The following is a 56,516-nucleotide window of genomic DNA, read 5'->3' as shown; positions in this document are numbered from 1 at the left end:
CTGATCATCGTCACCGTCGTCATCGTCGCCGCCCTCATCGCCGCACTCATCATCTGGGGTCGCCCCCGCGATGCGAGAGCCGTGCGGCGTGCTCGCGGCGACCTGCTCGGTGAGCGCGATGACCGCAGCGCCGCCCAGTTGCGGGCAGAGACCGAGCGCAGCGCCCGCGCCGGCGACTGGGATACGGCGACCATCCTCCGCTTCCGCGCCCTCGCCAGAGGGCTGCTCGAACGAGACCTCATCGATCCGGCGCCTGGCGCCACCGCTCAGGCGATCGCACGGGAGGCAGCGGCCGTGTTCCCTGCCGAGGACGGTCCGGTGCGGAGCGCCGCAACCGCCTTCGACGATGTCCGCTATCTGCAGCATCCGTCCGATGCCGAGCGCTACCGCGAGCTTGCGGCCACCGATGACCGGCTGAGCGCGCTGCGGCCGGAAGCGGTGCCCGCGTGAGTCTCGTCGATGACACCGCGGTCGCGCCGTCCACCGCGGTGCGCACCCGCGGGCGGCTGCGCCGGTTCGCGGGATGGGCGCTCATCGCCGTGCTCGTGCTGATCGTCGCTCTGGTCGGGCTGCGGGTCGCGGCGACCGCGCCGAACGCCCACGGCGGACTCGACCCCGAAGGACGCAACGACAGCGGCACTCTCGCGCTTGCCGAGATCCTGCGGGATCAGGGGGTCGAGGTATCGGTGTTCCGCTCTCGAGCCGAGGCGCGAGCAGCCATCGACGACGACACCACCCTCGTGATGTCCAACCCGTACACCCTCTCCGATGAGGCGACCCTCGACCTCATCGAGCCGGCCGATCGCGTCGTCTTCCTCTCGACGGGCACTCACCTGCTCCGATTGCTCGAGATCGGCGAGACGGCATCGGGAAGCAGCGGACCCGTCGAAGCCGGGTGCTCCGAGGCGGAGTTCGCCGATGTCGGGACCATCCGCCCCGACCGGCTGTTCCAGCCCGCCGACGGCGTGCAGGGCTGCTTCGGCGACGACGAGGGTGCCGCCGTCCTCGTCGACGACGGCGCTGACGGATGGCGCGCCGTGGTGGAGGGGACGAAGCTGTTCAGCAACGCCTACCTCGCCGAAGACGGCAACGCCGCCCTCGCCCTCGCCCTGCTCGGACAGACCGAACGAGTGGTCTGGTACGTCCCGACCTTCGAGGACTCCGATCTGGAGGGCGATGAGCCCGAGACGCTGGGCTCGCTCACTCCCGGTTGGGTGACGCCGGCGATCCTGCTGTTGATGATCGCCGGAGTCGCCGCGGCGATCTGGCGCGGTCAGCGCTTCGGGCCGCTGGTCGCGGAGACCCTCCCGGTGACCGTGCGCGCCTCGGAGACCATGCACGGCAGGGCGCGGCTCACCGCCAAGGCCGCGGATGCGACGCACGCCGCTGAAGCGCTGCGTGAGGGGTCGCTGCGTCGCCTCGCTCGTCGCCTGGGACTCGCCGCGCACGCCGGTGTCGATGAGGTCGCCGACGCCGCAGCCGATCGGCTTCGCATTCCACGTGGATCCCTGCAGGAACTGCTGGGCGGCCCACTGCCCACCGACGACCACGGCCTGATCGACCTCGCCCGCCGGCTCAGCGAGCTCGAGGCATCCGTCGAGCAGAGCGCCCACTCGGCGAGGAGACCCGAATGACCGCAACAGATCCGACGTCCACCCATCCCGACGGAAGCCGAGGACACCTCGTGACCCCTGAGAACTTCACCGCCGACGACGCCGCGCTGCGTCAGGCCATGCACCGCGTGCGCACCGAGGTCGACAAAGCCGTCGTCGGACAGGCCGGCACCGTCACCGGACTGCTCGTCTCGCTGCTGGCCAGGGGGCATGTGCTCCTCGAGGGCGTGCCGGGGGTCGCGAAGACCCTCGTCGTGAGGTCGTTCGCCCGGGCTCTGGGGCTGGACACCAAACGCGTCCAGTTCACCCCCGACCTGATGCCGGGCGACGTCACCGGATCGCTCGTGTACGACGCGCGCACCGGTGAGTTCGACTTCCGGGCGGGACCGGTGTTCACGCACATCATGCTCGCCGACGAGATCAACCGCACTCCGCCGAAAACGCAGGCCGCGCTGCTGGAGGCGATGGAGGAGCGCCAGGTGTCGGCTGACGGCGTCAGCCGCCCCCTGCCGGACCCGTTCCTGGTCGCAGCGACACAGAACCCCATCGAGCACGAGGGCACGTACACGCTCCCCGAGGCCCAGCTGGACCGCTTCCTGATGAAGCTCGTCGTCGGCATGCCAGAGCGTGATGCCGAGGTGATGGTGCTCCGCCGCCACGCCGAGGGCTTCTCGCCGCGAGAGCTCACCGGCGTCGAGGCGGTCGTGAGCGCTGACGAGATCCGAGCGGCGCAGGAGGCCGCCGGTCGCGTCGAGGTCACCGATGACGTGCTCGGGTACGTCGTCGACCTCGCCCGCGCGACCCGCCAGTCCCCTTCCGTCGAACTCGGCGCCAGCCCTCGCGCCTCGACGGGGCTGCTCGCCGCGGCGAAGGCATGGGCGTGGCTGAACGCCTCGTCCGCTGTCACCCCCGACCACGTGCAGACCATGCTGGTGCCCGTCTGGCGGCACCGTCTCTCGCTCCGCCCCGACGCGCAGATGGAAGGCGTGTCGGCGGATGCCGTGCTCACCTCGGTCGTGCAGCAGACCAGGGTGCCGATCTAGGTGTTCGTCACCGGCCGCCTCGCCGTCGCCCTCGCCATCGGCGTGGTTCCGCTCGTCGCCTTCGGGATGGCGGGCTATCCGCCGTACGCGCTGCTGGGCGCGTGGGTCGGGCTGTGCGCGCTGCTGGTCGTCCTCGACGTCGCCCTGGCAGCCAGCCCGCACGCCGTCGCAGTGAGCCGACGGGTGCCTGCGCGTTCGCGTCTCGGCGAGCAGGTGCCGGTGAGCATCGCTGTGCACAATCAGGGCAGCCGCACCCTGCACGCACTGATCCGGGATGCCTGGCAGCCCACGGCGGGTGCAGGGTCGGAGCGTTCGCGCATGGTCGTCCCCCCTGGCGAACGGCGGCGTGTCGCGATCCCGCTGCTCCCTCGGCGTCGTGGCGAGCTGGTCAGCGAGTTCGTGATGATCCGCTCTCGCGGGCCGCTCGGACTGGCAGGACGTCAGGCGCGCCACCGAGTGCGCGGTGCGATCCGCGTGCTCCCCGCCTTCTCCTCCCGCAAGCACCTGCCGTCGCGCCTCGCTCGGCTGCGCGAACTCGACGGCAACACCAGCATCCAGGTACGCGGTCAGGGCACCGAGTTCGATTCGTTGCGCGAGTACGTGCGCGGCGACGACGTGCGCTCGATCGACTGGCGGGCGACGGCGCGCGCCGGCACCACGATGTTGCGGACCTGGCGCCCGGAGCGCGATCGGCACGTCGTGATCATCATCGACACCGGTCGTACGGCAGCAGCGCGCGTCGGCGACGGGACCAGGGTCGACGCCTCGCTCGAGGCGGCGCTCCTCCTCGCCGCGCTCGCCTCGCGTGCCGGTGATCATGTGCATCTCCTCCTGTACGACCGCGTCGTGCGCGGCCGAGTGACCGGCGTCGACGGCGCAGGGCTCCTACCCGCGATGACGGATGCGATGGCCCCCGTGCACGCTCGACTGGTCGACACCGACTGGCATGGCGCCTTCGCCGCCGTGCGCACTCTCACGACCCGCCCCTCGCTGATCGTCGTCCTGACCGCCCAGGACGCAGCGGAGTCGGCGCGCGGGTTCCTCGGCGCGTTCCCCGACGCGTCGCGGGCGACGACCGTGCTGGTCGGGTCGGTCACAGACGACGATGTCGCATCCCTTGCCCAGCAGCGTGGCTCCCGCGAGGAGATCTACCTCGCGGCGGCCGCCGAACGCACGCTCCGAGACGCGGAGAACGTCGCGGATGCCATCCGGCGCGCAGGCGGCGAAGCGATCGCCGCCGACCCCGAAGATCTTCCGCCCCGGATCGCGGACCGCTACCTCGAACTGAAGGCCGCAGGCCGGTTGTGAATCCCAAGGAGAGAACGAATATGAGCGACATCAGCACGGATACGCCTTCCAGAACGGCCAAACTCACCGCTGAGGCCTTCGGCACCTTCCTCCTCGTCCTCGGTGTGATCAGCACGGCACTTTTCGCAGCCGGTTTCGGAGAGGGCACGGATGCGCACAACAAAGGCGTCGGGTTCCTCGGCGTCGCCCTCGCTGTGGGCCTCACCGTCATCGCGGGCGCGTACGCCTTCGGCCCGATCTCGGGTGGGCATTTCAATCCGGCTGTCACGGTCGGCGTCGCCGCAGCCGGCCGGATGCCGTGGCGCGATGTTCCCGGCTACGTGATCGCTCAGGTGATCGGCGGTCTCGTCGCGACGACGCTCATCTTCCTGGTCGGGCTGTTCGGACCGGAGGGCTGGCTGGAAGCACAGCGCAACGCCGGATTCGCGAGCAACGGATTCGATGCGGCCTCCCCCGGCGGTTTCGGCATCGGGGCCGCCATCGTCGTCGAGGTGCTGTTCACTGCCGTGTTCCTCATCGTGATCCTCGGCGTGACGCATCCGACGCGCGGCACCGCCTTCGGCGGCCTCGTCATCGGTCTCACGCTGACACTGATCCATCTGGCGATCATCCCGATCGACAACGCCTCGGTGAACCCCGCGCGCTCGATCGCGACGGCGGTCTACGGGAACACAGACGCTCTCGCCCAGCTGTGGGTGTTCCTGGTGTTCCCCGTGATCGGCGCGCTCATCGCGGGCTTCGCATACAAGGCTCTGTTCGACTCCGAAGAGGAGTCGGAGGCCGCCTGAGCGAGCAGTCAGCCGGCGACGAGGCGCGGCGTTCCGGCCTCGTATTCGACGAGATCGCCGGTCTCGCCCCGGCGGTGCGCCCGGCCGCCGACGACGAGCATGTAGATGAGGAACACGGCGAGCGCGGCCGCGCCGATCCCGATCTTGACCGGCCAGGGCAACGCCCATCCGGTGACGAAGCCTTCGACGAGACCGGCGAGGAACAGGGCGAAGATCAACCCGATCGCGACCGTCGCCAACGCGCGTCCCTGCTCGGCGAGCGCCTCACCGCGAGTACGGTGCCCCGGCGCGACCCAGGCCCAGAAGACGTGCAGTCCCGCGGCCGCCGCGACGAAGATGCAGGTCAGCTCCAGCATCCCGTGCGGCAGGATGTACAGCACCATCACGTCGACGCGATCATGCACAGCCATCACCGCACCGGCGACGCCCAGGCCCATCGCGTTCTGGACGATCATGTACACCGGCCAGAGACCGGTGACCCCGAACAGCACGCACTGCGCAGCGATCCACGCGTTGTTCGTCCACACCATGCCGGCGAAGACCGCCGCCGGATTCTCCGTGTAGTACCCGGTGAAGCTCTCGTCCGCGTACTGCTGGAGCAGATCAGGCGGGCCGAGCGTCGCGACGAGCTCGGGGTCGCTGGCGATCCAGGCCGCGGTTCCGACCGCGATCGCGATGAAGACGAGGGCTATCACGAGCGTCGTCCAACGCAGCCGATACAGCGCCGCGGGAAGCTGCTGGGTGAAGAACCGTGCGATCTGAGTGAGAACGTTGTCGGAGGCTCCGGTCAGCCGAAGCCGCGCACGGACCAGGATCGTGGAGAGGTAGGCGCCCTGTGGCGTTTCACCGACCGACGTCTTCAGTTCCGCGAGATCCGCGGAGGCCGCCCGATAGCGCACGATGAGCTCGTCGACGCCTGCGCCGTCGAGCCGGGCGTGACTGAGGTGCTCCAACCGCTCCCATTCGGGGCGGCGTGCATCACTGAGCGCATCGGCATCCACCTGATTTACTGTACTCATGTCTGCCTCGATCGACGCCTCCGACGAAGTCCTCTCCGGCGAGGCAGTCGCGATCGATGTGCAGCCGGTCGGCTTCCTGCTGCGCGCGCTCGGCGCGATCATCGACATGCTGCTCGGATTCGCGCTGTTCATCCTGTGGATCTTCCTGCGGATCTGGCTCCTCGACGTCGGCATTCTCGATGAGGCGACCGACCGGATCTCGATGGTCGTCGCGATCGTGGTCAGCTTCGTCGTCGTGCCGATCGCGATGGAGGTGGCGCTGAAAGGCCGCAGTCTCGGCAAGCTCGCCGTCGGCGGCCGGATCGTACGCGTCGACGGCGGCGCCGCCGGCTTCCGGCACGCGTTCATCCGTGCGCTGCTGGGAGTTCTCGAGATCTACATGACCCTCGGCGGCATCGCCGTGCTGGCCGGCGCGTTCAACGGGCGCTCGCAACGCCTCGGCGACATGGTCGCTGGAACATACAGCCAGCGCGTCAGGACACCGAAGCTCGTTCCGCATGCGCCGTTGCTTCCGCCTTCCCTCACCGGCTGGGCGCAGGTCGCCGACGTCGCGCGCCTCCCCGACCGGTTGGCCCGGCGCATCTCGCAGTTTCTGCAGACGGCGCCACGGATGGCACCCGGTGCAAGGGTCCGGGTGGCGCAGGAGTTGCTCGCCGAGGCCGCGCCCTTCGTCTCCCCCATGCCCCCTGTCTCGCCGGAAGAAGTACTCATGGGCATCACGGTGCTGCGTCGCGAGCGCGAACGCCGCGCACTGCAGAACGCCGATCGGCGCGCTGAGAAGCTCACCGGACGCCATATCGGCGTCTGACCGACCGCCGTGGTCGCGTCGCTCAGTACCGGTAGTGGTCGAGCTTGTAGGGACCGTCGACCGGCACACCGATGTAGGCCGCCTGCGCGTCGGTGAGTCGCGTCAGCCGCACGCCGAGCGCGTCGAGATGGAGGTGCGCGACTTTCTCATCGAGCGCCTTCGGCAGGGTGTAGACGCCCGTCGGGTACGCGTCGATGTTCGTGTAGAGCTCGAGCTGCGCGAGCACCTGGTTGGTGAACGACGCGCTCATGACGAACGACGGGTGCCCGGTGGCGTTGCCGAGGTTCATCAGGCGGCCCTCGCTGAGGACCAGGACGCTGCGTCCGTTCGGCAGCCGCCACTCGTGCACCTGCGGCTTGATCTCGACCTTCTCGGCGCCCTCGAGCGTCTCGAGGCCCGCCATGTCGATCTCGTTGTCGAAGTGGCCGACGTTCGCGACGATCGCGAGGTGCTTCAGCGCGAGCAGGTGCTCGGTGGTGACCACGTCGCGGTTACCGGTGCCGGTCACGACGATGTCGACGACGTCGGCGACATCGAGAAGCCGCGCCACCTGGAAGCCGTCCATGGCCGCCTGCAGCGCGCAGATCGGATCGACCTCGCTGACGATGACGCGCGCACCCTGCCCTCGTAGCGCCTCGGCCGCGCCTTTGCCGACATCTCCGTACCCGCAGACGAAGGCGACCTTGCCGCCGATCAGCACGTCGGTGGCGCGATTCAGGCCGTCCGGCAGGGAGTGCCTGATCCCGTACTTGTTGTCGAACTTGCTCTTGGTGACGGAGTCGTTGACGTTGATCGCGGGGAAGAGCAGGTCGCTCGACGCCGCGAGCTCGTAGAGCCGGTGCACCCCGGTCGTGGTCTCCTCGGTGACGCCGATGAGATCGGCCGCGATTCGTGTCCAGCGCGTCGGGTCGGCTGCAAGCGAGCGTCGGAGCAGGTCGAGGATGACCGTGTACTCGTGCGGATCGGATGCCGCGGCCTCCGGAACAGCGCCGGCCTTCTCGAAGGCGACGCCGCGGTGCACGAGCAGCGTCGCGTCTCCTCCGTCATCGAGGATGAGGTTCGGCCCCACCTGACCGGACGACGACCAGTCGAAGATGCGGTCGGTGCACTCCCAGTACTCCTCGAGCGACTCGCCCTTCCAGGCGAACACGGGGACGCCGGCGGGAGCATCCGCCGTGCCCGTCGGGCCGACGACGACCGCCGCGGCCGCCTCGTCCTGGGTCGAGAAGATGTTGCAGCTCGCCCAGCGCACCTCGGCGCCGAGCGCGGTGAGCGTCTCGATCAGGACTGCGGTCTGCACGGTCATGTGCAGGGACCCGGCGATCCGCGCGCCCTTCAGCGGCTGCGCGGCACCGAACTCCTCCCGCAGCGCCATGAGTCCAGGCATCTCGTTCTCTGCGAGACGGAGCTGGTGCCGCCCCGCTCCAGCGAGAGACAGGTCGGCCACACGATACTCGAGCTCTGACATGGCCCCATCTTCTCAGAAGCGGATCGCGTCGATCATCTTCCCGTGCAGGGCGACGGCTGCCGCGATGCGGCCGGCCGACGAAATGCGCTCAGGCGCGGAGCGCCTCGTGACGGACGATGAGCCAGCCCGCCGGCACGGAGACCCGATCGGCGTGCGGAGAGCACAGGTCGTGCGCATGAGGGTGATTGGCGGCGCCCAGCGGCCCGAGCGCGGCCATCTTGTCGCCGTATTCATACGTGATCGTCGCTACGGCCTCACGCGCGCAAGCGACCTTCGAGCAGAGTCGTCCGTCCATCTCTGCCAGAGTACGGGCGGCGGACGACGGCGAGCGGATGCCGCGCCGCGGCCCAGGCGGAACGCCTAGACTTTCGTCATGCAACGTCGACGCACAGCCCGCGCCTCCGCCGCTCCCCGGCGCGGTGCACGGCACGGTCGTCACGGGCGGCTCGGCCGCAGCGAGGTCGTCCGGCCGCCGCTCGCTCCCCTGGAAGGGCGGATCGACCGGTTCGATCTGACCGTCGGCACCGCCGTGGAGTTCCTCCGCGGCACCTGGCCCGAGTTGCAGGAAGTGCGCTTCGAGATCGGCGCGATGCCGACCCAGGAGGCGACCGACGAGGTGCCGCGCTGGCACCTCGATCGTGACGCGCGCCGGATCGTGCTGTTCCGCCTGCCGATCGAGCGCCTGCTCCCCCCGGGGCACGACGACTCCGCCCACCGTCGCATGGCCATCGAGAGTGCCGTGTTCCGAGCCGCCGCCGAGTATGTCGGGCGCGAACCCTGGGACCTCGGACACGATCACTGACGCGTCAGCGCTTCACGGGTCAGGGATAGACCGTGATGCTCTGCTCTGCTCCCGCGCCCGGCCACACCGGCCAGGCGGCGAGCGCACCGGTCGCTGTCATCGTCACCGCGAGATGCACCGGCCCTGACGGCCGTACCGTGTAGACGGAGCGTGCGTCGACCGGCACAGCGATCGAACCCCCGGCCGGCACGAGGATCGTCTGAGGATCCCCGCCCTCCGCTGTTTCGATGGCGACCGTCGACTCGGCATCCGCGTTGCCGGTGATCAGCAGCTGCGGGTTCGGCCCTGACGGCACGGCCACGAGCACCTCGGCGTCGATCTCCGGCGCCGGAGTCACCCACGCGAAGTCGGCACCGCGTCCCTGACCGTCCTGCTGCCGAACAGCGGCGAGGACGGGTGAGTCCGCATCGACCTCGACGGTGTACGAGCCCGCTCCGAGATCTCCGAGAGACACCTGCGCCGGCACATCGGCGGTGAGCGGGACGAGGAACTCCGTCGCGACCGCGGAGGACTCCCCCACCGGACGCACCGTGACCTGCGCCTGTGCATCGGCACCCGGCGCAAGTATCCGCATCACTGCCATCTCCGAGTCGTCGCCGTCGACCGGGAAGACCTGGACACCGGGAATCACGGGATGCTGCTGTGGGCCGGCGACGGCATCCTGCAGGTCGATGCCGGCCGGGTCCAGCGTGCGGGTGAGCGAGGACTGCATCATCGCGCGAACCGGGGAGCCGGTCGATGACATGTGGATCACCGGCGCCTGGTTCCCCGCCGCGATCGATGCGAGGGGCAGTGCGACCTGCGTCGCAGGCGGAACGATCACGTTCGACGAACTCCGCTTGTCGCCGAAGACCGTGAGCGTGACCGTCGCCGCCACGTCGCCGGGGTTGGTGAGGGTCACGATGTCCTCGGTGCCGGTGGCGACGCTGCCTCCGATCAGCCACGATTCGGTGAGGGCCTCGCGGCAGGGCGCCGCGGCCAGGCCGGAGAGGTCGGTCTCGGCGAGTGTCACGGACTCGGCGGCACCGATCAGTGGCGCGCTGCGCCCTTCGACGACGCCCGTGAGCTTGTGGAGCTCGCCCGCCTGATCGAGTTCCGGCATCGACAGAGGAGTGGATTCCGGCACGCCGGCCGAGCCGTCGACGGTGAGCCGCGGCGTTCCCGCCGAGTCCATCTTCAGCGGGTCGCTGGGAACACGGCCGATGGCGCGGAAGTCACCGCTGCACACCAGCACGGCATCGCCGGGAAGAGGCGTCACATCGGCCTGCGCCGGGGTGCTCTCAATGGTCGGCCAGGGAGCAGCGACGGCCACGACCACTCCGACGACGCATGCTGCGGCGACCAGCGTCCCGGTGAGCACGCGGGCGCTGGTCGTCACGACACGGAAAGCCCGGGTCCCGCTCATCGCTTCTCCTCGGTGGTGGTCGACTCCGGATCCGGCGACTCCGGACCCGACTCCGAGCCCGCGGCGGCGGAGTCCTCGGTCTCGGAGTCCTCGGTCTCGGAGTCCTCGGTCTCGGGGTTCGGCTCCTGCTCGAGTGTCTCCTCGCGCGTCGGCGGATCGGATACGTCGACAGGTGCAGCGACCGAAGGCGCGGACGCCGCATCCTCCGCGTACCTCGGCAGCACGAGCCGCTCGTCGGGCGCACGTCCGACGATGCGCGACTGGCCGCGCGCTGCCCGCCGTGACGCTCGCGTCGGAATCGAGAGCAGGAGTGCCGCGAACACGACGATCAGCTGCAGTGTGATGACGAGCCGAGCGGTGGCGGTCTGGGCACCGGTGAGTCCCTCGCGAGCAGTGGCGTCGGCTTCCAGCCGCCAGAGCACGCCGCGATCCGTCGACCCCGCCTGCACGAAGCCGGCACGCTGATCGAGCGACGTCACCGCCGTCGTACGGAATGCCCTCGCCTTGTCGTCTTCATCACCGGGTATCTGGGCCAGCAGCACGTAACTGATACCGAGCTCCGCGAGTTCTGCGGGGGCGTCGAAGTCACGGGCGGAAAGCAGATCGACCGACAGCGCGGTGATGTCGGCACCCTGGATCTCGGTCGCCGTGGAGAGCATCGTGGTCTGCGCACCGAGCGTCTCACTTCCACCCCAGGCGACTTCGACGGCGAGCCCTCCGTCGTTCTGCGGCGTGAGCACGAGCGTTCCGACCTCTCGATCGTCACCGGCCTGAGCGGCGACGTACGCCGGCAGAGTCGATGCAGGGCCGTTCGTGAGTTCGGAGCGGTCGGCGTGCACGGCCGTGAGCGCCGGCAGCGCACAGATCAGGAGCGCGAGACCGGTGACCGAGGTGGCCAGCAGACGCAGACGGGGCATCGTGATCGCGGTGTCGAGGGTGACCAGCGCCGCACCGACGAGACCGATCCAGCCGAGACTCAGCCCGGCCCCCGGCCAGATCGGCACCGGCGTCCCCTGCACGAAGCTCACCTGAATGCCGACAGCGAGGAAAGCTGTGGCGAGGCCGGTCAGGGTCACCACCAGAAGCGTGATGCCGGCGCGCCAGCGCGGTGAGATCGCCGAGACGAGTGCGAGCAGTGCCAGCGGCGCACACAGAAGTGGTGCCCACACGGCGATGGGTGCTGCGATCGGCACGTCGAAGACGACGAACTTCATCCAGCCCGCGAGATCGGTCGTCGGGAACCCCGTGGCGAGCGCCAGCCGACCAGCGGCATCCGCTGAGGCGTGCGGTCCGCCCCAGATCAGCCCAGGATCGCCGAGAAGCGCCCAGAGACTGCCGTGCTGCAGGTGCCAGATGACGAGCGGCACGAACAGCGCGGCTGCCGGAGCCGGCAGCCACAGCAGCCGCAGCGCTCCCCGGATGCGGGCCGTGCTGAGCACGAAGCCGAGTGCGATCATCCAGAGCAGCACCAGCGCCGGTGCCAGCGACGGCGCGCACGCGAGGACGGCGGCGAACAGGACGGATGCCGCACCGGCAGCACCCCACGAGCGATGCGCGACCACAGCGGCGTGGAACAGCCACGGCAGCAGGAGGTGCACGAGCACCGCCGCGGGGCGACCGTCGGAGAGGGCGGTGAGGAAGGTGGGCGCGAGCGCCCACGCGACGCCGGCGAAGATGCGGAGCCCGGCGCGGTCCGTGACGCGCGTCGCCGCGAACCAGCCACCGAGCACCGCAAGCGGCAGCGCGAGCACCCACAACAGCACGAGCGCGAATGAAGGCGCTCCCGGCCAGAGCGACCCGAGCACCGCGAGCACGGCGGCGAACGGGTCGGCGGGGCCGACGACGTCGATGCCGAGACCACGCAGACCCCACGATGCATCGCGCCAGAGCGCTCCGATCGTCTGACGCAGCGGAAGCAGAGCGCCGCCGCCGAGCACCGGCCACGCGAGCAACGGGGTGAAGACGCCGATGCTCACGGCGAGCGCGGCGAGCACCGACCATGCGCCGCCGCCGGAGAAGAAGTGCAGTTCACTGACGGCGCCGCTCTCGCTGCCGTTGCCGTCGTCCAATCGACGGCGCAACTGCGCTCCCGTGACCCGCAGCGGTGCGATGGTGGCCCAGGAGGACGTGCGGAACGAGCGGATGCGGCGCCGGGAACGCGCGACGGCGCCGAACCGGGCCATCGCGGTGAGGGCGGCGCCCCACTCCGGGAACACCGCCTCTGGGCGCTTTCCGATCAAGTGGGTGATCGAGCGCCAGAGCGCGAGGGGAAGCAGCGCGAGCCAGTGCAACGGCAGCGCCGGCACCGGCGCATAGGCGAGCCGGCGGTGCAGTTGCGCGAGCCTGGTGACGTATGCGCGACGGGAGCGGCTTCGCGGGAGCGCGGCGGGGCCGTCCGGTTGCACGGAGATGCGGGCGGTCGGCGCGAGGACGACACGTCCGCCGCCGAGGCGAGCACGCACACCGAGGTCGAGTCCCTCGTCAGCACCGGCCAGGGCGCGGTCGGGTCGGAGGGCGTCGCGCACCTCCGAGCGGATCAGGAGTCCGCGAATATCGGCGCCGAGGGCATCGTCCCCCCGGTCGTGCTGCCCCTGGTCGAGTTCGCCGGCGGCCAGCTCGACGGATCGTCCGAGCGCGGTCATGCTGACGCCGAGGGACACGATCTCGCGCTCGTTGTCGGTGTGCACCAGTTTGGGAGCGACGATCGCCGCGGACGGCGAGCGCTCCAGGGTTCCGGTCAGCCGCTCCAATGCGAGCGGGTGGGGCGCGGTGTCATGAGCGAGGAGCCAGACGGCGCTGCCCTCGGTGACACGCGGGCGGGCCAGCTCGACGGCCTCGGCGAACGAGGTGTGCCCTCGCGCCTCGATGATGCCCTCGACGGTGCTCGCGACCGTCTCGCTCTCACGGGCGGTGGCGGCATCGCCGCACACGACCAGTGTGATCGCGGCGGCCGGAGTGCTCTGCGAACGCAGCGCATCCAGCGTTCGGAGGAGTTGCGCACGGGCTGTGGGGCCGGGGCGCGCGACGATGATGGCATGAACTCGGGCTGGCATGGCGAGGTCAGCCTATGCGGCTGCTGCGGCTCTCAGGAGCAGTGGACGCGGCGCGCCCGCGAAGCCGGCACCCGAGGTCTCTCCGTCTGCGGCGAATTCGTCAGCTGGCGCGGCGCTTGAGCTTGCGGCGCTCGCGCTCGGACAGCCCGCCCCAGATTCCGAAGCGCTCGTCATTGTTCAGCGCGTATTCGAGGCATTCGCCGCGAACGTCGCAGGTGGTGCAGATGCGCTTCGCATCGCGCGTCGACCCGCCCTTCTCCGGGAAGAAGGCCTCCGGGTCGGTCTGCGAGCAGAGGGCGTCGGTCTGCCAGGCGAGAGCATTGTCGTCGTCGGCATCGGTTCGACGAACCCCAGGTACTCCGAGGTTGATCGGATCGACAAACCAGTTCTCCGGTACGTCGGAACGGTATCCCGTCATCTCGATCTCCAACCCTGTTTCCGCCCCCCGGCGGGCCGTGCAATACCTAATTACACCCGTGTCATTCGCATCGGTCAAGTCGCGGATCGTAAAGCCTCAAGCGACTCTTGAAGGTTCTTGAGCTCTCATCGGCGTGTCGCGGGCCCGGGGAAGGCCTCAGCGCCCCGGAGTCGCGATGAATGCCTCGCCGGTGCCGGTGAGCTGCAGCGAGCGTTCATCGGCCGAGGCGAACACAGCCGTACCGACCGCGACCCGATGCTCCACGGCATCCCCGCCCGTGACGACGACGTCGCCGGCGACGCTGAGGACCATGGCCGGGCCCGCCACGTCGATGGTGAGCGGTGCCCCGGTCAGCGTGACACGACGCAGGGCGAAGTCCGCGATCGGAACCGGATACGACGTGATGGCTCCCTCAGAATCGGGGCGGAGCACCGGGACCGCCTCGGTCGTGGTGTCCAGGATCGACAGGAGCTCGGGGACGTCGATGTGCTTGGGCGTGAGTCCGCCGCGCAGCACATTGTCGCTCGCCGCCATGATCTCCACGCCGAGGCCGCCGAGGTACGCGTGCAGGAGACCTGCACGCAGGAAGATCCCCTCTCCGCGGCGCAGGACCACGTGGTTCATCAGCAGCGCGACGACCACGCCTGGATCGCCCGGGAAGGCATCCGCGACACCGACCACGGCACTCAGCACCGGCTCCCACTCCCCCGCGCCCGCATGCGCTGCAGTGCGGGTCGCGGCGATGATCTCGGCGACCTCGCCCTGTGTCGCGTCCGCGAGGAGCCAACCGATGGCGCCTCGCAGGACATCGCCGGTTCCGTCGAGGCGAGCGCGCAGCGAAGCGACTCCCGGGACGTCACCCAGAGCATCCAGCATCCGCAAGGTTTCAGCGACCGGGCGCAACCCGCTGAGCGCTTCGAAGCGCTCGCTGAGTGCCACGATGAGCTCGGGCTTGTGGTTGTCGTCACGATAGTTGCGATGCAGGTCATCCGAAGCCAGCCCCGCTTCGCGCGCCCAGCCCGCCCGCGCCTGCTCGATCGTGGGGTGCACCTGGATCGACAGCGGCCCACCGGCCGCGAGGAGCTTGAGCAGGTAGGGCAGCGTGCCGCCAGTGACGGTGTCCAGAGTGCCGCCACCTGCCAGGTCGGCCGGGTCCCCGGGGTGATCACCGAACCAGACCTCCGCCTCCGGCGCACCGGACGCCTCTCGGCCCTCCAGTCCGGCCAGGAGCGTCGGCGATCCCCAGGAGTAGTCACGCGGAACGTTGGTGAGACTCAGCAGCATGGCACCCAGCGTAGAGCCACCGCCCGCACAGTCCGGCGCTGTAGCCTGAACGCGATGGCGCAGTACACGAAGCACCCGGTGGCGGCCCTGCCCGCCCCACCGGAACGCGAATCGACGGGGCACCTGATGCTGCGCGCGTACGCGGTCGCCGTGCTGTTCGTGACGTTCGCGCACTCCGCCGTATACAACCTCCTGGGCGAGGCCGGTGCAGCAATCGTCCTGATCGTCTTCACGCTCGCGACGCCGGCGATCGGCGTCCCGATGCTCGCCCGCAACCGTCCGCAGCCCTTCGCCTGGCGCCGGTTGCCCTGGGCCGCCCTCGGCTACACCGCGCTGGCGCTGATCTCCGTCGTCTGGTCGCAGTGGCGTGGGCCGACACTGCTCACCTGGATGCTGCTGGCGGCGGTCACCGTGAACGCCCTCTTCATCGCGCATGCGCTCACCTGGCACGAGATCGTGCGGGCGTTGTCCTCGGCCTTCAAGTGGATCCTCGGACTCTCGCTCCTGCTCGAGCTCTGGGTGTCCCTCGTCGTGCACGGACCGATCCTGCCGAACTTCTTCGAGCGTCCGGACGGCAAGATCAATGCGCACTGGTACTGGGTGCGCGGAAACCTCTTTGACGGCGATCGCGTTCAGGGCATCGTCGGCAACTCGAACCTGCTCGCGATCATCAGCCTGTTCGCGCTCCTCACCTTCGGCATCCTGTTCGCGGCCCGTGCGCGCCGGCGCACGATGCTCGCGCTGTGGACGCTCCTGGCCGCGTTCTTCCTGTTCCGCGCCGGCTCGGCGACGGCGTACGCCTGTGCAGCCGCGGCCGCCCTCGTGCTCGTCGTCGCTCTTCTCATGCGCCGTGCGAAGACGCCGGGAGCCCGCACCCGCCTCTACGTCGTGTTCATCGGCGGAGCCGTCGTGGCGGTCCTCGCGATCTGGCTGCTGCAGAAGCCGCTGCTCGCGCTCCTCGGCCGCAGCGCCGACCTCACGGGGCGCTCCGACAAGATCTGGGAGAAGGTCCTCGAGCGAGCTGCGGAGCATCCGATCTTCGGAAACGGATTCTCGAGCCCGTGGGTGCCCTTCGACCCCGCGTTCGCCGGATGGATCGAAGACCACGGGATCACGGTCTTCCACGCTCACAACATGTGGCTCGATGTCCTGATGCAGCTCGGCGTCGTCGGCGTCGTCCTCGTCGCCCTGGCCTATCTGAGCCTCTTGTGGCGATCGTGGTTCTTCGCGATCGACCGCCCCCGATGGGACTTGCAGGCCGACCGCTCGTACTCCGCGCTCACTCTCCTGCCGAGCCTGTTCACCGTGGTGCTGCTGGTCCAGGGGTACGCGGAGTCGACGCCGATCATGCTGTGGGGGTGGATGCTGCTCGTGCTGCTCTCCTTCAAGATCAAGTCCGTGCCGCTGGTCGGCGTCGGACTCAGTGAGCGCCAGCGCGTCACCGATCACGGCGAGCGCCGGCGGCGGGTTCCGTGACGACGCCGCGGCTGCGTCTCGGGCGTCTGCTCGGTTCGGCGGAGATGGCACGGGCGTTCACCCTCGCCGCCCTCACAGCGATCTTCGGCTCGTTCGCCATCCAGCGGATGTCGTCGTCGGTCACGCTCGCCGCGATCGTGACCGTCCTCTGCGTTGTGGGAGCGGGCATCCTCTTCGTACGCCGAGAAGAACTGTCGCTGCTGCGGATCGCGCCGTCCTCGCTGCTCGCGTTCATGGGCTGGGCGCTGGTCAGCATCTTCTGGACCACCGACCGGACCGACACGTTCTTCGCCTGGTTGTCGCTTCTCGGTTTCGCCTTCCTCGCGATCACGATCGGACACATCCGCGACACCCTGCAGACGGTGCGGGCGATCGGCGATGCGCTGCGCGTCCTGCTGGGCATCTCCCTGGGGCTGGAGATCCTCTCCGGAATCCTCCTCGACGTGCCGTTCACCTTCCTCGGCATCCAGGGGCAGCTCGCCGCGGGCGGGCCAGTGCAGGGCATCTTCGGAACCCGCAACATGCTGGGATTCGTGGCCGTGATCGCCCTGATCACGTTCGTCATCGAATGGCGCACCCGGTCGGTGACCGCAGCGACCTCGGTGGCGTCTGTCGGATCGGCCGGCTTCCTCGCACTCCTCTCGTCCTCCCCCACCGTGCTGGTCCTCGCCGTGGCCGTGGGCATCGCCTCGGTGGCCCTGATGATCGTCCGGCACGCTCCCGCCGAGCGGCGCAACCTCGTGCAGTGGGCGCTCGGCGCGGTGGTGGCGCTGGGACTGACCTTCGCGTTCGTGCTCCGTCACCAGATCATCGCGATGATGGACGCCGGATCCGACTTCTCCGTGCGCGCGACGCTGTGGAACACGATCCTCGACTTCACCGCTGTGAAGCCCCTGCAGGGCTGGGGGTGGTTCGGCCCCTGGCAGCGCGGCGAGTACCCGTTCACCTACATCAACTTCCAACTCGATGAGCGGCACGAGACGGCGCTGAACGCATACTTCGACGCCCTCCTGCAACTGGGCGCGGCAGGACTCGCGCTGTTCCTGCTCCTGGGTGGAGTCGCGCTCATCCGGTCCTGGCTGGTGGCCAGCGTCCGTCGTCCGGTCGTCTACGCCTGGACCCCCCTCGTGCTGGTCACGCTCGGGGTCGATTCGATGTTCGAGAGCTTCACACTCGCAGGGACCGGTTGGTTCATGCTGGTGCTGTGCGCGCTCCGAGCAGGGCAGTCCCGGTCCTGGCGCGAGCAGATCGACGCAGTGCACACCGGCGTCATTCCGATCCTGCGTCCGGAGCGGTAGACCGGTCAGCGCAAAGTGCGGAGCTTCTGCGCCCAGGTGAGGGCGTCGCGCACGCCGTCGTCGAGAGAGCGCTCTGTACGCCACTTGAGCAGGCCCTCCGCCCGATCTACGATCGCGAAGGCACCCGCCTGGTCACCGGCTCGACGCTCCGTCTCGACGACCGCCACAGGTTCGCCCTTGACCCTCTCGAATGCGCTGACGAGTTCGCGCACCGTCACACCGGCCCCGGTCCCCAGGTTGATCACCTGGTACGGTTCCGTGGCCGTCGCGACGTCGTCGAACGAGGTGACGGCGGCCACGTGGGCGAGTGCAAGGTCCCAGACATGGATGTAATCCCGGATGCCTGAACCATCGCGAGTAGGCCAGTCCGTTCCCGTGATCGTGAACGGCTCGCCGGCCGCGTGTGCTCGCATGATCCTGCCGAGGACGTGAGAAGGCAGCGGGTTCTGGAGCCCCGTGCGCATCTGCGGATCAGCACCGATCGGGTTGAAATAGCGCAGCACGATCGCGCGGAAGTTCGCCGCGGCGGCCGCATCGGCGAGGATTTGCTCGACCATAGCCTTGGTCGTGGCGTACGGGCTGGAGGGCGCAAGCTCTCCGGCCTCGTCAACGCCTTCGCCTGCCTCGCCCCGATACACCGCGGCCGAGGAGCTGAAGACCACACGCTTGATCCCGGCTTCGTGCACCCGGCGCAGGAAGACGATCGTCTTGCCTACATTCGTGTCGTAGTAGCCGAGGGGGTCCACGACCGACTCCGGTACGACGATGCGAGCGGCGCAGTGGATGACGGCATCGATATCCGGATGATCGGAGAAGATGCGATCGAGGATGTCGTGGTCGGCGATGTCACCGACGTAGAGCGAACGACCGTCGCCAAAGGTGCGCATGCCGGTAGACAGGTCATCGATCAGAATCGGTTCGATGCCGACGTCGGTGCATGCCGTCGCGATCGTAGACCCGATGTACCCGGCACCGCCCGTGATCAGAATCTTCATCGCGGTCATGTTACCGGTCAGCGCATGTGAATCCCTGAGCGCCGCGTGCTCCCCACAGATCCGAAGGAATCGCCGGGTAGGCTACTCTCTGCTCGTCGAGTCCATACCCTCCCCGCGACGGAGGTGTGCGGCGCAACAACATCGGAGATCTCCCCCGTGGCATATGTCCTGCAGAACGTCGTCTTTCCGCTCGATCGCGACCCCGATCTGCTGCCTCTGTACGCCGATCCTGAGACATGGTCGGTCATCGAGGAGGAACCGGTCCGAGTCTCGAGTCGGGCGCACCTCGGTAACATCCTCGGGCGGCACCGTGCTCGTGTCGTGGCTGGTCGACGCGTCTCGCTCGGCACCTACTTCAATGCGTTCCCGGCCTCCTACTGGCAGCACTGGACCAGCGTCCGTGAGGTGCGTCTCACAGTCCGCACCACCGGGCCCGCGACCATCCTCGTCTACCGCTCGAATGGCAGCGGCGTCCGCCAGCGTGTTGCGACACGCGAGGTCACCGGGGAATCGACGAGTTCGTTCGACGTGTCGCTCACGCAGTACAGCGACGGCGGCTGGATCTGGTTCGATGTGGTTGCCGACGAGAAACATGCAGTGCTCGAAGGCGGCGAGTGGACTACCGAGCAGGAACCTGCACGCCACGGCAAGGCGTCGCTCGGCATCACGACGTACAACAAACCCGACTACTGCGTGGAAACGCTGCGGGCTCTCGCCTCGTCTCCGGACGCCCTCGAGTTCATCGACCGCATCTTCCTCATCGACCAGGGCACGCAGACCGTCGCCGAACAGAGCGGGTATGCCGCGATCGCGAGCCAGCTCGGAGAAACGCTACAGGTCATCCAGCAGCCGAACCTTGGTGGCTCGGGAGGCTTCTCTCGGGCGATGCTCGAGACGCTGCAACGACCGGATAGCGACTTCGTGCAATTGCTCGATGACGACGTGCGCATCGAGCCAGAGTCCCTGCGTCGTTCCATCGTCTTCGGCAGGTACGCAACGACCCCCATACTCGTCGGCGGTCACATGTTCGATCTGCTCGACCGGCCCAAGCTGCACGGTTGGGCCGAGGTCGTGGACGAGAACCCGTTCATGTGGCGCAATCTGTATCAAGAGCGGATGCCGCACGATTTCGGCGTCGCCAACCTGCGTCAGTCCGCCCTTCTGCACAAGCGGATGGATGCGGACTACAACGGCTGGTGGATGTGCCTGATCCCAGTCGAGGCCATCGAGCGCGTCGGTTTGGCGCTCCCCGCCTTCATCAAGTGGGACGACGCGGAATTCTGCCTCCGCGCTGGCGAGGCGGGCTTTCCGACTGTGTCGATGCCGGGCGTCGCTCTCTGGCACGTCTCCTGGGTCAACAAAGACGACACGATCGATTGGCAGGCGTACTTCCACGCGCGGAACCGGATCGTCGCAGGACTTCTGCACTCGCAGGCACCTCGGGGCGGGACCCTCCTCAAGCACAGCCGACGGGTCGACCTCAAGCATCTGATGATGATGCAGTACTACCCCGTCGCGCTGCGTGCGCAGGCTCTGCACGACGTCCTCTCGGGCCCAGACCATATGCGCCGGACACTCGGCACAGCCATGCCCGCCTCACGTGCGTTGGCCGCCGACTTCCCAGAGACGGTGGTTCACCGGGACCCTTCAACCGTGCTGCATTCCCGAAAGGGACGGCAGGTGTTTAAGCAGCTGTCGAAGAATGATCTGGACAATCCCACCGGAATCCGCCTGCGCAGGTTCACCCTCTCCACCTTGGTGTCACACTGGCTGCACAGGCCAGATGACGCAAACGTGACGCAGCCCGAGGTCGAGTTCGGCAAAGATGACGCGCTTTGGTGGCGGCTCCCAGCGTTCGACAGTGCTCTGGTAAGTGCAGCAGACGGCTCCGGCAAGAACGTCTATACGCGGGATCGTGCGAAGTTCCGGCGCATGTTGCGCGAATCGATTCGCCTGCATGCCCAGTTGCGCCGCCGCTGGCCGGCGCTGCAACAGCAGTATCGCGAGGCTCTACCCGAGCTCGTCTCCCCCCAATCCTGGCAGCAGATATTCGAGGAAAAGGCATGACCCCGATACAAGCCCCCTTCGACCCGCTTTCCGCGACGATCGTCATCGTCACCTTCAACCGATCGCACCTGCTCACCGGCCTGCTCACGAGCATCACCGCGATGGAACCGAAGCCCGGCCACGTCGTGATCATCGACAACGCCTCGTCTGATGACACGACCGAGGTCGTCGAGTCCTTCCGCGACGGCATCGGCACCGAGATCGTCTACCGCAGGCTGGAGACGAACACCGGCGGTTCCGGTGGCTTCAGCGAGGGCATGCGCACCGCCCACGAGCTCGGATCCGAATGGATCTGGATGATGGACGACGACGTCGAGGTGCTCCCCGACGGCCTTGCCCGGATGGGCAAGTGGACCCCCCGCTTCAAGAGCATCCAGGGTCGCCGCTACGACTACGACGGCAGCGAGTTCTACTGGCAATACCGCATCGCCGAGCGCATGGGCATCCCGATCCCGTTCGCCCCTTCGGGCTTCGACGAATCCGGGTTCAAAGAGATGAACAGCGGATGCTTCGAGGGCATGTTCATCCATCGCTCGATCGTCACGCAGATCGGCCTGCCCGACCCTCGCTTCTTCATCTACTGGGATGACCAGATGTACGGCTGGCTCGCCTCCCGGAAGACAACCGCGGTGATCGTGGACGAGTTCGTCCTGCGCCGCACCCGTGAGATCAAGCAGTGGGACATGGGTGTCCGCCACATGAACGCGTCCAGCAACGCCTACCGCTTCTACATCATGCGCAATCGGGCATTCATCAAGAACTACTACCGCGTGCATGGCGCGTATAATCCGCTGCTCTTCGCACTGGGCACGTCGATGACCTTCGCGAAGGAGCTCATCCGCCTGGTCTTCGTGGAGCGCACGGTGCGCGGCACGAGCAACCTCTTCCGCGGGCTCCGAGAGGGCGGCAAGCTCGGTCGAGACCGTTCCTGGAAGCCCATGCCGCCTCTGGAGGCGTGACGATGAGCGAACAGCAGCCGGAACTGCGGTGGGCACCGATCCCCCCGAAGCCGAAGAACAGCGGACGGGTCTGGCTGATCGTCGCGCTCTCGGTCGTCGCCCTGGCGATCGTCGGCGCTCTGCTGTTCTTCCTGCTCCCCCGCGGTACGGCCACGCCGGACGACACGCCTTCACCCGCGCCGTCGTCGACGCCGACCGCGACGCGCACCGCGACACCGACGCCTACGGCTCCGCCGTCACCGGATCCGGTCGTGACGCCGCCGCCGGTCGCCGACCCCGATCTCGACGCATTCCGGGACCAGGTGGGCCCCTGGCTCGGTGACGCGCTGACAGGTCTCGACATCGTGTCCGAGAGCAACGGGCAGGATGCGCTGAGCGTGCTGGACACGCTGCAGGAGGATGCGCAGCTACTCTCCGGCGCCCTGCCCCCAGCATCGATCGGGGCGCAGTGGCGGGATGGTGTCTCCGCGTACTCCCAGCGGCTGCGGGACGTGCGTGCGGCTGTCGATGCCGGATCGGATACAGCGAGGGCGGTGGATGCGGCCGCCTCCGCCGTCGGCGAGCTCAATCTGCTGGTGGGCCGCTGAACGCGATCACCACTCCTGGAATGTCACCACCGGGACCGGCAGCGCGGGAACGCGCCCGAGGTCGACGACGTCTCGATCGCCGAGCGCGGAGCTCAGTGCGAGCCGGAAGGGTGTGGGGCGGTTGCCCACGCATGTGGCAACGCCGCTGCCATCCGGCGGTCTGATCCCGATCGCGAGCTCGATACGATCGGCCGTCTCCCGCAGCGCGACGACCTTGATGCGCCCCTCCGCGGATCTCCCGCTGGTGCACTCCCTCTCGTGAACGAGAAGGTCGAGGTGGGTCGCCGCTGGATCCTTGAGCGCATCGTCGATCATCAGATCCGGGATCCGGAGGTCTTGCAGGGGAATCTCGAAGCTGCATTCGTTCTCGAACACCGGAAACCAGTTTCTGAGATCCGCCGGTACCGGCGGGTCGATGAGGAAAAGGCGCATCGAATAGTCAGGAAGGGCCACGGCGCCGGGGTCGTCCGCCGTCAAGCCGTCAGGCAGCGGAAGCCGCTGGAGCAGGATGACCCGATCCGCCGATTCCTCGCCGATAAACCAGTCGCTCGGCAGTGAGTCGAACGCCACACCACTCGCATTGGGTCCCAAGTCCTGGCGCTGCACCGCCGCTGCGGCCCGCGGTCCGAGCTCGGTGGCCGCGCGCTGGTCGACCAGCCGGTCGACCGATATCCACACGTCGAGGATCCCACGACCGCCGCAGAGCACGGTCTCGGGAACCGTCAGCGCGGTCGGTGGTGACTCCGCCGACTGCTCGGGGGAGACCGTTGGCGAAGCACGATCGGTGGATGCTCCCGTGCAGGCCGCGAGAGCGAGGATCATCGTGGACAGGACGGCCACTCCGAGATGCCGCCCGGCCCTTCGCGTTCGGCCTCTCATCGCGCGCGCTCCGGAGACCAGTCCCGCAAACCGAGTTCGGTGCAGTCGAGATGAGGAACGACGACCGGTGTGCCGCCCTCGAGGGCGCAGAGCGATAGCGGAGGTGCCGGATGCGGCCTGGCCGCGCTCCACCGCGGCGCGCTCAGGGTGCCGCCCTGCTCGGTCACTCCCTCGGCGCTCTCGGGCGTGAGGGAGTGGGGCCCCTGCGACTCCACGCTAGTGTTCAGCTGGAACTCGACCGTGAGAGGGCTCGCCGTCGCGGGAATCGCCCCTGCCCTCCAGAGATCGGCGCAGGCTTCCAGCATCCGCGCTGGTGCCCAGGCAGGGTCCGCGACGGTCACCGTGATCAGAACACCCCAGACCGGTGCCACATGCACAGAGTCGTTGAGATCATCCGCCGCACCACGGATCAGGAACGGGTCAGATGCACAGGTCGCGTCGATGCTCACAGCTTCTGCGGACGCCACGGGGTGCGGCGGGAGCATCGTCGCTCCGGCCCCGCCGATGGCGGCCAGACCCATCGCTGTCATGATTCCCAGAGCGACCCGCGCTCCCGTCTGCCTCGGTCGTGATCGCTGCTCCCGGACCGTCCGCACCAGCGTCATCCGTAGCCGCTGGTGGAATGCGGGATCCAGGCGATCGTCGTTGTCGCTCATGCCCATTCCCCGTCCCATTCGGTTGACCCGAGGTCGCCGATGGCGGCCCGGAGACGCGCCTTGGCCCGGCTCAGCCTCGTGCGCACGGCGCCGGACGGCACCCTGAGGACCTTGGCCACGTCCTGCGGCGTGAGCTCCTCGATGATGCACAGTGCGAGGATCTCCTGATCCCGCGGGCTCAGCCGCTCGAACGCGGCCCGCACGCCCGTGCGCACGACTTCTCGTCCCTCCTCGCCGAGCACCGCCTCTGCGTGGTCCGGAACAGACTCTGGCCTCAGCCCGCGGAGCAGTCGCTCATGACGGATCCGCGCTCGGGCTCCGTTGCGTGCAATGTTGGCTGCGGTGACCAGCAGCCAGCCGATCACCGAGCCGTTCACGACCCGTACCCGTGTCCGAAGACGCCAAGCTTCGAGGAACACCAGCGCGGTGACATCCTCAGCATCCTCCCTGTTCGCCGAGAAGCGACGTGCGTGCCGATGCACCCGCTCGGCGTGCCGATCGAAGAGCACCGCGAACGCCCGATCGTCGCCATCCAGCGCGCGTGACCAGAGCACGACGTCCGACGCTTCATTCTTTTCTGGCATGTTCGTGCGCTTCCACTACGGCACCACCGGTTGCAGGACAGACGAGACGCGTACCAGCCCCGCGCCATACTTCTCATCGACCTCGCGTTGCAGCTCCCCGCCAGCGTCGTAGACGACGCTGAGCCAAACCGTCCCTGACCTTCCATCCGGGCCCGCCGTCAGAAAAGAGTACGTCGCGACGAGCTCCTGCAGGACAGCGTTCAATTCGGCTTCGGTGTAGTCGACCGTGAAGACGCACAGCGCCCCGCCCCAGGTCTGTCGAAGGATCGCCTCGGCGGGCTCGGCATCGCCTCGCACCGCGACGTTCAAGATGTTGTGTCCGGCGGTCAATGCGTAGTGCTGCATCTCGTCAAGAACTTCGGTTCCCTCTGGCACCGGCGGGACCAGCGAGTGATCGAGCCACGTGGTCGCGTAGCCGTCCAGCGTCGCGGCGGCAGCGGTCGTCGCGTGCAGTGTCTCGTATGTCGCCTTCGTCTCATCGAGGATCCGCCATCCGCCTTCCGGTGGCTCGCAACGGGTCTCAAAGATCGGGCCTATGGGATCGATCTCCAGCCCGTAGCCGGATCCGGAGATCAGCGTAGTCGACGCGAAGGTCTCGACGTCCGAATCGTATGTCCCGGTGACGATGAAGTCGCCCCAGCGAACCTCGCCGCTCTCCTCGTACTGCCCCGCTACAGCATCCCAATCCCAGCCGACCATCTCGACTCCACCCATGCATCCCGGTGGCAGCATGTCCAGCACACCGCCGAGGCACAACTCGACGCGCTCTCCCCTGCCGATCACCGTGACCGGGTGGCCTGTCGTGAGAAGTATCTCGGTCGAAGCGGCCACCGCGGAAGATGCCGCAGGATCGATCTCGGCGAGGAGCGCATCGCCATGGGGCGTACTACAACCGGCGGTGGCGAGGGCGACCGCCAACGCAAACACCGACATCAGACGTGTGCGCCTCGCCGTCGTCTTTGACATGGCCTCTCCCCCGTCCGCTCCGGAAGACCTGATGCGACCCTCTCACTCTTCAGTGTCCGGAGCCACGGATTCGTTACACGATCCGCCGCGAAGGCGGACTCAGAGCGTGTAGTCCGCGTTGTACCGGTCGAGGACTTCGCGGATCGGTGCATCGAGCACGAGACCGCCCTTGTCGAGATAGAGCCCACGCGTGCAGAAGCGTCGGAGGTCGCGCTCGTTGTGGCTGACGAAGAACAACGTGCGCCCCTCCGCGAGCAGTTCGTCGATGCGCTTGTAGCACTTCTCTCGGAACGCCTTGTCGCCGACCGCGAGCACCTCGTCGACGAGCAGGATCGGCTCATCGAGTTGAGAGACCACGGAGAAGGCCAAGCGCACCTTCATGCCGTTGGAGAGGTGCTTGTAGGGCGTGTCCTCGAATCCGGCGAGCTCGGCGAACGCGATGATGCCGTCATAACGGCGCGAGACCTCGTCGCGGGACATCCCGTGCAGCCCGGCAGTGAGCCGCACGTTCTCCCGTACGGTGAGGTCGCCGACGAACCCTCCGGTGATCTCGATCAGCGGGGCGACACCACCGTTGACGACGACGGAGCCCTCGTCCGGGAGGAGGACGCGGGCGACCAGACGCAGCAGCGTGGACTTGCCCTGCCCGTTGCGTCCGACGACACCGATCGACTCGCCCGGCTGTACCGTGAACGAGACGTCCCGGAGCGCCCAGAACTCTCCTGGCCGGGAACGCCGCGAGGCTCCGGAGAACAGATCCTTGAAGCTGCGCCGACCGCGGCGGTTCCGGCGGAAGCGGACGCCCAGCCCCTGGACTTCGATCGCGGCCGCCATCACAGCTCCTTCAGCACGGGTCGTTCCAGACGCCCGAAGGTCCACATGCCCAGCACGAGGATGCCCAGGCTCATCACGGCGCTGATCAGCACCGGGATCGTCTGCCACTGGTCGGGGAAGAATCCGACGCGGTAGAGGATGAAGATCCCCGAGAGCGGATTGAACGCCCCGATGGTGTCGAACGGCGCCGGTAGATCGGAGAAGCTGTAGATCACCGGAGATGCGTAGAAGAGCGCACGGAGGATGAGCGCGGTGGTGCGCTCCAGGTCGGTGTAGAGCACGCAGAGCGGTGCCACGAGCAGACCCAGGCCGACGAGCAGCACGACCTGCAGCAGGACGGCGACCGGGAACCAGAGCAGTCCCCAGTTGACCGTGGCACCGTTGAAGACGGCGAAGAGCACGAGAACCGGGAGCGAGAAGAGGAACTCGATCCCCTTGCTCAGTGCGATCCTGTTCACCCAGATCGAGCGCGGGATCGCCGTGGATCGCACGAGCCGCGCGTCCTTGCGGAACGCCCGGGTGAAGTCCGACACGGAGGTGTTGAACCACACCCAGGGCAGGAGGGCGACGATGAGGAAGACGATGTACGGTTCTTCGCCCACACTGCGGTGGAAGATCTGCGTGAAGACGAACCAGTAGATCAGGCTCATCACCAGAGGATCCAGCACTGACCAGAGATAGCCGAGGAAGCTCGTGGCGTAGCGCACGCGCAGATCTCGCGCCGACAGGATCCACAGAGAATGCAGGTATCGCCGGGGCGTCCCCGGCGCCCCGACAGCTGCGTGACTCACAATGCCGAGTCTACGAGAGAGTGTTGTTCCACATCGACAGCGCCGAGCCGATGGCCATGTGCATGTCGAGGTACTGATACGTGCCGAGACGTCCGCCGAAATGGACGCCTTGCTCCCCCTTGGCGAGCTCACGGTACGCGAGGAGCCCGTCCCGATCGGCCTGCGTGTTGACCGGGTAGTACGGTTCGTCTTCGCGCTCGGCGAAGCGGGAGAACTCCCGCATGATGACGGTCTTGTCCGAGGCGTACACGTCCCTGCGCTCGGGGTGGAAATGCTTGAACTCGTGGATGCGCGTGTACGGCACGTCCATGTCGGGGTAGTTCATGACGGGGGTGCCCTGGAAGTCGCCGACATCGAGCACCTCCTGCTTGAAGTCGAGCGTGCGCCAGCTGAGGGCGCCCTCCGCATAGTCGAAGTACCGGTCGACGGGGCCGGTGTAGACCACCGGGACCTGTCCGACGGTCGCGCGCTTGTTCAGCGGCTGCGATTCGTCGAAATAGTCGACGTTCAGCTTCACCTCGATGTTCGGGTGATCTGCCATCCGCTCCAGCCACGCAGTGTAGCCGTCGGTCGGCAGCCCTTCCCAGGTGTCGTTGAAGTATCGGTTGTCGTACGTGTAGCGCACCGGAAGGCGGCTGATGATGTCGCCGGACAGCTTCTGCGGATCAGTTTGCCACTGCTTCGCCGTGTAGTCGCGGAAGAAGGCCTCGAACAGCGGGCGACCGACGAGTGCGATGCCCTTCTCCTCGAAGTTGCTCGCCGTCTTCGCGTCGAACTCCCCCGCCTGCTCCTTCACGAGCGCGCGGGCCTCGTCGGGCGTGTATGCGGACTGGAAGAACTGGTTGATCGTGCCGAGGTTCACCGGCATCGGGAAGACGACGCCTTTGTGAGTCGTGTACACCCGGTGCACGTAGTTCGTGAAGGTCGTGAAGCGGTTCACGTACTCCCACACAGTCTCGTTCGACGTGTGGAACAGGTGCGCCCCGTAGCGGTGCACCTCGATGCCCGTCTCGGGCTCGTTCTCGCTGTAGGCATTGCCACCGATGTGGTGACGGCGATCAATGACGGTGACTTTGCGGCCTGCTTCAGCAGCGCGCTCAGCGATGGTGAGGCCGAAGAAGCCCGACCCGACGACGAGAAGATCCATGCTTCCATCGTATCGGCGACTGGCTGGGAGCTCAGTCCCGGACGATCGGACCGATGACGTCGGCCAGCATTGGGGCGAACCGACGGACGTAATCGAGGTTCAGATGATCGGCGTCGTAGAAAACAGCCGTGCCCCCGATCGCGGCGTAGCAGCGCGCTTCGTCGCAGAAGTAGGGCCCGGCGTCGAAGGACCGGATCGCCGGATCAGCGGCCGCGGATGCTGCGAGCAGATATGGATCGGTCGGCTGCGCCTCGGCGACCGGCACCGCGCACGCCAGGGGGTTGCGTGCGTTAACGAGAAGACAGTCGGGCGAGCGCACCTCGCCGTTGAACGGCACGCCGCCGAGGGCGATCACCGCGACACCGGCATCCGCCCAGGCGCGCCACGTGCGCTGTAGGCCGTCTGCGAACTGATCGGTCTGCGGGCGGTCGGAGCCGTCGTCTACGAGCTGCACTCTGCCTGCCGACGACGTGAGCACGACGTCGGGCGCCGACGCGAGCACCGCGGGCTGCACCGCGGACGACCACGCTTCGCATCGTTCCTGCTCCGCAGCGCTCGCCGGCGTACGGAAGCCGACGAAGGGAGCATCGATCACCGGACACCCTCCCCCGAACGACGTCGTCACGATCCACCCCTCCGTGCGGGCGAGATCGAACACGGCACCCTGCCACTGCTGCGCGTGCGAATCGCCGACGAGCCAGACCGCCGGCGCATCCGCGGCGCCAGCACTGAAATCGCAGACAACCGTCGCAGTGGTGTCTCCGAAGGGGAGCAGCGCGGGGTCGGCCCGGCACTCGTCGGGCGTGGCGAAGTAGGCGTTCCCCGGACCCATGACCACATCAGCTGCCGCCCCGAACCTGTCAGGACACACCGCACCCGGATCCATCGCCTGCGGTCCGACGCAATCATGGATCGTCACGCTCACGGGCGGAACGTCCGCCGATGACACCGCTCGACCCGCGAGCACGAGCCCGCCGCCGACGAGAGCCACGGCGACGACGGCGCCCAGCATCGCGAGGAGGGTGCGACGCGGCGAGGCGGCGAGGAAGTTCCACCGCTGGCCTGGCCGCTCCACGAAGAGGGCCGTCGCCCAGGCCAGCAGCAGCGAGAGCGCCAGGATGCCGAGCTTCATGACGGTCGACGGCGCCACTCCAACCAGGAACGGCACGAGCACGATCAGCGGCCAGTGCCAGAGGTAGAGCGAATAGGAGACGTCGCCGATCCATTGCACCGGCCTCGTTCCGGTCACCGCGCTGTGCCAGAGGCGCTCGCGCCCGGTGCCGGCGAAGATCACCGCGGCTGTGCCGAGCACGGGCAGGAGAGCCGCGTACCCCGGGAACGGCGTCGCGGGGCCGAAGAACACGGCGGCGAGCACGATCATGACGAGTCCCACGATCGCGAGCATCTCGGCCCCCGCGCCGGGGAGACGTCGCTTCGCGGTCAGCGCCAGTAGTCCCCCGACGCCGAACTCCCAGGCGCGCGTGTAGGTCGCGAAGTACGCCTGACTCGGGATCACGGTCGTGGCGATCACGCTCGCCGTAAGCGAGACCACCACCAGGACGACCAGAACCACGGCGGCCACGAGCCGGGGACGCGCCGACCGCTTGGAGGCCCACCAGGACGCGGCCAGCAGGAGAAGCGGCCAGAGGAGATAGAACTGCTCTTCGACCGACAGGGACCAGTAGTGCTGCGCGACGGTGGCCTGGTCGTTGAGCGCCGAATAGTTCACCGACATGGCGCTCAGGAACCAGTTCTCGACGTAGCCGGCGCTCGCGGCGATCTCGGCGCCGGCCCGGGGCCACCGAGGGTACGGCAGGAGCAGCAGGGTGCCGATCGCGCTGACGATCAGCACCAGGAGCGCCGCGGGAAGGAGTCGGCGCACCCGGCGCGCGTAGAACGCGGCGAGTGCGATGCGGCCCGTCGCCGCCACCTCGCGAGTGAGATGGCTCGTGATCAGGAACCCGGAGATGACGAAGAACACGTCGACGCCGACGTAGCCTCCGGTCAGGCGATTCGGCCAGAGGTGGTTTAGCACCACCGCGGCGATGGCGATCGCCCGGAGCGCCTGGATGTCTGCCCGGAACGCGGCGCGCCGAGCAGGGGCAGGCCGTGCGCGGTTCAGGTCGTGGCCCCTGCGGTGGCCATCAGCTCGACAGCGGTCCCGACGACGATGCGCGGAGTCCCCGCCCAGCGCGCGGCATCCGTCGCGGCGCGGCCGTCGACGAGCAGCTTGATGCCGGGAAGCTGCGCCGGCTCCAACTCGCGGTATGCGGCGTGGTCGGTCTGCAGGATCGCGATGTCGATGTCGTCGCCCATCGTGTACGGCTCGAAACCGAGGCGACGCAGCTCCTCGTCGGTGTACATCGGATCGTGCACCTGGACCGCGGAGCCGCGCGACTCGAGTGCCGCCACCGTCGGGAACACACCCGAGAACGCCGTCTCCTTGACGCCCCCGCGGTAGCTGGCGCCGAGGACGACCGCCCGCAGTCCGGAGAGCGACCCGAGGATGCTCTCCGCCTGTGCGACGAGGCGCTCCGGCATAGATTCGTTGACGCGACGCGCGGTCCGCACGATGTCGGCGCCCGGATCCGTCGAGAGGTAGAGCTTCGGGTACACCGGGATGCAGTGACCGCCGACGGCGATGCCAGGACGGTGAATGTGGCTGAAGACCTGCGAGTTGCAGGCCTCGATTACCTGATACACGTCGATGCCGTTCGCTCCGGCGAAGAGCGCGAACTCGTTCGCGAGGCCAATGTTCACGTCGCGGTACGTCGTCTCGGCGAGCTTGGCCATTTCCGCGGCCTCCGCGCTGCCCAGGTCCCAGACGCCGTTCGCCCGCGCGAGGTCCGGACGCTCGTCGAACTCGAGGACGTCCTCGTAGAACTCGACGGCGCGACGCGCGCCCTCGTCGGAGAGAGCGCCGACCAGCTTCGGGTACTTGCGCAGATCGGCGAAAATGCGACCGGAGTAGACGCGCTCCGGCGAGAAGACGACGTGGAAGTCCTCGCCCTCGGTGAGCCCGGAGATCTCCTCGATCATCGGCTTCCACCGCCCGCGGGTGATGCCGACGGGGAGCGTCGTCTCGTACGAGACCAGCGTGCCGGGGCGGAGATGCTGCGCGAGCGACGTGGTGGCCTGGTCCATCCAGCCGAACTCGGGCTCCGCGGTCTCCTCGTTGACGAAGAGCGGGACCACGACGACGACGACCTCCGCCGACGGGATCGCCTCGGCGTAGTCGGTCGTCGCGCGCAGGCGTCCGGCCGCGAGAGCCGCGGTGAGCTTCTCCTGCAACTGTGCTTCACCGGGGAACGGCTCGACGCCGCTGTTTACAGCGTCGACGAGCGCCGGGTTCACGTCGACGCCGACCACCTTGTGCCCACGATCGGCGAACTGCAGAGCGAGAGGGAGGCCAATCTTTCCGAGGGCCACGACGGCGATACGCATGAGCGATATCCTATGGCGCAGATCGAGGGCGGCCTCGCGCTCCGCTCCTCTTCCGCCCTGCCGCGAGGACTGTGTGCGGCGTCTTCGTTCAGCGGCGTTTCTCGGCGAGTACGGCGATGACGCGAGCGGCCGCGTGCCCGTCGCCGTAAGGCGCCTGGTCCGTGTCGGACGGCCTCGGCCGCGTCACGCCTGCGGCGATCTCCTGTGCGGTGTTCGCGAGCACGTTCCAGCCGAGCTGCACGGTCTCGACCCATTCGGTCTCGGTCCGCACCGTCGTGCACGGGACGCGGAGGAGGAACGCCTCCTTTTGCAGACCGCCGGAGTCGGTGACCACCCCGGCGCTCGAGACGGCGGCGGCGACGAGGTCGGCATAGGCCAGCGGCGGGTGCGCGATGAGCGATCCCTGCGTGAGCGCGATGCCGTGGGCGGCGGCTTTCGCTACGACGCGCGGATGCGCCAGCAGGACCACGGGCTTGTCGAGGCCCGCGAGCCCCGCGGCGATCTGGGCCAGGCGCGAGGGCTCGTCGGTGTTCTCGGCGCGATGGATGGTCGCGACGTAGAAGCCTCCCGCCTCGAAGCCGAGCTCCTCGATCAGCGCGGACGGAGTCCCCGCCACCTGGTCGCGGACCTCGAACAGCACATCGGTCATGACGTCGCCGACGAGCACGGTGCGCTCGGCGAGCCCTTCGTGCGCGAGATGCCCCACCGCGACCTCGGTGGGAGCCAGCAGCAGATCCGCCGCGTGGTCGGTCAGCACCCGGTTGTGCTCCTCCGGCATCCGACGATTGAAACTCCGCAGACCGGCCTCGAGGTGGGCGACCGGGATGTGCATCTTCACGGCGCTCAGCGCCGCGGCGACGGTGGAGTTGGTGTCGCCGTAGACGAGGACCCAGTCCGGACGGTGCTCGTCGAACACCGCGTCGAGGGCCGCCAGCATGGATCCAGTCTGCGCGCCGTGCGATCCGCTTCCGACGCCGAGGTGCACGTCGGGCGCAGCGATCCCCAGGTCGTCGAAGAACACGTCGGAGAGCATCGGGTCGTAGTGCTGACCGGTGTGCACGATGACGTGCTCCACGCCCGCGGCGAGCGCAGCCTTGTGGATCGGGGCGAGCTTGACGAACTGCGGGCGGGCGCCGACGACGCTGATGATCTTCACGGTCACCCAGCCTAGAGCGCGCCGCACAGCGCCCGGCTCAGTCCGCGAAGCGGCGGGCGGCGTCGGGGAAGACACGGGCGGGCACCCCGCGGAGAACGCTGTACGGAGGAGCGATCGTGTTCTCGGTGACGACGGCACCGGCCGCCACGACGCTGTGATGGCCTATGTCCGCACCCATGAGAATGACGGCGTTCGCGCCGATGTGCACGTTCCCGCCGATGTTGCTCGACGCCCTTTGAATGTCGCGGGCGCGCTCGCTGACGCATCGTTCCACCGTGGAGTGCGTGTAGATCTGCGCGCCGGCGGAGATGTCGCATCCGTCGCCGATCACGAGTCCGCCGCTGCCGTCGATGACCGTGAACGCGCCGATCCAGACGTCGTCGCCGATCTCGGGCGCACCGACGATCCAGGCATGCGGATTGAATCTGTTGGTGGCGATCCCGTGCCACGAGGGGGCCTCCGGGATCGGCGACTCAGCGGGTTCTCTCACGGTTCGGCGCACCTCCATCCCATATGATACTTAGCAGTCTGCCCGCTTCCGTGCTGCCACGGGAGCTCGATAACGAGAGAACTCGAAATCCATGTCTGTGCGTTCAAAATCCATCCTGATCACCGGCGGAGCCGGCTTCATCGGGAGCCACCTGGTCGATCGACTCATCCGTGACGAGCCCCGGCGGATCACCGTCGTGGACAACTTCTTCCTCGGCAGTATGGACAACCTCGCGGAGGCGAAGGCTGCTCGTCCCGACATCGACATCATCCGTCTGGATGCCGCCGACCTCGCCGCGATGCAGGACGTCGTCACGACCCACGAGATCGACACCGTCTTCGACCTCGCAGTGATCCCCCTGCCGACGTCGCTCACCTACCCGGCGTGGACGGTGCAGACGAACGTCGGCATCGCCACCACCTTCTGCGAGATCGCGCGCCGCGGTCTCGTTGAGCGTCTGATCCACGTCTCCAGCTCCGAGGCCTACGGCTCCGCCCGCTACATCCCGATGGACGAGGGACACCCGCACGACGCGATCACACCGTACGCGGCGAGCAAGTCCGCTGCGGACCACATCATCGAGTCCTACGTGCAGACCTTCGGGATCGACGCCACCGTGATCCGGCCGTTCAACAACATCGGCCCTCGCCAGAACCCCGGTTCGTACGCCGGGATCGTGCCGATCATCGTGCGCCGCGTGCTCGACGGGGTGCCGCTTGAGGTCTTCGGCGACGGGGAGCAGACCCGCGACTTCATCTTCGTCAAGGACACTGCCGATCTCATTGCGCAGGTGCACGACTCCGACGAGTGCCGTGGCAAGGTGCTCAACCTCGCGACCGGCGTCGAGACCTCGGTGAACGAACTGATCTCTCGGATCCTCGGTCTGATGGGCCGCCCCGAGCACCCCGTGATTCACACGGAGGAGCGTCCCGGTGACGTCCGCCGCCACCTCGCAGACGTGTCGAAGCTCGAGTCGCTTCTCGGACACCAGTCCCCGCGCCTCACAGACGACGCCCTCGGTCAGACCGTCGAGTGGTACACCTCGGTCCTGTCATGAGGCTCAACATCCCGCTGACCGGCGCCCCCGAGATCGACGCGGTGCGCGAGGTCATCGAGTCCGGCTATCTCACACAGGGCGCCAAGACCGCTGCGTTCGAGGAAGCCGTGCGCGGTTACACCTCGGCGCGCCACGCGGCCGCGGTCAGCTCGGCCACCACCGGCCTGCACCTCGCGCTCGTCGCGCTGGGTGTGCAGCCCGGAGACGAGGTCGTGATCCCGGGATTCAGCTTCCCCGCGACAGCGAACGCCGTGATCCAGCAGGGCGCAACCCCGGTGTTCGTCGATATCGACGAGTCGACGTTCAACCTCGACCCCGCGCTTCTCGAGGCAGCGATCACGGAGCGCACCCGCGCGATCATGCCGGTGCATGCCTTCGGTCTCTGCGCCGACATGGACGCGATCAATGCCGTCGCCGCACGGCACGGTCTGCCGGTCCTGGAAGACGCCGCGTGCGCGCTCGGCGGCACCTACGACGGACGCCACGCCGGAACGCTAGGCACAGCCGGGGTGTACTCGTTCCACCCCCGCAAGATCATCACGACCGCAGAGGGCGGGATGATCACGACCGACGACGACGACCTCGCGGCGCGCATCGCCGTGCTTCGCGCACACGGCGCGGTCCGTGGCGAGCTGTACATGGAATTCGTCGAGGCCGGCTTCAACTACCGGCTCAGTGACGTCCATGCCGCCATCGGTCTCGCACAGATGACCCGCATCGACGACATCGTCTCCGGGCGGCGACGTGCGGCGACCGAGCTCACGACCCGCGTCACCGGAATCGACGGCGTGCAGATCCCCTCGGAGCCGGAGGGAACCACGCACACGTTCCAGTCCTACGTGGTCCTCCTCGACGATCACATCGATCGCGACGAGGTCATCCGCCGCATGCGGACGCGCGACATCGAGACGACACTCGGCACCTACGGCATGCACCTGCAGCCGTACTTCCGCGACCGCTTCGGCATCCCGGACGCGGCGCTCCCGCACACGACGCGCGCGCACCACCAGGCACTCACCCTCCCCCTGTATCCGCAGCTGACCGAGGACGACATGGATGCGATCGCCGACGCGCTGCGGCTGAGCATCGAGGAGAGCACGACGCGATGACCCGACCTGACGTCACGATCGTCGACTACGGCGTGGGGAATCTCGGCTCGCTGCGCAACGCGCTGGCCAAGGTGGGTCGCTCGTCCGAGGTGACCAGCGACCCGCAGACCGTCGTCGACGCCGCACGCATCATCCTCCCCGGCGTCGGTTCCTTCGACCACGCCGTCGATCGCCTGACGGAGAGCGGCCTCGGCGCAGCCGTCGTGACCGCGGCTCGCGAGAAGGGCACGCCGCTCGCGGGCGTGTGCCTCGGCATGCAACTGATCATGGACGGCAGCGAGGAGGGCGAGCGGCCAGGGCTGGGGTTGATCCCCGGACGAGCCCACCGCTTCCCCGAGGAATTCGACGGCTCGCGCCTACTCGTCCCGCACATGGGATGGAGCGCGGCCGTCGCGGCGAAGCCGTCGCGCCTCGCGCCGTCCCTGGGCGACGGCGGACGGTTCTACTTCGTCCATTCCTACGCCGTCATCCCCGATGACGAGGCCGACGTCCTCACCTGGACAGAGTATGGCGAGCGCTACGCGTCGTCGGTCGAGCGCGATAACGTGATCGGCATCCAATTCCACCCCGAGAAGAGCCACCGGTACGGACTGACGCTCCTCGGCGAGTTCGCGGCGGCGGAGGCCTGATGCACGTCTATCCCCGGTTGATCCCCGTCCTGCTCCTCGAGGGCGAGCGTCTCGTGAAGACCCGGAGCTTCGAGGACCCTCGATACGTCGGCGACCCGGTCAACGTGATCAGCATCTTCAACGACCTCGAGGTCGATGAGCTCGTCATCCTCGACATCGGAGCGGCGAGAACCCGCACCCCGGCTCCGATGGCGCTGTTGAGCCGGATCGCCACCGAGGCTTTCATCCCGCTCGCGTACGGCGGCGGTGTCGAGACGGCGGCGCAGGCTCAGGCGATCATCGCCGCCGGGTTCGAGAAGATCATCGTCAACACGGCACTGATCACGCAACCGGAGAACGTCCGCGAGATGGTCCGGGCGCTCGGCTCGCAGGCCATCGTCGCCAGCGTCGATGTGCGCAGCACCGCCGACGGCTACACCGTCTACACGGGCGGTGGTGCGGATGCCGCACCGCTCTCGGTCGAGGAATGGGTCGCCCGCGCGACGGAGATCGGGGTCGGCGAGATCCTCGTGACCAACATCGACCACGAGGGCACGCGCGAGGGAATCGACCTCGACCTCGTCCGTGCCGTGGCCGGCATCGCGACCGTCCCCGTAATCGCGCACGGCGGCGCAGGCGGACGCGCCGACCTGGTCGCCCCGATCGAGCACGCGGGCGCTTCTGCCGTCGCCGCAGGCACCGCCTTCGTCATGCAGTCGGGTCGCGAGAGCGTGCTCATCAACTACCCGACCCGCCAGCAGATCGACGCGCTCTTCGGACACCTGTTCGACGGACGCGGAGAGCCGATCGCGGCGCAGCAGTTCAGCCAGGAGTTCGATGCCGCGACATCAGACGAGTTCCTGAGCTCACCGAACGTGTGCCGACGATGCATCATCACCTCCGACGTGCCCGGCGCGTCCTTCGACTCCGACGGCGTTTGCTACTACTGCCACCTGCACGACTCGCTGGACAAGCAGTACCCGCTGGGAGCCGAGAGCGAGAAGGCACTCGACCGCTTCGTCGCCGAGCTTAAGGCCGCAGGCCGCGGGAAGAAGTACGACTGCATCATGGGCGTGAGCGGCGGCACCGATTCGTCGTATCTCGCGTACCTGCTCGTCTCCAAGGGCGTGCGCCCCTTGGCCGTGCACTTCGACAACACCTGGAACTCCCCCACGGCGACATCGAACATCTTCGCCGTGCTGGACAAGCTCGGCGTCGATCTCGAGACGTACGTCGTGGACAACGCCGAGTACGACGACATCTACCGCTCCTTCATGCTCGCGGGCGTCAAGGACATCGAGGCGCCGACCGACATCGGCTTCATGGGCGTGCTATATCGCTCGGCGGAGAAGCACGGCATCCGCCACATCGTCGAGGGTCACTCGTTCCGCACCGAGGGCATCTCCCCGATGGGCTGGCTCTACATGGACGGCGGGTACATCAAGGGCGTCCACAAGCAGTTCGGCACGCTTCCGATGAAGACCTATCCGAACCTCGACTTCAACAACTTCGTGAAGTGGTCCGCGTTCAGCCGCATCCAGCGCACGCGTCCCCTCTACTGGATCGACTACAACAAAGAGGATGCGAAGCGCTTCCTCGCCGACGAGTACGGCTGGCAGTGGTACGGCGGACACCACCTGGAGAACCGCTTCACGGCGTTCTACCACACGTACTTCCTGCCGACGCGCTTCGGGATCAACTTCCGCCAGATCGAGCTCTCCGCGCTCGTGCGCTCCGGGCAGATGGACCGCAGGCTCGCCGCCGCGCAGTTCATCGAGCCGCGTCACGGCGACCCCGAACTGATCGCGATGGTGAAGAAGCGCATCGGATTCGACGACGCGGGCTTCGAGCAGGTCATGACGATGCCGAAGAAGGAGTACACGGACTACCCGACATACAAGCGGCGGTTCGAGCTGCTCCGGCCGTTCTTCTGGCTGATGTGGAAGCTCGATCGCGTGCCGAAGAGCTTCTACGTGAAGTTCTGCATCCCTCGACGGAAGAAGTGATGAGCGACAGCGCGACCCTGGTCTTCCGACGTCAGAAAGCGCTCCTGCGCCTCTGCTTCTGGCTCTTCAAGCCGTTCGCCCTGTTCACGCGACGGATCGACTGGGTCGTCGGGCCTGAGGACATCGCCCTCATGGCGACCCATATCGCGGAGGCGCTGCCGAACAGCTACACCGCCATCCATGCCCGCAATCCCTTCTACACGGTGCCGTATGACGCGGTGGTCCAGACGTCGTCGACGGCGCTGGGCGGCCGACTGGCGACGTGGCGCCGCCTGTACGGCGGTCCGATCTTGCTCGCCTGGCTCGTCAACCGCGCGCGCGGTTTCATTTATGTCGGCGGTGGCGCCTTCCTTGAAGGCCATCACGACGAGCGGGATTTCGAATTCGCGTTCATCCGGCGCCACGGCAGGCGCCTGGTCTGCTACTTCACCGGCAACGACATCCGCTCGCCCCGCCTCTCGCAGCAGCGCGCGGATGAGACCGGCCGTCCCAACATCGGATCGATCCTCGCCACGATCGACCCGATCTTCGCCACGCCGGAGTACGACGACGCCCGACGCGAGCGGGCGCAGGTGGCCGAGCGGCACGCGGAGGCGATCTTCAACGCCCGCAACGACCAGCTCTCCTATCTGGAGGGCGACACGCAACCCTTCCTCTACTTCTATCCGGACGAGCAGTTCGTCGGTCCCGTCGCCAAGTTCGAGGCGCCCGAACGCATCGTCGTCGTGCATGCGCCGTCGAATCCGCTCCTCAAGGGCACGGATGCTGTGCGCGAGGTCATGGCACGGATCACGCAGACCCACCCGCACGTCGAGTATCGCGAGCTGATCGGCGTTCCGCACGAACAGGTCCTCACGGCCCTCGACGAGGCGCACATCGCCCTCAACGAGTTCTATGCCTCGGTGCCCGGCGTCTTCGGCGTCGAGGCCATGGCGCGACGCTGTGTGCTGGTGACCAGTGCGCAAGTGGCTGATGAACCGGACCTCGGGCAGGACGCGGAGGGAGCCTGGGCCGTCGCCGACGTGGACACGCTCCATGATGTCGTCACAGACCTGCTGACCCGCCCTGAGCGAATGCCCGATCTCGCCGATCGCGGCTGGGACTGGTCGATGCACCACGCGTCCGCCTCGGCGAGCCGGCGCCTGCTGGAACGCGCTCTGAGTTCTTCCTGATCGGAACGAAAGTCGTCAGACGGGATGCGCGATGTCGCGCACGGCGGCCGCCCAGTTCTCGACCTGAGTCTCGGCGGAGAGCGACTCGGCGTGCTCCTGCATCGAAGCCTTAAACGCGTCCACGTTCGCCACGGTCAGGGAATCGACGGCGGCGAGGATGCCGGCTTCGGTGAAGTCATCCGTGACGATCCCGAGGCCGTGCTGCGTGACGATGCCCGCCATCTCGATCGACGGTCCCACGATGATGCCGAGCCGGGCCTGCACGAAGTCGAAGAACTTGTTCGGCAGTGCGAGGGCGTTGTTCTCGCTGGTGGGCGGGAGCACATGGATGCCGACATCGTATCGGTGAAGCGTGTCGATCAGCTCCGCCTGCGACACCGGCTCGTGCACCGTGATCCGGGGTCCGAGCTGCTCTGCGAGAGCGACGAGATGCTCACGGTCCGTTGGCGGGTTGTAAGTCAGGTAGAGGTCGAGGGTGACATCCGCCGACGACGCGGCCACCGCGCGCATGATCTCGGCGAGGCCGCGCTCGCGAAACGGGTTGCCGCTGTGCACCAGACGGATCGGGCTCCCAGTCGGCCGGGGTGCGAAGTCGCGGAACGGCGTCGCGTTCGTCACCACACCGGAGTCGAGGCCGTACTCGCGGTAGCGTCTGGCGATCTCCGCCCCGACGGTGGTGGAAGAGCGCACCCGTGAGGCGAACCGCGTGATCAGCCAGGTCCAGTACCGTCGCTGACGGTGGCCCAGCTTCGAGTCCTCGACTGGAAGTCCGGGATAGAACTCATGGAGGTCCGCGTGGACGCGTTCGGCGCCCGCGATCGAGATCGCCGCCCCGAGAGTCTCCCCGTCGTTCGCCAGGACCACGTCGAACGCTCTGCCCTTCAACCGCTTCCTGGTCTGCTGCACGAGCGGCAGATGGTCGTAGCTCCACGCGAACCATTCGCGTTCGCGGGCGAAGTCGTCGATCAGGTTGCCCAGCCGACCGCGCGCCGGTGCGTCGGATGGATCGAGCGCGACATGCTCGACGCGAGCGTCCGGACTCGAACCGGGCGAGCAGGTCGTGACGTCGTAGTCATCGGCGAGGCGACGCACCTGCTTGATTACACGAGGATCGATGTCGATCGCGTCGTAGGAGAGGATGAGGACTCTCGGTCGTGCGGCCGACATCACCGCGTGGCCGCGATTCGGAGGGGGGCACTACGGTCATCCACGGTTGCGATCCGGACACTCATGCGCCCCAGTCTAGGATGCGTCAGCGCGGGGTCCCGGGAGGACACATGACCGTCTCGATAGACTGAGGACATGACCGCTGCCCGTTCCACGATCGCTCCGCGCTCGTGAACCGCAATCGTCTGCCCCGCTGGATCAACTCCCTCGTCGACCTGATCGCGGACGCACCGATGAGTCCGATCGGCCGGATCGCCGCACGACGGCTGGGAGCTGCAGCCCCCGCAGGGAGCGTTGCGGTCACGGAGTTCGATGACAAGCCGATCAGGGTCCTCATCACCCCGATGAACTACTCCGGGCAGGGCAGAGCGTGGGCCCGGGCGCTGGAAGACGCGGACGCATCAATCTCGGCCCGCAACATGGCTGTCGATGTTCCCGGCGGATTCTCGTTCGACGCGGACCTCGTCGTTCCGGTGGGCACCTACCACAACGGAGTCGAGTGGCAGAGACGCCAGTTCGATGCCGCGAGCCGGGCCACCCACGTCCTGATCGAGGCCGAGGAGCCTCCGTTCGGTCGAATGCTGTCTCGTTCCGTCGTCGCTCAGGCTGCGGCGCTCCAGGATCGGGGCGTCGATGTCGCCTATCTCGCCCACGGCACCGATGTCCGGCTTCCATCCCGTCACATGTCCGACAATCCATGGTCGCACTACGGCGACCCCACGGTCTATGCACCTCGGGCGGAGGTCCTCGCAGCGAGGAACATCCGACTGCTCGAGGCGAGCGGCCGCCCCCTCTTCGTCTCCACCCCAGACCTGCTGGACCATCTGCCGTCGGCGAGCTGGTGCCCCGTGGTCGTCGACCCCGCTCGCTGGGCGACCGAACGCCCCCGCGACGCCACTGGCCCGCTGCGGGTCGCCCATGTGCCGTCGGTGTCCACCGTGAAGGGAACGCAGCTCATCCTCCCCGCTCTGGAGAAACTCGCCGCGGAGGGTGCCATCGACCTCCAGCTCATTCAGGGCGTCCCCAGCGCGGACATGCCGGCCGTGTTCGCGGCGGCCGACGTCGTGGTGGATCAGGTGCGAATCGGCTCCTACGGCGTCGCGGCCTGCGAGGCGATGGCCGCCGGATGCATCGTCGTGGGCCACGTCTCCCCCCGCGTACGCGAGGAGGTCGAACGACGCACCGGACGGGCGCTTCCGGTCGTCGAGAGCGACCCGCTCAGCGTCGAGACGACACTCCGGGGCCTCGCCGCCCTCTCGGATCGTTCCGGGATTCGTGCGGCAGGCATCGACTTCGTGCATCACGTCCACGATGGACGTATGGCCGCAGCGGTATTGAGGAACGAGTGGATCGAGCCACGGGCGAGGTCCGAGCAGGAAGGTGACGCACATGCATCCCGCGATTGAGCGGATCTGGAAGCTGGTGCCGAAGCCGGCGCAGGACTTCATCGCCGCGGCCGTCGACCGGGTGAACGGCGTCGTTCCCCCGCCTCCTCCTCAGCCCGACCTGACGCGGCGCCACCGCGTCCTCATCGGCCCCGTGAACTACGCCGGTCAGGGCTACCGCTGGTCCCGGGCGATCGAGGAGACCGGGGACGCCTCGGCGCGGAACTTCGTTCACGCCGAGAATAACGTGCTGCAGTATCCCGCTGACTATGTCGTGCCGTGGCGTACCTCGGAGCACTCGCGCGCCTGGCAGCGCGCCATGGTCAGCACGATCGCGGACGACTACACGCACGTGCTCATCGAGGCCTGCGTCCCCGTGCTGGGCGGGATGTTCGACGGAGACCTTCGTCGTCAGGTGGCACTGATGCAGCGCAACGGCGCACAGGTGGGGATCATCGGGCACGGCACCGATGTCCGTCTGCCGTCGACGCACCTGCTGTCGACGCCGTGGTCCCACTTCGTCGACAGCGACGAATGGGTGGCCGCGGAGAGGGTCGAGGCCGTCGTCGCAGAGAACCTGCGCGTCATCGGAGAACTCGGGTTGCCGACGTTCGTCTCGACGGCGGGTCTTCTCATCGACCTTCCGGAAGCGCACTTCCTCGGCGTGGTCATCGAGCCGGAGAAGTGGGCCAACACCGCACCCCTGCTTCAGCGCGATCGCCCCCGGGTCGTCCATGCTCCGACCCACCCCCATGTCAAGGGCACTCCCCTGATCGTGCCGGCCGCGCAGAAGCTGCACGATGAAGGACTCATCGAGTTCGTGCAGCTGGACCGCACCCCGAACGAGGAGATGGCAGCCGTGCTCGCCTCTGCCGACATTGTGCTGGACCAGTTCCGTGTCGGCGACTACGGCGTCGCAGCATGCGAGACGATGGCGGCAGGTCGGCTGGTGCTGGCGCATGTGACCGATCAGGTGCGCGCAGAAGTGGAGCGCCACGCCTCGATGCCGCTGCCGGTCGTGGAGGCGACTCCCGACAACGTCGAGACCGTGCTCCGCGACATCGTCGCCCGTCGCGAGCACTACCGCGCGATCGCCGCATCCGGCCCGGAGTTCGTCCGCCGACTCCACGATGGCGCGTTCTCGCGCGAGGTGCTCATGAAGCACTTCCTGACTGTCTGATCTCCATGCTCGTCACCATCGTCTCGCGCATCTACCGACCGGAACCCTCCGCCGCGTCCCTCTTCCTGGGAGCTGTGGCCGATGAGCTGACCAGCCGAGGAAACCGAGTGGTCGTGCTGACGGCCCGACTGCCGAAGCGGATGGAGACTCCGCGCTACACCGAGGTCGTCCGCACGTTCCCGGTCGTCCGCGACCGCCAGGGCTACGTGCGGGGCTACATCCCTTATCTGAGCTTCGATATCCCGCTGACGTTCCGGCTGCTCTTCATGCGCCGGCCGGACGTCGTGTTCATGGAGCCGCCGCCCACCACCGGCGTCGTCGTGCGGGTCGTGTGCGCGTTGCGGCGCATCCCCTACGTGTACGACGCGGCGGATGTCTGGTCCGACGCCGCCGATCAGGCCACGAACTCCACGCTCGTGATCCGGGTTCTCCGCGCGATGGAGGGGTTCGGCATGCGCGGCGCGGCGCGCCTCGTCACGATCTCGCAGGGGGTCGTGACGCGAGCGCGAGCGCTCGGTGTCAGCCGCAGTATCGATGTCACGGGGTTCGGCGCGGACACGAGCGCCTTCGCTCCGGACCCCTCGGTTCCGGTACGACGGCTGTTCGTCTATGCGGGAAGCTACTCGCCCTGGCACGGCGCCGAGGCACTCGTCGACGCCTTCGGGATATTCGCGCGGGAGCATCCCGGCTACACACTGCGCTTCATCGGCAACGGCAGCGAGCGAGAGGTGATCGAGGCGCGGGCGAGAGAGGCCGGGGTCGCCGACGCCGTCGAGTTCTTCGCCGCGGTGCCAGCCAAAGAGCTTCTTCCTCACCTGAACCAGGCGGTCGCGAGTCTGGCGACCCTGCGTCCGGACACGGGGTACGACTACGCCTTCACGACCAAGGCGTATTCGTCCCTCGCCGCCGGCTGCCCGGTGATCTTCGCCGGCCCCGGACCGACCGCGCCGTTCCTACGGGAGGCGAATCGCCACGTGCGCGCCGGAATCGCATGCGAATACAACGTCACGCAGATCGCGATCGCGATGGCTCAACTCGCCGACTCGCCCCTCAGCTCCGACGAGAGGGACGCGGTCGGACGATGGACCGCGATGGAGCATTCGCTCGCGGCAGTCGCGGGTCGAGTCGTCGACAGCATCGAGGCGGCCGCCGCACGCTCGGAGGGCGACTGAGATGGGTATCGCGCATGACGTCGCCGGATGGTTGGTCCGCCGTCGTTCCTCCCTTCCGAACTGGATGGCCCGCATCATCGATGCTCCGGCGCGGAACCCGGATGGCGTGATCGGGCGACTCGCATACCGGATACTCGGTAGCAGTGGCGCACGGAACACCGAGGTACCGGATGCCGCGATCCGCGTCTACATCGCTCCCACCAACTATTCCGGTCAGGGTTTCCTCTGGGCTCGCGCGCTCGAACGCGCTCACGAAGAACTCGGCGCGCGCAACATGGCCGTAGACATCCCCGGAGGGTTCGCCTTCCCGGCGGACACGACGGTGCCGATCGCGGTCAACAGCGCGTCCTCCGAGTGGCAACGCGGCGAATGGGCGGCTGTCCGGGCCTTCACCCACGTTCTCATCGAGGCGGAGCGGCCCATCTTCGGCGGACTCTTCGATCGGCGCGTGGTCGCCGAGGTCGAGGCCCTCGAGGCGGCCGGTCTGTCGGTAGCCTTCCTCAGCCACGGAACGGACATCCGCAGTCCGCGCACTCATGCCGCACTGACCCCCTGGTCCCCCTACCCGGAGGACCCGCGCACCGATGCGCTCCAGTCCGACGCCGATGCGAACATCGCCCTGCTCGAGATGTTGCGACGCCCGACTTTCGTGTCGACGCCCGACCTCCTCCTCGACGTCCCCTGGGCCCGCTGGTGCCCCGTCGTCGTCGATGCCGCCCGCTTCGCCGTCGACCGCCCTGTTCTGCAGGAGCGCACCGCGCGTGTCATCCACGTCTCAAGCTCCGCGGTTCAGAAGGGCAGTCATCACATCGGACCTGCGCTGCAGCCGCTAATCGACGCCGACGAGATCAGCTATGACCTCGTGGCGGGCGTGAGTTCCGAGAGCATGCCCGCCGTCATCGGAGCCGCAGACATCGTGCTCGACCAGTTCCGGATCGGCTCTTACGGCGTCGCTGCCTGCGAGGCGATGGCGGCAGGACGGATCGTCGTCGGCCATGTCCTCCCGGCGGTGCGTAAGCACATCCGGGACGAGACCGGCCTGACGCTGCCAATCGTCGAGGCCACCCCCGAGACCCTGCGAACCGTCGTCAGCGAGCTGCTCGCCGATCGACCGCGCGCACGAGTGATCGCCGAGAGCGGCCCTGCATATGTCGACGCGGTGCATTCCGGCCGCAGGAGCGCCGAGGTTCTGCTGCGAGACTGGATAGTCGGGTCAGGCGACGCCCACAGGAACTGACCTCGTCGCGTCGCGCCTGTCCTTCCAGCGCCGCATCCGCCGCTCGACGGGGTGTTCCACGAAGGTGTGCAGCGCCCAGGCCGCCACGATGCAGACGGCCAGCAGAACGATGTACCAGATCAGGTTCATCCAGGAGGGCGGCTGCAGCCCGAACAGCCGCAGGGCCGTGTAGATGACGGTCGCGTGGATGAGGTAGAACGCGAACGACCACTCGCCCAGCTTCACCTGGACACGGGTGTCGAAGAAGACCCGATGCCCCTTCAATGAGGCCGATGCGAGTGCCACGATGGCGACCGCGCACCCGACCGTGAACAGCTCGTTCGCGAACGTTCCCACGTAGCCGATGAGCGGCACGACGCCGTTCAGACGGCTGCTGAGGACGATGGCCAGGATGGCGGCCGCCATGGCTCCGACGCCGACGAAAGGATGAATCCGCGGTCGCCACCCGGACCGCATGGCCCAGGCCAGCGCCATACCCAAAACGAACTCGGGGAGCCGCTGGACCGGCAGAGGCACCAGCGGCAACCACGACTCCGGGGCGAGCGCGACGCCCGCACGGTAGACGAAGGCGTAGAGGATCACGCCTGCCGCGAGGAGGAGCGCACCACGCTTCGCCATCGGCACGAGGACCCGCGAGATCAGCGGGTGCAGGGCGTAGAAGAACGCCTCGCAGGTCAGTGTCCACGCGGCTGGGTTTCCCGAGAAAAGGATGAGCGGATTGGACCACCAGGCTTGGAGCAGGACGACCGAGAGGGCGAGGATGCCGATATCGAACGGCTTGAGGAAGCTGCCCTCGGGGATCGCGGCGAACGTATAGAAGACAGGGATCGCGAGGATGAGTGCGACCATGTGCGAGGGCCAGATCCGCGCGAAACGCCTCCAGTAGAACGTTGAGGTGGAGACGGCGGGCCGCGCCGACCACGTGAGAACGAAGCCCGAGAGCACGAAGAAGAACGTGACGCCGAAGTACCCGTACGAGAACACCTGAGCGAGCACGCCCGGAACCGGAGCGAAGACGAGCATGTGATAGAAGAAGACGAGGAATGCCGCCCACCACCGGAGGCCCGTGAGCGCGTCGAGTCGCTGCGTCGGCTCGGCGAGGACGTTTCGGGAGGGCAGCGTCATCTGTCTCGGTTCCGGTATCGGGGGCGGTCGATAACCCAGGATACCCGGCGGCTCGCCGGCGCCCCGCCGCGCCGTAGAATTCCAGTGATGAGCACCCCGCAGATCGACGTCGTGATCCCCGTCCACTCCGCCACCCGTCCGGTGGATCGCGCGGTGAAGTCCGTTCTCGACGGCACCAGCACCGCGGTGCGCGTCAGCGTCGTGGCGCACAACATCGATCCGTCGGTGATCGAGGCCAATCTCGGCTCGCTGCTGTCCGACGACCGCGTGCGCCTGCTCCCGTTCGAGGACGGCATCCGCTCCCCCGCTGGCCCCATGAACCACGGTCTCGACCAGGCGACCGCCCCGCTCATCGCAGTGATGGGGTCGGACGACGAACTGGCCGCGGGAGCGATCGACTCGTGGGTGCGCCTCCAGGCCGAGACCGGGGCATCGACCGTCCTCGCGCGGATTCGGATCGTCGGACGCGGGAACGATCCCTACCCTCCCGTTCGCAACGGCCGACGGCAGCGATCGCTCGACGCGCGGAAGGATCGTCTGGCCTACCGGTCCGCGCCACTCGGCGTCGTCGATCGCGAACGCTTCCCGGACCTGCGCTTCACAGAAGGTTTGGCGTCCGGTGAGGATCTCGCGTACACCGCGACGCTCTGGTTTACGGGCGAGCACATCGCCTACGACATTGCGGGTCCCGCCTACCTCGTGCACGATGACGCCGACGACCGGGTCACATTCGCGGGCAGGGATGTCGCCGCGGACTTCGCTTTCCTCGACGCCATCGAGGCCACGCCCTGGTACCCCTCGCTGGGTCGAGCGGGCCGTCAAGCGCTGGCGATCAAGGTACTCCGCGTGCACGTGTTCGACGCGATCCTCGCGCGCGTGAACGCGCGGGAGGGACTGGAAGCACATCGACGCGACCTCATCGCCGTGATGGACCGCCTCGAGCGGATGGCGCCGGGCGTGCTGGGGCTCCTCGCGCGCGTCGACCGCCAGGTCATCGATGAGGTTAAGAACTCATCGCCAGACCCGGCACGGATCCTGCACCTCCTCGACGCGCGGTGGAACTATCGCACGCTCGGCGCGCTCACGCCCCGGAATCCGTTCCTCGCACTGCACCGGCAGGCACCGTTCCGCACGCTGTTCGCGGGGCTGCGCTCGATGTCCGCCACCTGAGGCTCGGGGGCGGGGGCGGCTCAGTCGAGATCTCTGGCGAGGCCAGCGAGCACGACCTGCTCGGCGAAGTCTGGAAGCATCGACGCAACTTCGAGGAACGTGCCGGATGCCGCGATGACGCCCTGGTCGACGTAGCAGATCCTGTCGTAGTCCTTGATCGTCGACAGCCGGTGCGCGACCGAGATCAGCGTCACCTCTCCCTGCAGCGCACGGATCGACTTGGTCACCTCGTCCTCGGTCTTGGTGTCGAGCGAGCTGGTCGCCTCGTCGAGGACGAGCACGAGCGGATCGGTGTAGAGCGCGCGGGCGATGCCGAGACGCTGCTGCTGACCGCCGGAGAGCGAGACGCCTCGCTCTCCGATGCGCTCGTGGACTCCACCGGAACGCGAGCGGATGAGCGGTCCGAGCTGTGCGCGCTCGAGCGCGTGCAGGACCTTCTCCTCGTCCACCTCTTCGGTCCAGGTCAGAGCCACGTTCTGCGCGATGCTGCCGTCGAACAGGGCGACACGCTGTGGGACATAGCCGACGCGACCCCGCCACTGCTTAAGCACGGAGTTCAGCGGGGCGCCGTCGATCGTGATCTCGCCGCGCGATGCCTGGCTGAGACCGAGCAGAAGATCGATGAGCGTCGACTTGCCGGCGCCGGAGGGCCCGACGATGCCGAGCGAGCTCCCCAGCGGAATGTCCAGGGACATCCCGCGAATGACATCCTCCGACGCGTTCGGGTAGCGGAACCGCACATCGTCGAGCCGCAGCTCACGAGGGCTCTCCGCGAGGACGGCCGTGTCTGCCGGGGCTGATGAGGTCTCCATGTCGCGCTCCGCGGACATGAGGTCGCCGATGACGTCGAGGGCGGACGGCGTACTCGCGACCGCCTGGACGATACCGCCCTGGATGCCGGTGATGGCGGGGATCAGCCGGAAGCCGGTCGCCGCGAACAGTGCCACAGAGGAGAGCGCCGCGGTGAGTCCGCCCTGCCAGAACGAGAAGCCGCCGATCAGGATCACGCCGCCGATCAGCGCGGCTTCGAAGGCGAAGCCGGGGATGATGCCGAGGAATGAGCCGTTGGCGCGCGCGCGCACCGACCGGCTGCGGTTCGTGGTGACGAGATCGGAGACCTCCGAGAGGCGGTTCCGCAGACTCAGCTCCTTGAGCGCCTCCATCATCTCCGTCATGAGGATCGCCACGCGATAGCTGTACGTCAGGTTCACCTGCGCCGCCTCGAGCGAGCGCTTTGTGACCACCTGGTGCACGATCAACGCCACAAGTCCCAGATAGACGAACGCGATGATCGCCGTGACCGGATCGGCGACGAGCAGCACCGCGATGATCAGGACGAACGTGAAGATCATGCTCGGAACACGCATCAGAGGCAGCAGGAATCCAGCCATCGTGTTCGCGATCCCGGCATCCGCGATGCGAGTGATCTCCGCCACCGAGCGCTTGGAGCGCTCCTCCCAACTGGAGTTGATGTACGCCTTGAACATCCGGTCGCCGATCTCCAGCTCGTACTTGGCGAACCGGCGGGTGGCGAACCAGTGGAGCGTGACGGAGAGCACCGACTTGAGGATGATGAGCACGCAAGCCGCGAGCGCCAGCAGCGGCATCGTCTCCTGCGGGATCTCGCCGATGATCGGCAGCGAGAGCGTGCCTCCGGACAGCGCCGGCCCGATTATGAGCGCCAGCAGCGACATCGCGACGACATCGAGTGCGGTGATCACCGTGGTGGCGACCATGTATCCGGCGAAATAGCGCCGCGCGCCTTCGGGCAGCAACGGCAGGAGGTCCCGGAGGACCGGCCAGATTCTCTTCATACGCTCCGCTACTCAGAAAGTGGTCGATACGCCGGTGGCGGCGGAGGTGACCGCACCCTCGACGACGGCAAGTGTGTGCAGTCCCTGCTCCATCGTGACGAGATCGCTCGGCTTGCCCAGCACCGCGTCACGGAAAGCCTCGTGCTCCACCTTGAGCGGTTCCCGCTTCGCGTAGGAGTACCGGGTGATGTCCCCCTCGGAGACACCCCGGAACGAGGAGATCGTGTCCCACTCCAGCGGGATCGTCCCGTTGGCGTAGAACGTCAGGTCGCCCGTGGACGTGTCTGCGATGAACGTGCCACGGTCTCCCGTGACGACCGTGACGCGCTCCTTCATCGGTGAGAGCCAGTTGACGAGGTGGTTGACGATCACGCCGTTCGCCAGGCGACCGGTCACGGTGATCATGTCCTCGAACTCGCGACCGCTGCGGTGGGCGGTCTGCGCGAAGACGGTCTTGTACTCGCTCTGGGCGACCCAGCTGGTGAGATCGATGTCGTGGGATGCCAGGTCCTTCGCCACGCCGACATCGGCGATGCGCGCGGGGAACGTGCTCTGACGGCGTGTGGCGATCTGGAACACATCGCCGAGCTCACCCGCCTCCAGGCGCCGACGCAGCTCCTGCAGTGCGGGGTTGAATCGCTCCACGTGTCCGACTGCTCCGACCAGTCCGCGCGAGGCGAAGGCATCGGTCATCCGACGGCCTGCCTCGACGTTGTGGGCGATGGGCTTCTCGACCAGCGTGTGCACACCGGCCTCGGCGAGCTTGAGCGCGGCGTCTTCGTGGAAGCGCGTCGGCACCGCGACGACCGCGATGTCGATACCCGCAGCGATGAGCGCATCGATGTCGGGAAGGATCTCCAGTCCACCGGCGACACCGTGAGGGTCTCCCCCGGGGTCGGCGATCGCGACCAGGTCGACGCCGTCGACATCACGCAGCACACGGGCGTGGTGACGCCCCATCATCCCGACGCCGAGCAGTCCGGCACGCAGATTCGCCATCAGGCACCTGCTCCGGCGACGGTGTTCACGGCGGCGACGATGCGCTCGAGGTCGTCCTGGCTCAGCGACGGATGAACCGGAAGCGAGACGACTTCGCGGGCGGCACGCTCGGTCTCCGGAAGGTCCAGACCGGGCGCGAATTGCGTCAGCGACGGCAGACGGTGGTTCGGGATCGGATAATACACCCCGGCACCGACGCTGTGCTCGTTCTTGAGGGCGGCGACGAAGCCGTCGCGGTCCTCGGGCACGCGGATCGTGTACTGGTGGTATACATGCACCGCACCGTCGGCCACGGGCGGCACGATGACTCCCTGCAGGTTCGCGTCGAGGAACGCCGCGTTCTCCTGCCGCGTCTTCGTCCAGGCGCCGACCTTGGTGAGCTGCACTCGGCCGATCGCCGCGTGGATGTCGGTCATCCGCGCGTTGAAGCCGATGACCTCGTTCTCGTACTGGCGCTCCATGCCCTGGTTGCGCAGCAGCTTGACCCGGCGGGCGATCTCGTCGGTCGCCGTCGTGACCATTCCGCCTTCGCCGCTGGTCATGTTCTTCGTCGGGTACAGGCTGAACATCGCGAACTCGCCGAACGAGCCGACCGGACGACCGTCGAGCGAGGCTCCGTGAGCCTGCGCAGCATCCTCGTAGAGGGCGACGCCGCGCTCGGCCGCAAGCTTCTCGAGCTCGCGCATGCGTGCCGGGTGCCCGTAGAGGTGCACCGGGAGGATGCCCTTGGTCTTCGGCGTGATGGCCGCGGCGACGGCCTCGGGGTCGAGCGAGAACGTGTCGGGTTCGATGTCGACGAACACGGGGGTGCCGCCGGTGAGGGCGACCGAGTTGCCGGTGGCGGCGAAGGTGAAGGAAGGAACGATGACCTCGTCGCCCGCACCGACGCCGGCAGCGAGCAGACCGAGGTGGAGCCCCGCGGTGCCGGAGTTCACCGCGACGGAGGGGCGCCCGGGCACGAAGTGCGCGGAGAACTCCTGCTCGAACGTCGCCACCTCGGGCCCCTGTGCGATCATGCCGCTGCGCATCACGCGGTCGACAGCAGCGCGCTCTTCGTCTCCGATGATCGGCTTTGCTGGGGGGATGAAATCGCTCACACGGTCTCCTTGATCAGTTTTCCGTCAGTCTCGATGTAGTGCGCGCCGGTCGAGGGGCACACCCAGGTCTTCTCGTCATCACCGGCGACGAGGGGCACGCCGGATTCTCCCACCCAGCCGATGCGGCGGGCGGGCACGCCGGCCACGAGCGCGTAGGCCGGCACGTCTTTCACGACGACCGCGCCTGCGGCCACCGTGGCCCAGGCACCGATCGTCACGGGAGCGACGCACGTCGCCCGTGCTCCGATGGCTGCGCCGCGCTCGATCGTCACACCGACCGGCTCCCAGTCGTGGGCGCTCTTGATCGTTCCGTCGGCGTTGATGGCGCGGGGATAGGTGTCGTTGGTGAGCACCACGGCCGGGCCGATGAACACGCCGTCGCCGAGCTGGGCCGGCTCGTAGACGAGTGCGTAGTTCTGCACCTTGCAGTTGTCGCCCATGACGACGCCCGTGCCGATGTAGGCGCCGCGTCCCACGATGCAGTTCTCACCGAGCTGAGCATCCTCGCGCACCTGAGCGAGATGCCAGACGGAGCTGCCTGCTCCGATCTTCGCCTCAGGGGACACATCGGCCGAATCGACGATCCGGACATCGGTCGGTGAGGGCATGCAGAACTCTTCTCGCAGGGTGGAGCAGGGGACTCGGCCATCCTATCTGTTCACTCAGCCGTTTCCTGAGAGGATAGAGGCGTGACCAACCCAGCCACTTCCGACCCGCACACCTGGGTTGTCGTCCCCCTGTTCAACGAAGCAACGGTGATCGCCGGTGTGATCGAGGGACTTCTCCCCCATTTCCCGAACGTCGTCTGCATCGACGACGGGTCCACCGACGGTTCACTCGACGTCGCCCGCCGCGCCGGCGCACACATCGTCGAACATCCCATCAACCTCGGGCAGGGCGCGGCCCTGCAGACCGGGATCGACTATGCTCTCGCGCAGCCGGGATGCGAGTACATCGTCACCTTCGACGCCGACGGTCAGCATCGCGTCGATGACGCGGTGGGAATGGTCGCGGCCGCGAGGGCGCACGGCGCGGCGATCGTCTTCGGATCGCGCTTCCTCGACGACCGCACGAATCCGGGCTGGATGAAGCGCGTCATCCTGAAGACCGCCGTCTGGGTCACCAACATGACCACCAGCGTGAAGCTCACCGACGCGCACAACGGCCTGCGGGTCATCCGGTCCGACGCCGCCCACCACATCCAGCTCCAGCAGGATCGGATGGCCCATGCCACCGAGATCGTCCTGCAGCTCGGGGACAGCGGCCTGCCGTGGATCGAGCATCCCGTCGAACTGCTGTACACCGACTATTCGAAATCGAAGGGCCAATCGGTGCTCAACTCCGTCAACATCCTCGTCGACCTGATTGTGCGGTGAACACCATGTGGATCCAGATCGTCCTCATCGCCGGTGTCGTCGCGATCGGCGCGGTGTTCATGCGCCGAACCGGCGCCGACAATCACCTCGCGATCCGGCGACTCCTCTTCGGAGCCTTCGTCCTGGTCGCCATCGTGTCCATCCTCTTCCCGCAGTGGCTGACCTGGGTCGCGAACCTCGTCGGCGTCGGCCGCGGCACCGACCTGCTGCTCTACGCGCTGGTGCTGATGTTCCTGGTGTTCGTCTACACCCAGTCCAGGCGCAACGCCGCACATCAGCGTCGGCTCACACTTCTGGCGCGCAAGCTCGCGCTTCTTCAGGCGTCGAGCCCGACCGAACAGCCGCACGACGTGGATGCCGACGGGCCGGAGAACCGCTAGTCGCAGGCGGTGATCCGCCAGAGGCTCGCGTCGCCTTCGCGCGCGACCTCCTCGAACCCCGAATGTCCGTCGAAGTCGGTCATGCCCGGCATCAGATATTCACCGGGCCCTGTTCCTCCGATGCCGAAGTCGAGCACATAGCCCGGCTCACCGTAGGCGGCGAGGGCGGGGCACACCGCGGGATCGTCACCGGCATCGCGCAGACTCGAGGAGATCACGTCCCACGCCGTCGACTGCGGCGGTGACCACGTGCGCGGAACGATGTCCCGTTCGCTCAGGACGTAGGCGAACGCCGCGCCGGTCGACGGGTTCGCGATGAGCAGTGCGTCCTCGTCCACGAGGTCGGGAAGCTCCGCCAGCAACGCGCGCTCATCGGCGGAAAGGTAGCTGCGTGCGTTCAGCGCGTACCGGGACTGCTCATCGGTGTCTGCGGCGACCCGCAGCAGGATCACCGGCGCAAGGACCACTCCGACCGCACCGATGATCGCGGTGACGGCCATGGCCACGATCGTGAGCGGCGCAGGCCGCAGCAGTGCATGGCGCCCCATCGACGTGGAGATCAGACGGATGAGCGCGGCGAGGCCGATCGCCGCGAGCGGCACCACCACGATCGGAACGATGGAGGCGAGCCGGAAGGAGTCTCCGTACCAGGGCCCTGTCAGTACGCGCTTGATCACTGGCAGATCGGTGCCGACGCTCACGATGTAGAGCACCGATATCCCGGCCCAGGCGACGATCAGCCAACGCAGGCGACGATCGCGGGCCGCGGCGACGATCCCGACGAGGAGCAGGGCGCTCATCCCGAGCGCGGGCGGCAGCAGCGAGTGACTGTTCAGCAGCACATCAACGGCAGCTCCGAGCACACCACGGTAGGACCGCCAGAGCACCGGCCCCGCAAGATAGGCCAGCGCCGCCCACACAACGGCCACAGCACCCCACCCCACCACGAGCGCGACGATCGACCAGAGACGCGCGCGTCCGGCATCATGGCGGCGTCGCAGCAGGACGGTGCCCGTGAACCACGGCATCACCAGCGCACCCCACACGAGGACAGAGGAGGGCTGGGCCAGGGTGGTTGCCGCGATCGCGAGGAGGGCGGCGGCTCCGGGCCCGGCCGACACGCGGAGGCGCTCGGCGGGTCGTGCGCCCATCCACGCGCGCACGGACGTGATCGTCAGCGCCACGGCGACGGGCACCACCGCGAGCGACAGGGCGTAGGGGTAGAGGACGCCCCACTCGAACATCAGCTGAGGGAAGGCCATCAGCCCCGCCGAGAGGGCAGCAGCCAGCGCGGTCACGGTCGCTTCGCCCCCGCTGATGACTCTGGCGAGCAGCGCGACGCCGAGGGGCCACATCACTGCTGCGATCGCCAGTGCGACGATGTTCGCGGCGATCGGGATCTGGCTGTTGTCCAGGGCCACCAGAGACGTGACAGCATGCCACGCCGCGGGGTAGAACGTCGTTCCGCCGATGAGGCCGGAGAGGTCGAGCGACGACGCCGACCCCGTCTCGGCCACCCAGCGCAGCGCGTTGAGGTGGAACACCGCGTCGTTCGTCTGCGAGATCGCGTCCGGGACTCCAACATAGGTCATCAGGCGCGCCGCGTTGAGACCGCTGCCGACGACGAGGCCGCCCGCCAGCAACCCGAGTCGCGCACGTCCTCGTCGACGCGGCAGAGCCCGCCAGCGGCTGCGACCGACCGCAAGGGACACGCCGTAGACGAGCGTGGCGACGACCAGCAGCGTGATCGCCACACTCAGGTGTCCCCAGCGGAGCCCGAGGAACGGGAACACGATCGCCAGCAGCGCCAGCAGCCCGACCGACACCGCCGGGGCGGCGGCGCACAGCACGAAGCCGCGCAGCCGCAGCGCGACGCCGATCAGCAGCCCGGGGACGAACAGCACGAGCAGCGCCAGGGCGAAGAGCCCCGCGTGCGCCAGCCAGTCGGTGATCATTCGTCGACCAGCGCGATCGCGCCCTCGATCTCACCGTCGTAGACGACCTCGCCCTTGTTGATCACCACGCCTCTGGTGCAGAGTTCGCGGACCATCTCCATGTCGTGACTGACCACGACGAGTGTCTTTTTCTTCGCGATCAGCTCGCCGAACTTGAGGCGGCACTTCTCGCGGAACGGCGCATCGCCGACCGACAGGATCTCGTCGACGAGGAGCACGTCGAGCTCGACATGGATCGCGACGGAGAACGCCAGCCGCATGAACATGCCCGAGGAGTAGTGCTTGACCTCCTGGTCGATGAACTGCTCGATCTCGCTGAACGCGACGATCTCGTCGTAGCGCTCCTCGACCTCCTTGCGCTGCATCCCGAGGATCGCGGCGTTGAGGAAGACGTTCTCTCGCCCGGAGAGTTCGGGGTGGAATCCGGCGCCCACCTCGATGAGTCCGGCCACACGGCCGCGGGTGAGCACTTCACCGGCGTCCGGCTCCATGACCCCGGAGATTAGCTTGAGGAGCGTGGACTTGCCCGAGCCGTTGAGCCCGAGGATCGCGACGGACTCACCCTCGTTGATAACGAGATCGAGTCCCTTGAGTGCCTCGAAGGTGCTGGTCGTCTTGCGGCGACGGATCCACGCGACCATCGTGTCCTTGAAGGACAGCGCGTGGTTGAGGGTGAACTTCTTGCGGACGCCATCGACGACGATGCTCGGGCGCGAAGCGGTTGCAGTGCTCATAGGTCTTGCGCGAACCTTCCCTCGAGACGTCGGAAGACGAACTGGCCGATCAGCAGCGTGCCTACCGCGATCAGGAACGTCCAGAGAGTGTTCCACGCGAGATTCGGCGGCAGCTCCATCGCCACGCTCGTGACAGGCCGCCAGAAGGCGTAGTGGAACAGCTCCACACCCTGGGTTATCGGATTGAGCAGATACACATTGACGAACCAGTCCGGCCATCCCAGCTTGTCCATCGCGTCCTGCACCATCGTCCAGGCGTAGAGCACCGGCGAGGCCCAGGTCGCGAGGAGCAGCAGGAGCTCAACGATGTTCTCCGCGTCGCGGAAGCGAACGTTGAGAGCACCGAAGAAGAGTCCCATTCCGAGCGCGAACAGCGAGACGATGATCATTCCCGCGAGCGCGGCTAGCACGCCCATCAGAGAGATGCTGGTGATC

At 67.7% G+C, this 56,516-nt stretch carries 52 protein-coding genes (2 of these 52 only partly in view); 24 read left to right on the top strand and 28 right to left on the bottom strand.

All coding sequences use genetic code 11. The features are described from left to right. The 5 genes from MRBLWH12_RS02585 to MRBLWH12_RS02565 form a co-directional block, all read left to right on the top strand. A protein-coding gene (locus MRBLWH12_RS02585) for a DUF4129 domain-containing protein (protein WP_363545789.1) crosses the window boundary here: on the top strand, positions 1 to 450 show its 3' portion. It extends 192 nt beyond the left edge of the window; 450 of the gene's 642 nt are visible here — the last part of the coding sequence; the start codon falls outside the window, past its left edge; it ends in the stop codon at positions 448 to 450. Then, positions 447 to 1,634 carry a DUF4350 domain-containing protein gene (locus MRBLWH12_RS02580; RefSeq protein WP_363545786.1) on the top strand — a complete coding sequence of 396 codons (1,188 nt, stop codon included), beginning with the start codon at positions 447 to 449 and terminating at the stop codon, positions 1,632 to 1,634. Before MRBLWH12_RS02585 ends, MRBLWH12_RS02580 begins: the two co-directional genes overlap by 4 nt. A 98-nt stretch (positions 1,635 to 1,732) precedes the next feature. Next, positions 1,733 to 2,656 carry an AAA family ATPase gene (locus tag MRBLWH12_RS02575; protein WP_341978462.1) on the top strand — a complete coding sequence of 308 codons (924 nt, stop codon included), beginning with the start codon at positions 1,733 to 1,735 and terminating at the stop codon, positions 2,654 to 2,656. Continuing rightward, a complete protein-coding gene (locus tag MRBLWH12_RS02570; RefSeq protein WP_363545783.1) occupies positions 2,657 to 3,964 on the top strand; it encodes a DUF58 domain-containing protein in 1,308 nt (435 codons plus the stop codon). A gap of 20 nt (positions 3,965 to 3,984) precedes the next feature. Continuing rightward, entirely contained in the window at positions 3,985 to 4,752 is a 768-nt protein-coding gene (locus MRBLWH12_RS02565; RefSeq protein WP_363545780.1) for an aquaporin, read from the top strand. 8 nt (positions 4,753 to 4,760) lie between these two features. Here MRBLWH12_RS02565 and MRBLWH12_RS02560 read toward each other — a convergent pair whose 3' ends face one another. Next, positions 4,761 to 5,753: a stage II sporulation protein M gene (locus MRBLWH12_RS02560; protein WP_363551285.1), complete on the bottom strand. Its 993-nt coding sequence runs from the start codon at positions 5,751 to 5,753 to the stop codon at positions 4,761 to 4,763. Positions 5,754 to 5,769: 16 nt separating this feature from the next. Here MRBLWH12_RS02560 and MRBLWH12_RS02555 point away from each other — a divergent pair, with 16 nt between their 5' ends. Further along, positions 5,770 to 6,579 (top strand): RDD family protein, encoded by an 810-nt coding sequence (locus MRBLWH12_RS02555; RefSeq protein ID WP_341975289.1) that lies wholly within the window; start codon positions 5,770 to 5,772, stop codon positions 6,577 to 6,579. 22 nt (positions 6,580 to 6,601) lie between these two features. On the opposite strand, the gene ahcY is transcribed toward MRBLWH12_RS02555, so the two are convergent. Both ahcY and MRBLWH12_RS02545 read right to left on the bottom strand, forming a co-directional pair. Then, positions 6,602 to 8,047 carry an adenosylhomocysteinase gene (gene ahcY, locus MRBLWH12_RS02550; RefSeq protein ID WP_363545777.1) on the bottom strand — a complete coding sequence of 482 codons (1,446 nt, stop codon included), beginning with the start codon at positions 8,045 to 8,047 and terminating at the stop codon, positions 6,602 to 6,604. Positions 8,048 to 8,135: 88 nt separating this feature from the next. Further along, positions 8,136 to 8,342 carry a DUF3499 family protein gene (locus MRBLWH12_RS02545; RefSeq protein WP_341975291.1) on the bottom strand — a complete coding sequence of 69 codons (207 nt, stop codon included), beginning with the start codon at positions 8,340 to 8,342 and terminating at the stop codon, positions 8,136 to 8,138. A 78-nt stretch (positions 8,343 to 8,420) separates the two neighbouring features. Between MRBLWH12_RS02545 and MRBLWH12_RS02540 the strand changes: the two genes are divergently transcribed. After that, on the top strand, positions 8,421 to 8,849 hold the full coding sequence (locus tag MRBLWH12_RS02540; RefSeq protein ID WP_341975292.1) for a hypothetical protein: 429 nt from the start codon (positions 8,421 to 8,423) through the stop codon (positions 8,847 to 8,849). A gap of 19 nt (positions 8,850 to 8,868) precedes the next feature. Here MRBLWH12_RS02540 and MRBLWH12_RS02535 read toward each other — a convergent pair whose 3' ends face one another. The 4 genes from MRBLWH12_RS02535 to manA all read right to left on the bottom strand — a co-directional run bounded on the left by MRBLWH12_RS02535 (position 8,869) and on the right by manA (position 15,009). Then, on the bottom strand, positions 8,869 to 10,254 hold the full coding sequence (locus MRBLWH12_RS02535) for a DUF5719 family protein (protein WP_363545773.1): 1,386 nt from the start codon (positions 10,252 to 10,254) through the stop codon (positions 8,869 to 8,871). Next, positions 10,251 to 13,307, bottom strand: a complete 3,057-nt coding sequence (locus tag MRBLWH12_RS02530; protein WP_363545771.1) for a glycosyltransferase — start codon at positions 13,305 to 13,307, stop codon at positions 10,251 to 10,253. The genes MRBLWH12_RS02535 and MRBLWH12_RS02530 overlap by 4 nt, the downstream gene beginning before the upstream one ends. A 100-nt stretch (positions 13,308 to 13,407) precedes the next feature. Beyond that, on the bottom strand, positions 13,408 to 13,725 hold the full coding sequence (locus MRBLWH12_RS02525; protein WP_341978466.1) for a WhiB family transcriptional regulator: 318 nt from the start codon (positions 13,723 to 13,725) through the stop codon (positions 13,408 to 13,410). Between the two features lie 156 nt (positions 13,726 to 13,881). Then, positions 13,882 to 15,009: a mannose-6-phosphate isomerase, class I gene (manA, locus tag MRBLWH12_RS02520; protein ID WP_363545769.1), complete on the bottom strand. Its 1,128-nt coding sequence runs from the start codon at positions 15,007 to 15,009 to the stop codon at positions 13,882 to 13,884. A gap of 54 nt (positions 15,010 to 15,063) precedes the next feature. Here manA and MRBLWH12_RS02515 point away from each other — a divergent pair, with 54 nt between their 5' ends. Beyond that, entirely contained in the window at positions 15,064 to 16,485 is a 1,422-nt protein-coding gene (locus MRBLWH12_RS02515; RefSeq protein ID WP_363545766.1) for an O-antigen ligase family protein, read from the top strand. Continuing rightward, complete coding sequence (locus tag MRBLWH12_RS02510; protein WP_363545763.1) at positions 16,482 to 17,783, top strand: O-antigen ligase family protein; 1,302 nt, start codon at positions 16,482 to 16,484, stop codon at positions 17,781 to 17,783. Before MRBLWH12_RS02515 ends, MRBLWH12_RS02510 begins: the two co-directional genes overlap by 4 nt. Positions 17,784 to 17,788: 5 nt before the next feature. On the opposite strand, the gene galE is transcribed toward MRBLWH12_RS02510, so the two are convergent. After that, complete coding sequence (galE, locus tag MRBLWH12_RS02505; protein WP_363545761.1) at positions 17,789 to 18,778, bottom strand: UDP-glucose 4-epimerase GalE; 990 nt, start codon at positions 18,776 to 18,778, stop codon at positions 17,789 to 17,791. A 123-nt stretch (positions 18,779 to 18,901) separates the two neighbouring features. Between galE and MRBLWH12_RS02500 the strand changes: the two genes are divergently transcribed. Genes MRBLWH12_RS02500 through MRBLWH12_RS02490 form a run of 3 tightly spaced genes read left to right on the top strand, consistent with a single transcriptional unit; the run spans position 18,902 to position 22,391 of the window. Beyond that, positions 18,902 to 20,845, top strand: coding sequence for a glycosyltransferase (locus tag MRBLWH12_RS02500; protein WP_363545758.1), 1,944 nt, complete (start codon positions 18,902 to 18,904; stop codon positions 20,843 to 20,845). Beyond that, a complete protein-coding gene (locus tag MRBLWH12_RS02495) occupies positions 20,842 to 21,804 on the top strand; it encodes a glycosyltransferase (RefSeq protein ID WP_363545756.1) in 963 nt (320 codons plus the stop codon). Before MRBLWH12_RS02500 ends, MRBLWH12_RS02495 begins: the two co-directional genes overlap by 4 nt. Positions 21,805 to 21,806: 2 nt before the next feature. Next, complete coding sequence (locus tag MRBLWH12_RS02490) at positions 21,807 to 22,391, top strand: hypothetical protein (RefSeq protein WP_363545753.1); 585 nt, start codon at positions 21,807 to 21,809, stop codon at positions 22,389 to 22,391. Positions 22,392 to 22,397: 6 nt separating this feature from the next. Here MRBLWH12_RS02490 and MRBLWH12_RS02485 read toward each other — a convergent pair whose 3' ends face one another. From MRBLWH12_RS02485 to MRBLWH12_RS02435, 11 genes are all read right to left on the bottom strand, one after another. Then, positions 22,398 to 23,231 carry a hypothetical protein gene (locus tag MRBLWH12_RS02485; protein ID WP_363545751.1) on the bottom strand — a complete coding sequence of 278 codons (834 nt, stop codon included), beginning with the start codon at positions 23,229 to 23,231 and terminating at the stop codon, positions 22,398 to 22,400. 35 nt (positions 23,232 to 23,266) lie between these two features. Further along, on the bottom strand, positions 23,267 to 23,926 hold the full coding sequence (locus MRBLWH12_RS02480; protein ID WP_363545748.1) for a hypothetical protein: 660 nt from the start codon (positions 23,924 to 23,926) through the stop codon (positions 23,267 to 23,269). Then, complete coding sequence (locus MRBLWH12_RS02475; RefSeq protein ID WP_363545745.1) at positions 23,923 to 24,510, bottom strand: RNA polymerase sigma factor; 588 nt, start codon at positions 24,508 to 24,510, stop codon at positions 23,923 to 23,925. Before MRBLWH12_RS02475 ends, MRBLWH12_RS02480 begins: the two co-directional genes overlap by 4 nt. Before the next feature lie 15 nt (positions 24,511 to 24,525). Then, positions 24,526 to 25,476, bottom strand: a complete 951-nt coding sequence (locus MRBLWH12_RS02470) for a hypothetical protein (protein ID WP_363545743.1) — start codon at positions 25,474 to 25,476, stop codon at positions 24,526 to 24,528. 99 nt (positions 25,477 to 25,575) lie between these two features. Further along, entirely contained in the window at positions 25,576 to 26,310 is a 735-nt protein-coding gene (locus MRBLWH12_RS02465; RefSeq protein ID WP_363545740.1) for an ABC transporter ATP-binding protein, read from the bottom strand. Continuing rightward, entirely contained in the window at positions 26,310 to 27,101 is a 792-nt protein-coding gene (locus MRBLWH12_RS02460) for an ABC transporter permease (protein WP_341975301.1), read from the bottom strand. Before MRBLWH12_RS02460 ends, MRBLWH12_RS02465 begins: the two co-directional genes overlap by 1 nt. A gap of 10 nt (positions 27,102 to 27,111) precedes the next feature. Further along, on the bottom strand, positions 27,112 to 28,248 hold the full coding sequence (gene glf, locus MRBLWH12_RS02455) for a UDP-galactopyranose mutase (RefSeq protein ID WP_363545737.1): 1,137 nt from the start codon (positions 28,246 to 28,248) through the stop codon (positions 27,112 to 27,114). A 31-nt stretch (positions 28,249 to 28,279) separates the two neighbouring features. Continuing rightward, complete coding sequence (locus tag MRBLWH12_RS02450) at positions 28,280 to 30,319, bottom strand: acyltransferase family protein (RefSeq protein ID WP_363551283.1); 2,040 nt, start codon at positions 30,317 to 30,319, stop codon at positions 28,280 to 28,282. A 47-nt stretch (positions 30,320 to 30,366) separates the two neighbouring features. Further along, on the bottom strand, positions 30,367 to 31,692 hold the full coding sequence (locus MRBLWH12_RS02445; protein ID WP_363545734.1) for a nucleotide sugar dehydrogenase: 1,326 nt from the start codon (positions 31,690 to 31,692) through the stop codon (positions 30,367 to 30,369). Positions 31,693 to 31,780: 88 nt separating this feature from the next. Further along, positions 31,781 to 32,848 carry a non-hydrolyzing UDP-N-acetylglucosamine 2-epimerase gene (gene wecB, locus MRBLWH12_RS02440; protein ID WP_363545731.1) on the bottom strand — a complete coding sequence of 356 codons (1,068 nt, stop codon included), beginning with the start codon at positions 32,846 to 32,848 and terminating at the stop codon, positions 31,781 to 31,783. A 37-nt stretch (positions 32,849 to 32,885) separates the two neighbouring features. Further along, a complete protein-coding gene (locus MRBLWH12_RS02435; protein ID WP_363545730.1) occupies positions 32,886 to 33,338 on the bottom strand; it encodes an acyltransferase in 453 nt (150 codons plus the stop codon). Between the two features lie 91 nt (positions 33,339 to 33,429). Here MRBLWH12_RS02435 and MRBLWH12_RS02430 point away from each other — a divergent pair, with 91 nt between their 5' ends. From MRBLWH12_RS02430 to MRBLWH12_RS02410, 5 genes are read left to right on the top strand one after another with little or no spacing between them, the layout of a single operon-like run. Next, entirely contained in the window at positions 33,430 to 34,395 is a 966-nt protein-coding gene (locus tag MRBLWH12_RS02430; protein ID WP_363545727.1) for a dTDP-glucose 4,6-dehydratase, read from the top strand. Continuing rightward, positions 34,392 to 35,504, top strand: a complete 1,113-nt coding sequence (locus MRBLWH12_RS02425; protein WP_363545724.1) for a DegT/DnrJ/EryC1/StrS family aminotransferase — start codon at positions 34,392 to 34,394, stop codon at positions 35,502 to 35,504. The genes MRBLWH12_RS02430 and MRBLWH12_RS02425 overlap by 4 nt, the downstream gene beginning before the upstream one ends. Next, positions 35,501 to 36,133 carry an imidazole glycerol phosphate synthase subunit HisH gene (gene hisH / locus MRBLWH12_RS02420; protein WP_363545721.1) on the top strand — a complete coding sequence of 211 codons (633 nt, stop codon included), beginning with the start codon at positions 35,501 to 35,503 and terminating at the stop codon, positions 36,131 to 36,133. Before MRBLWH12_RS02425 ends, hisH begins: the two co-directional genes overlap by 4 nt. Beyond that, on the top strand, positions 36,133 to 38,118 hold the full coding sequence (locus MRBLWH12_RS02415) for an N-acetyl sugar amidotransferase (protein WP_363545718.1): 1,986 nt from the start codon (positions 36,133 to 36,135) through the stop codon (positions 38,116 to 38,118). The genes hisH and MRBLWH12_RS02415 overlap by 1 nt, the downstream gene beginning before the upstream one ends. Beyond that, positions 38,118 to 39,290: a hypothetical protein gene (locus MRBLWH12_RS02410; RefSeq protein ID WP_363545715.1), complete on the top strand. Its 1,173-nt coding sequence runs from the start codon at positions 38,118 to 38,120 to the stop codon at positions 39,288 to 39,290. Before MRBLWH12_RS02415 ends, MRBLWH12_RS02410 begins: the two co-directional genes overlap by 1 nt. Before the next feature lie 15 nt (positions 39,291 to 39,305). On the opposite strand, the gene MRBLWH12_RS02405 is transcribed toward MRBLWH12_RS02410, so the two are convergent. After that, positions 39,306 to 40,457, bottom strand: coding sequence for a glycosyltransferase family 1 protein (locus tag MRBLWH12_RS02405; protein WP_363545713.1), 1,152 nt, complete (start codon positions 40,455 to 40,457; stop codon positions 39,306 to 39,308). Positions 40,458 to 40,627: 170 nt separating this feature from the next. Between MRBLWH12_RS02405 and MRBLWH12_RS02400 the strand changes: the two genes are divergently transcribed. The 4 genes from MRBLWH12_RS02400 to MRBLWH12_RS02385 are packed head-to-tail and all read left to right on the top strand — an operon-like array spanning position 40,628 to position 45,431. After that, complete coding sequence (locus MRBLWH12_RS02400; protein ID WP_363545710.1) at positions 40,628 to 41,863, top strand: hypothetical protein; 1,236 nt, start codon at positions 40,628 to 40,630, stop codon at positions 41,861 to 41,863. After that, complete coding sequence (locus MRBLWH12_RS02395; RefSeq protein WP_363545708.1) at positions 41,847 to 43,022, top strand: glycosyltransferase; 1,176 nt, start codon at positions 41,847 to 41,849, stop codon at positions 43,020 to 43,022. Before MRBLWH12_RS02400 ends, MRBLWH12_RS02395 begins: the two co-directional genes overlap by 17 nt. 5 nt (positions 43,023 to 43,027) lie before the next feature. Continuing rightward, on the top strand, positions 43,028 to 44,194 hold the full coding sequence (locus MRBLWH12_RS02390) for a glycosyltransferase family 4 protein (RefSeq protein WP_363545706.1): 1,167 nt from the start codon (positions 43,028 to 43,030) through the stop codon (positions 44,192 to 44,194). A 1-nt stretch (position 44,195) separates the two neighbouring features. After that, positions 44,196 to 45,431, top strand: coding sequence for a glycosyltransferase (locus MRBLWH12_RS02385; RefSeq protein WP_363545703.1), 1,236 nt, complete (start codon positions 44,196 to 44,198; stop codon positions 45,429 to 45,431). Here the strand turns inward: MRBLWH12_RS02385 and MRBLWH12_RS02380 are convergent. Then, a complete protein-coding gene (locus MRBLWH12_RS02380; protein WP_363545701.1) occupies positions 45,408 to 46,556 on the bottom strand; it encodes an acyltransferase family protein in 1,149 nt (382 codons plus the stop codon). The genes MRBLWH12_RS02385 and MRBLWH12_RS02380 overlap by 24 nt on opposite strands. 87 nt (positions 46,557 to 46,643) lie before the next feature. On the opposite strand from MRBLWH12_RS02380, the gene MRBLWH12_RS02375 reads away from it, so the two are divergent. After that, complete coding sequence (locus MRBLWH12_RS02375) at positions 46,644 to 47,726, top strand: glycosyltransferase (protein ID WP_363545698.1); 1,083 nt, start codon at positions 46,644 to 46,646, stop codon at positions 47,724 to 47,726. Between the two features lie 20 nt (positions 47,727 to 47,746). Here the strand turns inward: MRBLWH12_RS02375 and MRBLWH12_RS02370 are convergent, their stop codons facing one another. The 4 genes from MRBLWH12_RS02370 to MRBLWH12_RS02355 are packed head-to-tail and all read right to left on the bottom strand — an operon-like array spanning position 47,747 to position 52,244. Beyond that, positions 47,747 to 49,540 carry an ABC transporter ATP-binding protein gene (locus MRBLWH12_RS02370; protein WP_363545695.1) on the bottom strand — a complete coding sequence of 598 codons (1,794 nt, stop codon included), beginning with the start codon at positions 49,538 to 49,540 and terminating at the stop codon, positions 47,747 to 47,749. A gap of 12 nt (positions 49,541 to 49,552) precedes the next feature. Beyond that, positions 49,553 to 50,539 (bottom strand): Gfo/Idh/MocA family oxidoreductase, encoded by a 987-nt coding sequence (locus MRBLWH12_RS02365; protein WP_363545693.1) that lies wholly within the window; start codon positions 50,537 to 50,539, stop codon positions 49,553 to 49,555. Continuing rightward, entirely contained in the window at positions 50,539 to 51,636 is a 1,098-nt protein-coding gene (locus MRBLWH12_RS02360; RefSeq protein WP_363545690.1) for a DegT/DnrJ/EryC1/StrS family aminotransferase, read from the bottom strand. The genes MRBLWH12_RS02365 and MRBLWH12_RS02360 overlap by 1 nt, the downstream gene beginning before the upstream one ends. Beyond that, on the bottom strand, positions 51,633 to 52,244 hold the full coding sequence (locus MRBLWH12_RS02355) for an acyltransferase (RefSeq protein ID WP_363545688.1): 612 nt from the start codon (positions 52,242 to 52,244) through the stop codon (positions 51,633 to 51,635). Before MRBLWH12_RS02355 ends, MRBLWH12_RS02360 begins: the two co-directional genes overlap by 4 nt. An 81-nt stretch (positions 52,245 to 52,325) precedes the next feature. Here MRBLWH12_RS02355 and MRBLWH12_RS02350 point away from each other — a divergent pair, with 81 nt between their 5' ends. Both MRBLWH12_RS02350 and MRBLWH12_RS02345 read left to right on the top strand, forming a co-directional pair. Beyond that, the gene (locus tag MRBLWH12_RS02350) at positions 52,326 to 53,012 is read left to right on the top strand and encodes a glycosyltransferase family 2 protein (RefSeq protein ID WP_363545686.1); all 687 of its coding nucleotides are present in this window, start codon (positions 52,326 to 52,328) and stop codon (positions 53,010 to 53,012) included. 5 nt (positions 53,013 to 53,017) lie between these two features. Then, the gene (locus MRBLWH12_RS02345; protein ID WP_363545684.1) at positions 53,018 to 53,392 is read left to right on the top strand and encodes a DUF2304 domain-containing protein; all 375 of its coding nucleotides are present in this window, start codon (positions 53,018 to 53,020) and stop codon (positions 53,390 to 53,392) included. Here MRBLWH12_RS02345 and MRBLWH12_RS02340 read toward each other — a convergent pair. The 3 genes in view from MRBLWH12_RS02340 to MRBLWH12_RS02330 are tightly spaced (each overlapping or abutting the next) and all read right to left on the bottom strand, a layout consistent with a single transcriptional unit that may run on beyond the window. Beyond that, positions 53,389 to 55,347 (bottom strand): DUF6541 family protein, encoded by a 1,959-nt coding sequence (locus MRBLWH12_RS02340; protein ID WP_363545681.1) that lies wholly within the window; start codon positions 55,345 to 55,347, stop codon positions 53,389 to 53,391. The two genes, MRBLWH12_RS02345 and MRBLWH12_RS02340, sit on opposite strands and share 4 nt — an antisense overlap. Then, positions 55,344 to 56,081: an ABC transporter ATP-binding protein gene (locus MRBLWH12_RS02335; protein WP_363545678.1), complete on the bottom strand. Its 738-nt coding sequence runs from the start codon at positions 56,079 to 56,081 to the stop codon at positions 55,344 to 55,346. Before MRBLWH12_RS02335 ends, MRBLWH12_RS02340 begins: the two co-directional genes overlap by 4 nt. Further along, positions 56,078 to 56,516: the 3' end of an ABC transporter permease gene (locus MRBLWH12_RS02330; RefSeq protein WP_363545675.1), read on the bottom strand. Its footprint extends 464 nt past the window's final position; only the last 439 of its 903 coding nucleotides appear in the window; its start codon lies off the right edge, out of view — the gene reads right to left on this strand; its stop codon occupies positions 56,078 to 56,080. The genes MRBLWH12_RS02335 and MRBLWH12_RS02330 overlap by 4 nt, the downstream gene beginning before the upstream one ends.

Origin of the sequence: Microbacterium sp. LWH12-1.2, from assembly GCF_040675825.1 — a bacterium.
Lineage (GTDB): Bacteria > Actinomycetota > Actinomycetes > Actinomycetales > Microbacteriaceae > Microbacterium.
This window is presented reverse-complemented; position numbering and strand designations above follow the sequence as displayed.

Coding starts and splice junctions, on each gene's coding strand:
- MRBLWH12_RS02470 (WP_363545743.1), bottom strand. CDS start 25,476: ATGTCAAAGACGACGGCGAGGCGCACACGTCTGATGTCGGTGTTTGCG.
- MRBLWH12_RS02375 (WP_363545698.1), top strand. CDS start 46,644: ATGAGCACCCCGCAGATCGACGTCGTGATCCCCGTCCACTCCGCCACC.
- MRBLWH12_RS02490 (WP_363545753.1), top strand. CDS start 21,807: ATGAGCGAACAGCAGCCGGAACTGCGGTGGGCACCGATCCCCCCGAAG.
- galE (WP_363545761.1), bottom strand. CDS start 18,778: ATGAAGATTCTGATCACGGGCGGTGCCGGGTACATCGGGTCTACGATC.
- MRBLWH12_RS02445 (WP_363545734.1), bottom strand. CDS start 31,692: ATGCGTATCGCCGTCGTGGCCCTCGGAAAGATTGGCCTCCCTCTCGCT.
- MRBLWH12_RS02395 (WP_363545708.1), top strand. CDS start 41,847: ATGCATCCCGCGATTGAGCGGATCTGGAAGCTGGTGCCGAAGCCGGCG.
- MRBLWH12_RS02565 (WP_363545780.1), top strand. CDS start 3,985: ATGAGCGACATCAGCACGGATACGCCTTCCAGAACGGCCAAACTCACC.
- MRBLWH12_RS02365 (WP_363545693.1), bottom strand. CDS start 50,539: ATGGCGAATCTGCGTGCCGGACTGCTCGGCGTCGGGATGATGGGGCGT.
- MRBLWH12_RS02410 (WP_363545715.1), top strand. CDS start 38,118: ATGAGCGACAGCGCGACCCTGGTCTTCCGACGTCAGAAAGCGCTCCTG.
- hisH (WP_363545721.1), top strand. CDS start 35,501: ATGACCCGACCTGACGTCACGATCGTCGACTACGGCGTGGGGAATCTC.
- MRBLWH12_RS02525 (WP_341978466.1), bottom strand. CDS start 13,725: ATGACGGGATACCGTTCCGACGTACCGGAGAACTGGTTTGTCGATCCG.
- MRBLWH12_RS02405 (WP_363545713.1), bottom strand. CDS start 40,457: ATGTCGGCCGCACGACCGAGAGTCCTCATCCTCTCCTACGACGCGATC.
- MRBLWH12_RS02475 (WP_363545745.1), bottom strand. CDS start 24,510: ATGCCAGAAAAGAATGAAGCGTCGGACGTCGTGCTCTGGTCACGCGCG.
- MRBLWH12_RS02495 (WP_363545756.1), top strand. CDS start 20,842: ATGACCCCGATACAAGCCCCCTTCGACCCGCTTTCCGCGACGATCGTC.
- MRBLWH12_RS02480 (WP_363545748.1), bottom strand. CDS start 23,926: ATGAGCGACAACGACGATCGCCTGGATCCCGCATTCCACCAGCGGCTA.
- MRBLWH12_RS02540 (WP_341975292.1), top strand. CDS start 8,421: ATGCAACGTCGACGCACAGCCCGCGCCTCCGCCGCTCCCCGGCGCGGT.
- MRBLWH12_RS02555 (WP_341975289.1), top strand. CDS start 5,770: ATGTCTGCCTCGATCGACGCCTCCGACGAAGTCCTCTCCGGCGAGGCA.
- MRBLWH12_RS02390 (WP_363545706.1), top strand. CDS start 43,028: ATGCTCGTCACCATCGTCTCGCGCATCTACCGACCGGAACCCTCCGCC.
- MRBLWH12_RS02380 (WP_363545701.1), bottom strand. CDS start 46,556: ATGACGCTGCCCTCCCGAAACGTCCTCGCCGAGCCGACGCAGCGACTC.
- MRBLWH12_RS02545 (WP_341975291.1), bottom strand. CDS start 8,342: ATGGACGGACGACTCTGCTCGAAGGTCGCTTGCGCGCGTGAGGCCGTA.
- manA (WP_363545769.1), bottom strand. CDS start 15,009: ATGCTGCTGAGTCTCACCAACGTTCCGCGTGACTACTCCTGGGGATCG.
- MRBLWH12_RS02575 (WP_341978462.1), top strand. CDS start 1,733: ATGCACCGCGTGCGCACCGAGGTCGACAAAGCCGTCGTCGGACAGGCC.
- MRBLWH12_RS02355 (WP_363545688.1), bottom strand. CDS start 52,244: ATGCCCTCACCGACCGATGTCCGGATCGTCGATTCGGCCGATGTGTCC.
- MRBLWH12_RS02465 (WP_363545740.1), bottom strand. CDS start 26,310: ATGGCGGCCGCGATCGAAGTCCAGGGGCTGGGCGTCCGCTTCCGCCGG.
- MRBLWH12_RS02370 (WP_363545695.1), bottom strand. CDS start 49,540: ATGAAGAGAATCTGGCCGGTCCTCCGGGACCTCCTGCCGTTGCTGCCC.
- MRBLWH12_RS02345 (WP_363545684.1), top strand. CDS start 53,018: ATGTGGATCCAGATCGTCCTCATCGCCGGTGTCGTCGCGATCGGCGCG.
- glf (WP_363545737.1), bottom strand. CDS start 28,248: ATGGATCTTCTCGTCGTCGGGTCGGGCTTCTTCGGCCTCACCATCGCT.
- ahcY (WP_363545777.1), bottom strand. CDS start 8,047: ATGTCAGAGCTCGAGTATCGTGTGGCCGACCTGTCTCTCGCTGGAGCG.
- MRBLWH12_RS02335 (WP_363545678.1), bottom strand. CDS start 56,081: ATGAGCACTGCAACCGCTTCGCGCCCGAGCATCGTCGTCGATGGCGTC.
- MRBLWH12_RS02415 (WP_363545718.1), top strand. CDS start 36,133: ATGCACGTCTATCCCCGGTTGATCCCCGTCCTGCTCCTCGAGGGCGAG.
- MRBLWH12_RS02425 (WP_363545724.1), top strand. CDS start 34,392: ATGAGGCTCAACATCCCGCTGACCGGCGCCCCCGAGATCGACGCGGTG.
- MRBLWH12_RS02530 (WP_363545771.1), bottom strand. CDS start 13,307: ATGCCAGCCCGAGTTCATGCCATCATCGTCGCGCGCCCCGGCCCCACA.
- MRBLWH12_RS02430 (WP_363545727.1), top strand. CDS start 33,430: ATGTCTGTGCGTTCAAAATCCATCCTGATCACCGGCGGAGCCGGCTTC.
- MRBLWH12_RS02340 (WP_363545681.1), bottom strand. CDS start 55,347: ATGATCACCGACTGGCTGGCGCACGCGGGGCTCTTCGCCCTGGCGCTG.
- MRBLWH12_RS02535 (WP_363545773.1), bottom strand. CDS start 10,254: ATGAGCGGGACCCGGGCTTTCCGTGTCGTGACGACCAGCGCCCGCGTG.
- MRBLWH12_RS02385 (WP_363545703.1), top strand. CDS start 44,196: ATGGGTATCGCGCATGACGTCGCCGGATGGTTGGTCCGCCGTCGTTCC.
- MRBLWH12_RS02515 (WP_363545766.1), top strand. CDS start 15,064: ATGGCGCAGTACACGAAGCACCCGGTGGCGGCCCTGCCCGCCCCACCG.